The sequence below is a fragment of the Catonella morbi ATCC 51271 genome (assembly GCF_000160035.2).
GTDB lineage: Bacteria > Bacillota > Clostridia > Lachnospirales > Lachnospiraceae > Catonella > Catonella morbi.
In genome coordinates, this window is sequence record NZ_KI535368.1 from 461,371 (window position 1) to 519,041 (window position 57,671).

Annotated in this window: 45 protein-coding genes, 1 other RNA gene and 1 pseudogene (2 of these 47 only partly in view); 10 read left to right on the forward strand and 37 right to left on the reverse strand. The window is 37.2% G+C overall.

What is annotated here, in order from left to right; translation table 11 throughout:
* From GCWU000282_RS09140 to GCWU000282_RS09225, 17 genes are all read right to left on the reverse strand, one after another.
* Positions 1-295: the 5' portion of a DUF1934 domain-containing protein gene (locus tag GCWU000282_RS09140; protein WP_023354812.1), read on the reverse strand. It extends 119 nt beyond the left edge of the window; 295 of the gene's 414 nt are visible here — the first part of the coding sequence; its start codon is at positions 293-295; the stop codon falls past the left edge of the window.
* Positions 296-1,357, reverse strand: a complete 1,062-nt coding sequence (locus tag GCWU000282_RS09145; RefSeq protein ID WP_023354813.1) for a D-alanine--D-alanine ligase family protein — start codon at positions 1,355-1,357, stop codon at positions 296-298. It abuts the gene before it with no gap.
* A complete protein-coding gene (locus GCWU000282_RS09150) occupies positions 1,357-2,037 on the reverse strand; it encodes a GntR family transcriptional regulator (protein ID WP_023354814.1) in 681 nt (226 codons plus the stop codon). Before GCWU000282_RS09150 ends, GCWU000282_RS09145 begins: the two co-directional genes overlap by 1 nt.
* A gap of 9 nt (positions 2,038-2,046) precedes the next feature.
* Positions 2,047-2,919 carry a 4-(cytidine 5'-diphospho)-2-C-methyl-D-erythritol kinase gene (gene ispE / locus GCWU000282_RS09155; protein ID WP_023354815.1) on the reverse strand — a complete coding sequence of 291 codons (873 nt, stop codon included), beginning with the start codon at positions 2,917-2,919 and terminating at the stop codon, positions 2,047-2,049.
* A 78-nt stretch (positions 2,920-2,997) separates the two neighbouring features.
* The gene (locus tag GCWU000282_RS09160) at positions 2,998-3,453 is read right to left on the reverse strand and encodes a hypothetical protein (protein ID WP_023354816.1); all 456 of its coding nucleotides are present in this window, start codon (positions 3,451-3,453) and stop codon (positions 2,998-3,000) included.
* A gap of 254 nt (positions 3,454-3,707) precedes the next feature.
* Entirely contained in the window at positions 3,708-5,075 is a 1,368-nt protein-coding gene (locus tag GCWU000282_RS09170; RefSeq protein WP_023354818.1) for a HEAT repeat domain-containing protein, read from the reverse strand.
* Positions 5,076-5,093: 18 nt separating this feature from the next.
* On the reverse strand, positions 5,094-5,774 hold the full coding sequence (locus tag GCWU000282_RS09175) for a TIGR00266 family protein (RefSeq protein WP_035040153.1): 681 nt from the start codon (positions 5,772-5,774) through the stop codon (positions 5,094-5,096).
* Positions 5,775-6,006: 232 nt separating this feature from the next.
* On the reverse strand, positions 6,007-7,617 hold the full coding sequence (locus GCWU000282_RS09180) for a helix-turn-helix transcriptional regulator (RefSeq protein WP_023354820.1): 1,611 nt from the start codon (positions 7,615-7,617) through the stop codon (positions 6,007-6,009).
* A 48-nt stretch (positions 7,618-7,665) separates the two neighbouring features.
* Positions 7,666-9,102, reverse strand: coding sequence for an extracellular solute-binding protein (locus GCWU000282_RS09185; protein ID WP_023354821.1), 1,437 nt, complete (start codon positions 9,100-9,102; stop codon positions 7,666-7,668).
* Positions 9,103-9,253: 151 nt separating this feature from the next.
* Positions 9,254-10,984, reverse strand: a complete 1,731-nt coding sequence (locus tag GCWU000282_RS09190; RefSeq protein ID WP_023354822.1) for a sensor histidine kinase — start codon at positions 10,982-10,984, stop codon at positions 9,254-9,256.
* A 108-nt stretch (positions 10,985-11,092) separates the two neighbouring features.
* Positions 11,093-12,460, reverse strand: a complete 1,368-nt coding sequence (locus GCWU000282_RS09195) for a glycosyltransferase family 4 protein (RefSeq protein WP_023354823.1) — start codon at positions 12,458-12,460, stop codon at positions 11,093-11,095.
* Positions 12,461-12,471: 11 nt separating this feature from the next.
* On the reverse strand, positions 12,472-14,796 hold the full coding sequence (locus GCWU000282_RS09200; protein ID WP_023354824.1) for a discoidin domain-containing protein: 2,325 nt from the start codon (positions 14,794-14,796) through the stop codon (positions 12,472-12,474).
* An 18-nt stretch (positions 14,797-14,814) separates the two neighbouring features.
* On the reverse strand, positions 14,815-15,654 hold the full coding sequence (locus GCWU000282_RS09205; protein ID WP_023354825.1) for a carbohydrate ABC transporter permease: 840 nt from the start codon (positions 15,652-15,654) through the stop codon (positions 14,815-14,817).
* A gap of 71 nt (positions 15,655-15,725) precedes the next feature.
* Positions 15,726-16,619, reverse strand: a complete 894-nt coding sequence (locus GCWU000282_RS09210) for a carbohydrate ABC transporter permease (protein ID WP_023354826.1) — start codon at positions 16,617-16,619, stop codon at positions 15,726-15,728.
* 115 nt (positions 16,620-16,734) lie between these two features.
* Positions 16,735-18,093 carry an ABC transporter substrate-binding protein gene (locus GCWU000282_RS09215; RefSeq protein WP_023354827.1) on the reverse strand — a complete coding sequence of 453 codons (1,359 nt, stop codon included), beginning with the start codon at positions 18,091-18,093 and terminating at the stop codon, positions 16,735-16,737.
* 228 nt (positions 18,094-18,321) lie between these two features.
* The gene (locus GCWU000282_RS09220; protein ID WP_023354828.1) at positions 18,322-19,905 is read right to left on the reverse strand and encodes a response regulator; all 1,584 of its coding nucleotides are present in this window, start codon (positions 19,903-19,905) and stop codon (positions 18,322-18,324) included.
* Between the two features lie 309 nt (positions 19,906-20,214).
* Positions 20,215-21,465 (reverse strand): leucine-rich repeat domain-containing protein, encoded by a 1,251-nt coding sequence (locus tag GCWU000282_RS09225; protein WP_023354829.1) that lies wholly within the window; start codon positions 21,463-21,465, stop codon positions 20,215-20,217.
* A 442-nt stretch (positions 21,466-21,907) separates the two neighbouring features.
* Here GCWU000282_RS09225 and GCWU000282_RS09230 point away from each other — a divergent pair, with 442 nt between their 5' ends.
* Positions 21,908-24,154 (forward strand): leucine-rich repeat protein, encoded by a 2,247-nt coding sequence (locus GCWU000282_RS09230; RefSeq protein WP_023354830.1) that lies wholly within the window; start codon positions 21,908-21,910, stop codon positions 24,152-24,154.
* A gap of 165 nt (positions 24,155-24,319) precedes the next feature.
* On the opposite strand, the gene GCWU000282_RS09235 is transcribed toward GCWU000282_RS09230, so the two are convergent.
* Complete coding sequence (locus GCWU000282_RS09235) at positions 24,320-25,153, reverse strand: substrate-binding domain-containing protein (protein ID WP_023354831.1); 834 nt, start codon at positions 25,151-25,153, stop codon at positions 24,320-24,322.
* A 384-nt stretch (positions 25,154-25,537) separates the two neighbouring features.
* On the opposite strand from GCWU000282_RS09235, the gene GCWU000282_RS09240 reads away from it, so the two are divergent.
* Complete coding sequence (locus GCWU000282_RS09240; RefSeq protein WP_023354832.1) at positions 25,538-27,367, forward strand: NAD(P)-binding protein; 1,830 nt, start codon at positions 25,538-25,540, stop codon at positions 27,365-27,367.
* Positions 27,361-29,145: a [FeFe] hydrogenase, group A gene (locus GCWU000282_RS09245; protein WP_023354833.1), complete on the forward strand. Its 1,785-nt coding sequence runs from the start codon at positions 27,361-27,363 to the stop codon at positions 29,143-29,145. Before GCWU000282_RS09240 ends, GCWU000282_RS09245 begins: the two co-directional genes overlap by 7 nt.
* 117 nt (positions 29,146-29,262) lie before the next feature.
* On the opposite strand, the gene GCWU000282_RS09250 is transcribed toward GCWU000282_RS09245, so the two are convergent.
* The 4 genes from GCWU000282_RS09250 to proS form a co-directional block, all read right to left on the reverse strand.
* Positions 29,263-29,508 (reverse strand): Veg family protein, encoded by a 246-nt coding sequence (locus tag GCWU000282_RS09250; RefSeq protein ID WP_023354834.1) that lies wholly within the window; start codon positions 29,506-29,508, stop codon positions 29,263-29,265.
* A gap of 166 nt (positions 29,509-29,674) precedes the next feature.
* On the reverse strand, positions 29,675-31,099 hold the full coding sequence (locus tag GCWU000282_RS09255; RefSeq protein ID WP_023354835.1) for a PEGA domain-containing protein: 1,425 nt from the start codon (positions 31,097-31,099) through the stop codon (positions 29,675-29,677).
* Complete coding sequence (locus GCWU000282_RS09260) at positions 31,089-32,300, reverse strand: CCA tRNA nucleotidyltransferase (RefSeq protein ID WP_023354836.1); 1,212 nt, start codon at positions 32,298-32,300, stop codon at positions 31,089-31,091. Before GCWU000282_RS09260 ends, GCWU000282_RS09255 begins: the two co-directional genes overlap by 11 nt.
* Positions 32,300-33,736, reverse strand: coding sequence for a proline--tRNA ligase (gene proS / locus GCWU000282_RS09265; protein WP_035040157.1), 1,437 nt, complete (start codon positions 33,734-33,736; stop codon positions 32,300-32,302). Before proS ends, GCWU000282_RS09260 begins: the two co-directional genes overlap by 1 nt.
* 392 nt (positions 33,737-34,128) lie before the next feature.
* On the opposite strand from proS, the gene GCWU000282_RS09270 reads away from it, so the two are divergent.
* A complete protein-coding gene (locus tag GCWU000282_RS09270; RefSeq protein WP_023354838.1) occupies positions 34,129-35,427 on the forward strand; it encodes a UDP-N-acetylglucosamine 1-carboxyvinyltransferase in 1,299 nt (432 codons plus the stop codon).
* Positions 35,428-35,501: 74 nt separating this feature from the next.
* On the opposite strand, the gene GCWU000282_RS09275 is transcribed toward GCWU000282_RS09270, so the two are convergent.
* From GCWU000282_RS09275 to GCWU000282_RS09330, 12 genes are all read right to left on the reverse strand, one after another.
* Positions 35,502-35,777 carry a type II toxin-antitoxin system RelB/DinJ family antitoxin gene (locus tag GCWU000282_RS09275; protein WP_023354839.1) on the reverse strand — a complete coding sequence of 92 codons (276 nt, stop codon included), beginning with the start codon at positions 35,775-35,777 and terminating at the stop codon, positions 35,502-35,504.
* 282 nt (positions 35,778-36,059) lie between these two features.
* The gene (locus GCWU000282_RS09280) at positions 36,060-36,440 is read right to left on the reverse strand and encodes a BlaI/MecI/CopY family transcriptional regulator (protein ID WP_023354840.1); all 381 of its coding nucleotides are present in this window, start codon (positions 36,438-36,440) and stop codon (positions 36,060-36,062) included.
* A gap of 4 nt (positions 36,441-36,444) precedes the next feature.
* The gene (locus GCWU000282_RS09285) at positions 36,445-37,308 is read right to left on the reverse strand and encodes a hypothetical protein (RefSeq protein WP_023354841.1); all 864 of its coding nucleotides are present in this window, start codon (positions 37,306-37,308) and stop codon (positions 36,445-36,447) included.
* 3 nt (positions 37,309-37,311) lie between these two features.
* Positions 37,312-38,121: a hypothetical protein gene (locus GCWU000282_RS09290; RefSeq protein WP_023354842.1), complete on the reverse strand. Its 810-nt coding sequence runs from the start codon at positions 38,119-38,121 to the stop codon at positions 37,312-37,314.
* Positions 38,122-38,139: 18 nt separating this feature from the next.
* A complete protein-coding gene (locus GCWU000282_RS09295) occupies positions 38,140-38,592 on the reverse strand; it encodes a C39 family peptidase (protein WP_023354843.1) in 453 nt (150 codons plus the stop codon).
* Between the two features lie 368 nt (positions 38,593-38,960).
* Positions 38,961-39,488, reverse strand: coding sequence for a hypothetical protein (locus tag GCWU000282_RS09300; protein ID WP_023354845.1), 528 nt, complete (start codon positions 39,486-39,488; stop codon positions 38,961-38,963).
* Between the two features lie 237 nt (positions 39,489-39,725).
* A complete protein-coding gene (locus tag GCWU000282_RS09305; protein WP_023354846.1) occupies positions 39,726-40,952 on the reverse strand; it encodes an ATP-binding protein in 1,227 nt (408 codons plus the stop codon).
* A gap of 437 nt (positions 40,953-41,389) precedes the next feature.
* Positions 41,390-43,570, reverse strand: a complete 2,181-nt coding sequence (locus GCWU000282_RS09310) for an alpha-amylase family glycosyl hydrolase (protein ID WP_051384166.1) — start codon at positions 43,568-43,570, stop codon at positions 41,390-41,392.
* A gap of 143 nt (positions 43,571-43,713) precedes the next feature.
* Positions 43,714-45,432: a glycoside hydrolase family 13 protein gene (locus GCWU000282_RS09315; protein WP_023354848.1), complete on the reverse strand. Its 1,719-nt coding sequence runs from the start codon at positions 45,430-45,432 to the stop codon at positions 43,714-43,716.
* A 73-nt stretch (positions 45,433-45,505) separates the two neighbouring features.
* Positions 45,506-46,360, reverse strand: coding sequence for a sugar ABC transporter permease (locus GCWU000282_RS09320; RefSeq protein ID WP_023354849.1), 855 nt, complete (start codon positions 46,358-46,360; stop codon positions 45,506-45,508).
* 11 nt (positions 46,361-46,371) lie between these two features.
* On the reverse strand, positions 46,372-47,250 hold the full coding sequence (locus GCWU000282_RS09325; protein ID WP_023354850.1) for a carbohydrate ABC transporter permease: 879 nt from the start codon (positions 47,248-47,250) through the stop codon (positions 46,372-46,374).
* Between the two features lie 52 nt (positions 47,251-47,302).
* Positions 47,303-48,616, reverse strand: coding sequence for an extracellular solute-binding protein (locus GCWU000282_RS09330; RefSeq protein WP_023354851.1), 1,314 nt, complete (start codon positions 48,614-48,616; stop codon positions 47,303-47,305).
* Positions 48,617-48,838: 222 nt separating this feature from the next.
* Here GCWU000282_RS09330 and GCWU000282_RS09335 point away from each other — a divergent pair, with 222 nt between their 5' ends.
* Together GCWU000282_RS09335 and ffs are read left to right on the forward strand one after the other, a co-directional pair.
* Positions 48,839-49,849, forward strand: a complete 1,011-nt coding sequence (locus GCWU000282_RS09335) for a LacI family DNA-binding transcriptional regulator (protein ID WP_023354852.1) — start codon at positions 48,839-48,841, stop codon at positions 49,847-49,849.
* Between the two features lie 45 nt (positions 49,850-49,894).
* Positions 49,895-50,157, forward strand: an RNA gene (gene ffs, locus GCWU000282_RS16320) — signal recognition particle sRNA large type.
* A 2-nt stretch (positions 50,158-50,159) separates the two neighbouring features.
* On the opposite strand, the pseudogene tadA reads toward ffs, so the two are convergent.
* Positions 50,160-50,615 (reverse strand): annotated as a pseudogene (gene tadA / locus GCWU000282_RS09340) (tRNA adenosine(34) deaminase TadA); the annotation flags it as partial.
* Positions 50,616-50,762: 147 nt separating this feature from the next.
* On the opposite strand from tadA, the gene GCWU000282_RS09345 reads away from it, so the two are divergent.
* On the forward strand, positions 50,763-51,644 hold the full coding sequence (locus GCWU000282_RS09345; RefSeq protein WP_035040160.1) for a DegV family protein: 882 nt from the start codon (positions 50,763-50,765) through the stop codon (positions 51,642-51,644).
* A 136-nt stretch (positions 51,645-51,780) separates the two neighbouring features.
* On the opposite strand, the gene GCWU000282_RS09350 is transcribed toward GCWU000282_RS09345, so the two are convergent.
* A complete protein-coding gene (locus GCWU000282_RS09350; RefSeq protein WP_023354855.1) occupies positions 51,781-52,980 on the reverse strand; it encodes an iron-containing alcohol dehydrogenase in 1,200 nt (399 codons plus the stop codon).
* Positions 52,981-53,256: 276 nt separating this feature from the next.
* Between GCWU000282_RS09350 and GCWU000282_RS09355 the strand changes: the two genes are divergently transcribed.
* From GCWU000282_RS09355 to GCWU000282_RS09365, 3 genes are read left to right on the forward strand one after another with little or no spacing between them, the layout of a single operon-like run.
* On the forward strand, positions 53,257-54,933 hold the full coding sequence (locus GCWU000282_RS09355; RefSeq protein ID WP_023354856.1) for a M3 family oligoendopeptidase: 1,677 nt from the start codon (positions 53,257-53,259) through the stop codon (positions 54,931-54,933).
* A 28-nt stretch (positions 54,934-54,961) separates the two neighbouring features.
* Positions 54,962-55,849, forward strand: a complete 888-nt coding sequence (locus GCWU000282_RS09360) for a DUF3881 family protein (RefSeq protein WP_035040164.1) — start codon at positions 54,962-54,964, stop codon at positions 55,847-55,849.
* Positions 55,850-55,898: 49 nt separating this feature from the next.
* Positions 55,899-57,305, forward strand: coding sequence for a sodium-dependent transporter (locus GCWU000282_RS09365; protein WP_023354858.1), 1,407 nt, complete (start codon positions 55,899-55,901; stop codon positions 57,303-57,305).
* 63 nt (positions 57,306-57,368) lie between these two features.
* On the opposite strand, the gene GCWU000282_RS09370 is transcribed toward GCWU000282_RS09365, so the two are convergent.
* Positions 57,369-57,671, reverse strand: partial view of a hypothetical protein gene (locus GCWU000282_RS09370; protein WP_023354859.1) — the 3' end only. It continues 1,368 nt past the right edge of the window; the window shows 303 of its 1,671 coding nt (coding positions 1,369-1,671); its start codon lies off the right edge, out of view; it ends in the stop codon at positions 57,369-57,371.

A 57,671-nucleotide genomic window follows, 5' to 3' on the forward strand; every position in this document is an offset into this window, starting at 1 on the left:
TGTCAGTAGTTATTATAAACGCTCCAAAAGGTGTCCTATAGCTGCCTTCTGTTTTTATTCCTTCTTCAAAAACAAGAGTACTTGCCGCTTCGCCCGATTTAGTCATTTCAAGCAGCTTCTCTTCAAACTTTAACAAAACCTTATTCTCTTTGCCATCATCAGTTTTTTCGTTGTATTTTACAAAATGCCTGCCATTTATCAGAGAATAGGTGCCGGGGGCGGAAACTTTGATTTCCTCCGCCCCTGAATCTGTTTTCTGATACGATGACAGGCTGACCTTCACATTTTTATTCATCTAACCTTCATATCTCCTAAGTGCCAGGTTTATAAGCTCGTCTATAAGAGCTTTTTTATCAAGTCCCTGTTCTTTCCAAAGCATAGGATACATACTTATCGCTGTAAAGCCCGGAAGGGTATTTATCTCGTTAAATACTATCTCATTTGTATCATTTTCAAGGAAAAAGTCTACTCTTGAAAGCCCGTAACCATCAAGTGCCTTAAATATCTTAACCGCAGCCTCTCTTATCTCCTCAGTTTTACCCTCAGGAAGCTCCGGTGAGAGTACAGTCTTAGACTCTGCATTGTTATACTTGGCATCAAAATCATAGAACTCAGCCGCAGCAAGGATTTCTCCCACACCGCTTGCCTTCACGTCAAAGCCGCCAAGTACCGCACATTCAAGCTCCCTTCCGACTATAGTTTCTTCTACCAGAATTTTCCTGTCATGTTCTGCCGCTAAAAGAAGGGCTTTCTTTAATCCTTCCCTGTCAGCCGCCTTGCTGACTCCCTTTGAAGAACCTGCATTGGAAGGTTTGACAAAATACGGATATGGATAGGCTTTTTCTATTTTATCTATGACCTTGTCCATTTCTTTAAGTTCATCTCTGTAAACCGGCACAAAACGAGCCTGTCTTATACCTGTTGTATCGACTACCTGCTTGGTATACCATTTGTCCATACCTACAGCGGAAGCTATAACTCCACAGCCAACATATGGAATACCTGCCAATTCAAACAGCCCCTGAATAGTACCGTCCTCACCGTAAAGCCCATGTAATACAGGGAATACTGCATCTATTGCAAGCTTTTCCACCGAGCCGTTTTCATTAAAAACAAGTAAAGCCTTGTCCTTTGCATCCGGTGAAATAACAGCCTTTACCTTACTCTCTTTCCAAGAACCATCTTTTAAAGCCTCTGTGTTAGGGGCAAGCAGCCATTCTCCTTCTTTACTTATGACTATAATCTTTACATCATATTTATCTGTATCTATACCTTCAATTACGCTTTCTCCGCTTACAAGCGAAACCTCGTGCTCACTTGAACGTCCTCCGACTATTACTGCCAATCTCTTTTTCATTACTTTTTCTTTTCCTTCCCTGCCTTTATATCAAGACTTACCTGTTCAACCTGATTGGTGATATGCTTTCTGATAGCCCCTCTTGCCTCTGAAGGCGCATTTTCTTCCAGATAACGGATGATATCATTATGCTCTTTAATAAGCCCTTCGTATACACCCTTATTCTTAAGGTATTCTATTCTATATCTGTACATTCTCTCAGACAGGTTGCCCACAAGCTGAATAAGGCGTTTGTTTCCTGTAGCCGAAAAAATGTGATTATGAAATTCCACATCCTTTTCTGCCATCTCAGAAATATTCCCCGACTTGGTCGCCTCTATAAAAGCCCTTGCCGCCTTTTTGATATTAAACATATCTTCTTCGCTTCTTCTTGCGCAGGCAAGTTCAACCGCAAGCTCCTCAAGGGCGCACCTTACCTCAAGTACATCCTGCAAATCTTCTTCTGTAATATCACTTACGGAAGCACCTCTTCTTGGTATTATTTTTGCCAAACCTTCTGTCTCAAGCATATGTATGGCTTCCCTGACCGGAGTTCTGCTTACTCCCAGTTTCTTGGTAAGTTTTACTTCCATCAGCCTTTCACCCGGCTTTAACTCGCCCATAAGTATCTGCCTTCTGAGGGTGCGAAAAACTACATCTCTTAAAGGAAGTTCAGATTCATTTAGCATATATTTATCCATATATCTCCTTTACTGCCCTGTATAACACTTTGCAATTGCTACCAATTCCAAACCTTCTTGCTTTCTAAGGTTATTACAGGCTTTTTTTGCCTGTTCTTCATTTTCAAAAATTCCAAATACTGTAGGACCGCTTCCTGTCATCATAGAAAATACAGCCCCGTTATCAATCAAAAGATTTTTAACAACCTCTATTATTTCATATTTTTTTGCTGTGACTTTTTCCAATACATTTCCTAAAAGCTTTACAATCTCTTTAAGACCGGCACTTCCCAGCGATTTCACAAGTTTTCCTACATCCGGATGATTAACTTTTTTAAGACTGTCAAAGGCTTCATACACTTCTTTGGTTGACACTCCCAAATCAGGCTTTGCTATAACAAGAACGCAATCTGGAAAATCCGGAAGTTTAGTCAGCTTCTCTCCTATACCTTCTGCAAGAGCTATACCACCCTTAATAAGAAATGGTACATCCGCACCAAGTCTCACTCCGAGTTCTTCAAGTTTTTCATTACTGAGTCCAAGTTCAAAAAGTCTGTTCATCCCTCTTAAAGCGGCTGCTCCGTCACTGCTTCCGCCACCCATACCGGCAGCTATGGGAAGATGCTTTTCTATATGGACACTTACTCCTGTATTTAACCCATACTCTTCTTTGACAAGCTTAACTGCTTTATAAACTATATTAGTTTCATCTAACGGCAAAGTATTCACATTGGCAGTCAGCCTGATTTCACCGTCACCTTTAAGTTTATTTAGCGAAATTACATCATATAAATCGACAGTCTGCATAACCATGCTTACATCATGATATCCGTTTTCTCTTCGCCCTATTACATCCAGGCTCAGATTTATTTTACCGTAAGCTCTTTCTTCAACTCTGTCCATAACCCTCTTTCTATAATATTTCCCGGTAAACAAAAGGCACTCCAAACCGAGTGCCCTTTCATCAGGTGCACATTATCTTTATTTTTTAAATATGCCCTTTACCCTATCCAATAATTTTTTCTTCTCAGGAGCCTTATCAAGCCCTGCCCTTAGTCCCTTAACTCCTGTTATATAAATACCCGAAACCATAGCCTTAACTTCTTTCTTAACAGGTATGGTATTAAATACCTTAGGATCGCACATAAGGCTCATAACCTTAGGTCCAACCTTCGCCTTTACAACAGGTACTTTGGAAAGTTTAGAAAGCTTTGGCGCCTGATCCACAACTATCTGCGGAAAACCGGCTTCTGTAATCTTCATCATCTTTTTATCTATGACAAGCAGAGAAACCGCCTGTTCCATTTCTCTCATCTGCTCATTTGCTATTTCCTGCTTTTCCTGAAGCTTCTTGGCATATCTCGACAAAAAATACAAAACCACCAGTAAAGCAATTATTATAACCGCCACTATTATAGCCGGTATATATGCTGACATATAAACAACCTCCCAAACCTTCTTTTAATACTTTAACCTAAATTAGCATTTAATAATTATACACAATCTTTAGTATTATACCACAAAAGAATTTCAAATACAAACATTTTAGAGAAGTCTGCTTATAAAAAGTAACCCCTAAAAACAGTGAAGATTGTGCAAAAAACACAAAACTTTTAAACATAATAATATCCGGAGACAAAATTAAGATTTCATCTCCGGAAAATAGTTTTTTAGAAGAAAGATTTACTCTTTTACTTAAATTTTTTCTCTTTACTCTTGTAAGCATCCCTTATACTATCAGCCTTTTCATCCTTTAATTTCTTTATTATCGGTTTTAAGTCCTTAAATGCTTTCTTTCCTCCATGTACAGCTATCACATCAATGGCACAACAACGTGCCAGATAATCTGCATTTTTATCTTTAACAATATCTGTCATAACCTCAACAATCTCTTTTGGCTTATAGTACTTTGCCTTTTTCTTCCAAGCGTCAAACTTATCCTCATTGACTTTATCCAAGTGCGAAACCGCTATCCAGTATGGAACATCCTTTGTTCTTGGTTTCTTTTTGTAATAATCCATGCTAATCTTATAAGCTTCTTTATTGTATTTTTCATGTGATGGATAGTTTAACCACATATATATTACAGAATCCATACAAGAACCATGTAATTCATATTTTTTATCATCATTAAGAGCTTCCTTGAGTGCCTCTAGAATACGCTTATCAGTCATATTATTACAATTTCTATACGCCGCATCCGCAACCTTAATATCCTCATCCTTCATAAGCTCCAGTTCTGCTTCTACCGCGCCTTCCATTTTGTCATTCCAATAGCTACCAATCCAACTTGCAGCGGTCTCTCTGATACGTGGATCCTCATGTTTTGCAGATGCAATCAGGAATGCTCCAACCTCAGGATCATTGCCGCTGTTACCCAGAATTGCTATTGCTTCCTTTATTACTGCAGGTTCTGTCTCGGTTTTAACCAGTTCCTTTACCATTTCCTTGTGTTCATCACTCAAACCAAAGAATGAGAACATATGCTCCATAGCTCTTACCCTAAGCTGTGGATATTTACTTTTTAAAAGTGTTTCAATATTCTTTTCACTAAACTCGTATTTTACTCCCTTATCATTTAAGAGATCAAATGCTTTATACGATATACAGTAAGGCAGATTAAGAAATTTATCAAACTCCACATATCTGAAAGTAGAATCCAACCACAAAACCTCTTCTTCAGTAAGACTTTCTTTATTAATTAAGTCCTTAACTAAATCATCTTCGGTCATATTGGCATAATCAAGCTCTTCGGAAGCATCCCCTTTAACTTCTGTATTGCTTGCTGTTGAAGTTGTACTGCCTGTATTACCTGTTGTGTTACTTGCTATAGTGCTTGTAGCAGAATTTGTACTGCCCGTGTTATTCTCTGTTTTATTTGAATCCCCTGTAGAACCTGTCTTCTTATCTTCCTTACTCTCATTTGTTATTTGTTTTTGTTCGCTCGTCTGCTTCTGTCCGCTTCCTGCATTCCCCTTATTTCCGCAGGCAGACGTACCTACAGAAGCCACAAACATTGCCAGAATAATACCGGCAATATATATTCTTCTGTTCTTCATATCTTCTACCTCACCTTATTATTTCTTTTGTGTCACAATAAACGGTGACAGCATCTCTCCAAGTCTAGGAAGGGACATAGTCTGGATATATGCCTTTCCCGGACCTGTTACAACTGTATCTATAAGTCCCTCACCACCAAACAATTTATTCTTCAAACCTTTTACTACACGCACATCCATCTTACAGGTTTCATCCATAAGAGCAACTACACCTGTATCGCACACCAGCTCCTCACCTGAGGCAAGATCATATTCCTTAACATAACCATCCAGTTCAAGGAATACCGTACCGGGACCTGTAACCTTCTGCATAATGAAACCTTCTCCGCCAAATAGTCCTGATCCCAACTTCTTTTGGAAATGAATTGAGAGCTCTACTTCAGAAGTAGCACAAAGAAAGGCTGACTTCTGGCAAATAATGCTCTGTCCCGGTCCAAGTTCCTTTACAACTATACTTCCCGCAAATGATGATGCAAAGCCAATCTCTGCCGGACCGTTTGCGGTATAATAACTCATAAAGAGACTTTCGCCGGAGAACATACGTCCTATACTTTTACCCAGTCCACCCGGAGCCTTTGTTTCCGTAGTCACATTTCCCTTTGCCCAGGTACGTCCTCCAACCTCACTTATAATAGTCTCACCGGATTCAAGACTGAGAACAGCCGCAGGTAAACTTCCTCCTTCAATCTCATAACGCATAAAAATTTCCTCCTTTTTTATTTTTTTAAATCTTAGCGTCTTCAATGAAATAATAAGTCTTTTTTATCAAAAATAATATTACCCCGCAGATAGTTTTTAAATAAAAAGGTCAAAATAAACAGCATATTATTCACCAGATAATATGCTGTTTTCACAAAAAACGCGCCACGTTATTGTGCATATTGCACAATAACGTGGCAGCGAAAGATTTTAATACTATCTCATTTTTACTTTAGACATGTTCATCTGTTTCTCTTTCCAATTCCGCTATACGTCCGCAGCGTTTCAACAAATCGGTATAAAGCCTTAGTTCATCATTGGACTTTACATTTAGTTTTTCATAAATACTTCGATTATGCTTTCTTACGGTATTCATGCTTATGCAGGCAAGATCCGGTACATCAGCAATCTCATATCCGGCGATATAATACTCTAAAATATTATATTCAGAATTCGTAAGTTTCCCGGCATTTTCAATGAAATTGTTAAACAGCTCTTCTATTTCCGGCGGAAGCGCAGACTCTATCTTATTTCCGCTCTGATACTCCTTATTTTTAAGTTCTAAAAATTCCGCAAGTGCATCTATCTCTGAAATTCCGGAAATCTTATGTACTTGTCCCGCATCTTCATTTTTTAAATCCTCAAGCCCCTTTACTATCGGTTTTACAAAATGATGTGACAAAACAAATGCAGCTATAAGCATTACCGGTATAAATATAAGTACAGCTACGATAATTTTCAATCTCTGTCTGGCTATCTGTTCATTATAGTCATTAAAAGAAAGGAATACTGCAATTGCCCATTCTCTTCCCTTCTCATCCTTTGCTCCTTCTATAATCCTGTGCATTCCAAGATAGTTACACACACCGCTCTTATAGACATTAAAATCATTTCCGGGTTCAACATCAAATGTTTCAACTCCATTTAAATAAGCAACTCCCTGTTGTCCTATAAGACCGTCTGACAAGTTCAGCTTATTATCCGCTACCGGTACAAGCGCAGTAATTATTTCACCATAACCGCTCTCTACCGCAGGATACCTGAGACCAAATAAAAGGTTACTTATTTCAAGTCCGCAAAGCCCATAATTCCCTCCACTGTTACCTCTGATAGGTACACTTAAGAATATACCGTTTTCCCAAGTTCCCGGCACAGTATGTCTATCAATCCAAAGATAGTTTTCTTCCTTATTTTTAGAAACAATCTGAGACTTATACCACTCCATCTGATTCTTATTAAACTCCATATTCCAGCGGTTATGAAGCTGAATATGGTTCTGCATGGCAACTTCCGGATCTCCTCTAAATAAAAATATGTCATTCTCCGGTGCATTACCGCTGCTTATATTTGCTACTCGAAGATATACTCCGCTGCGTGAATCCTCAGCTCCCGGAGCATTTTTATTTACAGTAGTATCAAAGACTGCAAAAACACCGGTTACACGGGTAATATTTAAGGTATTTTCGATTAAGGGATAAATATTTAGCTGCATTTTCTTAATTGCATCTGCATTATTCTCAAGTTCTTCTATATTGTACGGATAGGAAAGCGTATCATTTTCCAGGGCAAATTTTAAACGCTCTGACAACCTAATGGCATTTCCGACTTGAAAGTCCATAAGCTCTCTCACATCTTTTTCACTGTTTTTCAGCTGTAAAGTAAGATTCTGTTGAATTCTTCGCCTTCCTTCCTTAAAAACTCCTACAGCCATCAATATTACTAAAAAAGTGCAAATGCCCGCAACAACCAAGAGGCACATGTAAAACAGGAGTTTTCTGCGCATTGACCGGCTCTGCGCTTTTATCCCTTTTAGCAACTGTTTTACTGATAATATTTTACTCATATCGGTTCTCCCCCGATCTGCTTTTCTTTACTTCTCTCATCTTTAATCTTACTTCATAATATTCACCAGGTTGTTGTATGCCTCTTCTATATAGTTTTCCTTCTCCTGCTGTTTCTCCGTTTCTGAAAGTTTTCCTCCCTCTTTTTTCTTTTTCAAAACAGCGTCATACTCCTGTTTTGCTCTGGATAGCTCCAAACGCACATTTTTCTCAAAACGCATCTCAAGGTCAAGATAGTTTGCCAGCTTTGGTGCAGTATAAAACCGGTATTCTGCCTGAGTTTTATCTATTGCCTCATAAAGGCTTCTGTATTTTGAACTTTCAAGTCTTTTTACATACTCCGGAAGTATCTTAAAGGCATCTTTTGTTACAGGCATATACCCCGTTTTGGTTACAAATTCCACATTATTTTCCGGTTCCGTAAGCCATTTTATAAAATCGGCTGCAGCCTTTTCTCTTTCCTCGGTAGATTTTGTAATACAGAAACCTGCTCCCCTTTGCATAACAAGTTTCTCTCCGCCTTCAAATATAGGTGCAGGATGAGCCGCTACCTCAATCGGTTCCGATACATTATTCTCATAGGTAACAACATCTTCATAATATAGTACACTGGCAGAAGATGCCATACTCACAATAGCTCCTCCCGTGCGCAAAGGCTCCGTAGCATAACCTTCTCTAAGCCATATTCCACCTGAAATAGCCGCATCCGCATAAGGACGCCAAACCCTCTTAAACTGAGGTCCGAAGGTAAGGCTTCCCTTATTATCATTTTCTGCAAAGAATTTTTCTCCCAAAGATTCACAGCCTACCTGAAAATAGTTAAAATGGTAGTCATGTACAAAAAAATTCTTTCCGTCATTTTTTATATCCGGCGTCTTCGCGTCTGTCCACTCATTATACTGCTTAGCCATTTTAAAAAGTCCTTCCCAGGTGGAAAGATCCTTTTCATCCGCTCCTGTTTCAGCGGCAAATCGGTCAAAGAGAGTTTTATTTACAAACATAATCTCTGTGGATTTTGCAACCGGAAATACCAAAAGCTTATCACCTATCATTCCTTCTTCAATAAATTCCGGAAAATATTTAGACAATTCGTCTTCTGTAAAATATTTTTTATAATCTACCAAAATACTTGGATCAGGTAAAGAAAGTACAGTCTTGGGATAGGAAACGAAAATATCCGGAAGTTCTGCCGCTCCCGGCTCATTCTTCCCGGCAGCAAGTACGGCTTCATGTATGGTATTGGTATTGGATACACTTGTAACCTGTACATAGATACCTTCTTCCTTGCCATAAGTATCATTAAACCGGTCGATAATTTTGTTTAAAGGAGAATCTACCTGACCTCCGTACACATGCCAAAGCGTCAGAACTACCGGTTCGCTTTTTTTGGCAGAACCTTGACAGCCTGATACGGTAAACGAAAGTATAAGAATCGATACTGCAACAATTAAAAATCTTTCCCTTATTTTTCCCTGTTTTCTTCCCATACCTTCACTCCCTTGTATAATTTACAATTTTTTACTCTTTTTATACATTATAACAAATTCATGCATTAATTTAAATGCAAAATGTCCAAAAAAATAACCCCCATTACTGAGGGTTATATTATATGTCGGGGCTTATTTTTTGTAATGGCTTTTACCGCTTCGGAATGAATATTGATATGGAAAATCCGGTTTTTACGGAATTAAGTTTCAACCCATAGTCATTCCCAAAATATAGCTTCAGCCTTTCATGAACACTTCTCAGTCCAAAACCGCAGTTCTTGCTTTCCCCAATCAATTCGCTCAGTTCTCTATCTCCGCTGCCAATTCCATCATCTTCAACTCTTATTTCAACCTTCTCATCTACCGGGTTAGTATAAATTCTAAGATGTCCAAAATGTTTTGCAGGTTTTATACCATGATAAATTGCATTTTCAACCAATGGCTCTATACTAAGTTTAGGGATAGGCGTTTCCATAAGCTCTTCTTCTATTTCTTCTATTGAGAAATCAAAAATATCAGAGTAACGATTCTTTTGAATCATCAGATAATTTCTGACACCATTCATTTCCTCTCTTAATGAAATTATCTCTTTGCCACCACTTAATGCTACACGGTAAAAATCCGCCAATGCCTTGGTCATACCTCCGGCTTCCTCACTTCTGCCCATGCTGCACAGTACATAAATCAAATCAAGCGCATTATATAAAAAATGAGGTTTTATCTGTGTCTGAATAAGTGAAAATTCATATTCTCTTTTCTGCTTTTGTTCTGTCTTAATATCATTTAGCAGAGCCTTTATTCTATCAACCATTTCATTGAATACAGAAGTGAGCACACCTATTTCATCTTGCGAATGATATACAGATACAACATTCAAATCTCCTCCCTTAACCCTGCTCATGTCCCTCTCAAGTCTTCTTAGCGGATTGACTATTAGCTTAGCCAGAAGCTCCAGACAAATAACCGATATCGCAGAACAAATCAGAGCTATTATAATGATGTATTTTATAAGTCTGAAATTATCTGAGAGCAATTCATTCATATCCGATTCTGTAATTAAAGTCCAGTCAAAAATACCTATATTATATTCTGAACACAATTTTTCTTTACCATTTTTTTCTTTATTGTAAAATACAATATTTCCTTTATTGGGATTAGTATTCAGGTTAATCTTACTAAAAATTGATTTAGTTTCCACAGAAGAAATAATCTGTCCGGACTCCGCGATGGCAATATCCATATTCTCAGAATACTTACTGTTATAGATTTCCGATATTGTTTTTTCTTTAATATAAATAAGCAATATCCCAACCGGTTCATGTGTATCTATCTGAAGTATCTTCCTTGCTAAAACTAAATGCGGTTCTGTCTTTTGCTTTGTCATAACATCAATATCGCTCATAGGATACCATTTTGTCAGATTTGAATCTGACAGATCATCTTCAATACTGTCCATATAAATATCGCTGACTCCTCTGTTACCGGTACATATTACATTACCATTCCCGGCAACAAATACAATCCGATCTATATTATTAAACATTTGTCTTGCAATATCCAGATGGTTATTGATACCATGATAAAACTTCAACTGTCTGATCCCGATTTTCTCATACCTAATCAGTGCCAATATATTATTAATGCTAAGGTTTAGCATTTCAGAACAGCTTTCAGCATTTTCTATTACCGAAATTATCTGATTACCTATAAGTCTTGATTTTTCTGTTATATTGTTTTGTGCCCCCGATACAGCCACCTCAGTATAAATTGAATTAGCTAAAAAAAGAATTACTCCAATCGGAAAAAGTAGTAGTGAAATATAAGCAGTAACTATTTTCTGCCGTATTGTTAAATTCTTAAAAAAATCCTTGACATTTTTCATCCTATTCTCCCCATATGCCAATAGTTCATCAGACTCTAATATATTCCGGTTAAATTAAATATATAGGAAACGTATGATTATTTCCATACATTTCCTATATATTTATCCTTAATTATCTAATTCCTGCATAATCCGTCTGACTATCTTTTCCAGCTCCTCCAATGAAAAATTATTTTCAGCCAGTTTATAATTCTTGTCTACAATTTTTTTATACTGTTCCTTATCATGTAAAACAGAAATAATCTTTTGTACGGCTTCCGATATTATATTTTCAGGTAGTACGGCAAGCCCAAGTTCATCATATGCTTTAACCTTATCACCTAAAGAAATAATATCAAAACCCACTTTTTTCAAATCAGAGATATACACCGGGTATTCAAATGCAATAATTGGAAGTTTTGCAAAAACGGCTTCAATAAACTGATTTCCCCATCCCTCCCATAAACTCGGATAAGTAACTATATCTGCATATACATAGCTATCCCAAAGAGAATATATTTTTTCTCCATTAATTTTCCCACGGCTATGGCTTATATGTGAGCCAATAAACTTTATTTCTACACCTTTTTCGACTGCTTTCTTTTTAATATTTTCATAATAATTACCTGATATTCCAAAGTTCTCAACATAACCGGCACATAAAAGTATGTTACGGCTGTCAGCAGTAAACACCTTACCATTATACAGAGTTTTTCCTAAAAGTTCATTTCTGTTTTTATTTAGTTTTGCGATAACTTCAATAGCAGATTCGATGCCTTTTCTGTCTAAAATCCGTGTTGCCTGTAAAAATACAATATCATTTTCCTTTATGCCAAAGTTTTTTCTAAAATCCCGGTTGTACTCATCCTTTTCCCAGGCATTCTGCTTAAAATCAAACACATTGGGCACTGTCTCTGCAGTAATTCCTTTTTTCTGCTCTAATTGCTTTTTCGCAAGATAATTTATTACTATATTTTTTACGTTTTTCCCTTGCGGAGGGGCATTATTATCCAAAATATCCCAAACAATCTTACAGGTTGGCTCAACTTCACCACTATCTTCAAAATAAAAGTCATGGCTATGCACAATAGTCGGTAACTTAGTTTCTTTTATTACCTCATTAAGTGCAAGAACCGCCGGAATGTGGTATCCTACTGATAACAGATTATTAGGTATTAAAACTTCAATTTTATTCTCTCTGATAAAATTTATAATATCCTTTTTTAAAGTTCGGGCCTGCTCTTCTATTTCTCTTTTCAGTTCCTCCTCACTATTATAATCTGTCAATTTTACGGTTGCATTACGTAATATTTTATAGGTGACAGGATGATTAAATGATAATTCCGGTATACAAAAAACTCCTTCCACATCGTCATTCCCTGCACAATAAAAAACCTCATGTCCCATTCTCTCCAAAACTACTCTCCATTTTTCAACTTCAAGAGAGACTCCGTCCGTTTTTCCCAATGCATTATGTATAAAGGCAACTCTACTCATTTTCCCTCCAATTAATCCTGATAAACCTCAATCAGTCTGACTGCATGCCCACTGTTTGCATTTCCGCCGACAGTTTTTTCTACATTCATTCTTATGAAACGGGCTACTGTACTATCAAAAAGATAAACCTTAGGCATACCATCATTTCTTCTCTCATAGGCAACTACTGTCCAGTTTTTATTATCAACCGATACTTCCAAATTGAAAATTTCAGCATACTTCTCCCTGTCAGTTGTAACATGGATACGGTTTATAATAGTTGGTCGTCCCAAATCAATACTCGGAATCCATGGTATATCCCTATTAGCCTGTGTATACGCTGACAGACTTCCGTTCGTACAATTACTAAAGGTACCATCAACACTTGGTACTATATCAGCCCTTACACCTTTACGATAAGCCAGATTTTTCTTTACGTTCAGCATTCTTAGTTCAATTTCTATTTTTCTTGTTTTTCCTTCCGTTATGACAGTGCCGTCTTTATCTTCCAAATATCCGCCATTTACTGAGATTATATTCCATTTCATAAAAGGCAAATCTATAATAAATTTTCCTTTAGGGATATCACCCGAGAAAAATATTTTAATATATTTCTGTGCCTGCCCTTCTATACGAACGCCAATCCTGTGATTTCCCGCTATAGGATAGTTATCAAGTTCAATAACTTTTCCATCATATAGCCACTCTTCCGGTATTCCTCTTCCAACAATAATATCTCCGTTTGCCTTTTCCGCTAATATTGATTCAATCAGGGCTTTGGACGCACAGGCCTGTCCCCACATATGCGGACAAGATCCGTCACCGCTGACAGGATGAAATCCATACCACTTCCCTTGCTCTGCTTCCCCGGCGCTCTCCCACCAGCTATAAGGACCTGACATTCCAAATGAAATCATAGCCTGATAACAATAAATTGCTTCTGAACGATATTTTTCGCTTCGCAAACCTGTAGCTGCAAGACCGGCATTATATGAACCGATTCTGTCACTATACGTACCTCCACCAAATGAATGTGGAAATAGTCCGGCTTCTCTCCCTCTTGTAAAACCATAATCATATGTCGCATCAATCAGTTTAATCATGATGCTATCCTGCTTTGCACCAAACAGATAACCATCCCAAGCCCAACGGCCAAATAAGAACATAGATGCCCAGTTAGTGTTACGTGGGTTACGGCATACATTTTCACTATTCGGCTCCACCATAGAGCAGGGTAAATAGTTAATGCCATACCTTGAAATTGTTGCTTCCAAAGTTTGATTACAAGCCTTCAATAGTTTCTGATAAGTTTTAACCGCCCATTTTTCTTCATCCTTATGTCCAAGTATTTCACAAATATACTTGAATGCTGTAAGTCCCATTAAAACTGACCAGTTATCCACCGTCCAGTTTCCTATATTATCAATATCCCATGTTTGTTTTACTATTCCCCCCGGGCCTGTCAAGTCAGCTTCAATCTTATATGCAAATCCCTTTATGATTTCATATTTTTCTTCTATAAATTCCTTATCCCCTGTCTTTAGCAGATATAATGCAAACGGCCAGGCGTATTTCCATTTTGCATCATCATATTGAATCTGTGACTCTATCCCATCCAAGAATATTTTTGCATCCTTAAAATCTCCCAATGTCAGAAGTCCGATAAGGATTCCAATCGCATCGTGATCAAAAACTTCATCATATCCGTTCTCACCAACATTGAGATGATATCCGTCTTTTACAATATGAGTATATATAAACCCCGCTTTGTAGGCCTCAATCAGTCGGCTGTCAGGCAGTTCCTTAAGTCTTACAATTTTATCCAATCTGTCATCCCAGTAGACCTTCATCCTTTTATAGTGTAGTTCAAAGCCTCCAAGTCCTACCATTTCTTCATCTTCAGGCCATCCCTGTTCACCTCCTAAACGGTCTGCTGCTATCACATAATCAAAATTTGTACTTTCTCCCGCTTTAATCTTTTCTTCCGCTTTATTTAAGCTTATAACCGGTCCGACCGGCTCGGGCAAAAGCACAATATCCTGCTTAGTTTTATTCTCAATACTCACACGGCTGTAAACAGCAACAAAATCCTCTCCTTTAACTCTTACTTTATCACAAAAATTTAGGATTTTTACTATGCAACCCTTCTTCTCAAACTCTGTTATCAGGCAGGGCAGATATCCCTCACTATTATACCAGTCAAAATGTTCTACTCCCCGGCTAATAAGAAAATCTACAGTTACATTCTTACTATCCCGAATATAGTATCCACCCTCCATATAGGCGATTACTCCATCCTTATCTCCATCCCAGCCAATTACAGAAGCTTTGCTGGTATCAACCTCTATTTTCTCCATACTTTTCCCCCTTCTGCTCTAACCCTTTATTGACGAGCCTGCAGCCACTGCCTTTTCAATCTGCTGACTGAAAGCCAAATACAGTAAAATAGTAGGGATACTGGAAATGACAAGCGAGGCAGCCATTGCTCCCCAGTCTGTTGAAAACTGTCCCTGAAACTTAACCAGACCTATCGGCAGGGTATTAAGCTCTTTTTTTGCAATTACTACTAAAGCAATCATAAACTCATTCCAAGAAAATAACATAGTAAAAAGTGCACAACTTACAATGGCAGGCTTTACCAACGGTAAAATGATTTTTAGAAATATTGAATAGATACTTGCGCCGTCCATTGCCGCAGCTTCTTCCATTTCCACAGGCAGTTGTCTTAAATACCCATAAAAAATCGTAATTATGAATGGTGTCTGAAATGCTACATATGGCAGAATTACAGATAATAAGGTGTCATTAACATGTAAATCCTTTACAAGAATAACAAGCGGAATTAGAATTATCTGCGCCGGAATAAACATTCCCACGCTAACATAAGTTTTTACCGCTCCGGACAGTTTCCAGTCCATTCTTGCTATTGCATAGGCAAACATCATAGCCAGGCAAACTGTTAAAAATACTGTTGCAACCGTTACAAATACGCTGTTACTGAAATATTGCACAACATCGTATTCAAACCAGGCTTTCACATAATTAATAAACCTAAACTCTGTGGGTATGCCAAAGGGATTAGTTGAAAAAATCTCTTCGTTATTTTTGAACGAGTTAAAAATCATCCACAACAAAGGATAAACAGATAAGACAGTATACAATCCCAAGGCACTGTATGTTACAAGACAACTGATCTTTCCTGATTTTTTATCCATAATTCCTTTATAATTCAAACCCTAAAGAGAGATTGAATTTCCCCTTTCTCCCGGATATCACCGGATAATCATCAATACATCAGTCTTTCTCTTGCTACAAATCTATTAATAAGCAAGGTAAAACACAGGCATTCTAAAACTAAAGATATTGCTACCGCACAGGCATATCCGAAGTTATTCATAACATAGGCACTTTTATACATCATATAACTTAATGTTGATGTCCGGTTTCCCGGACCACCGCTTGTCATTATAAATATATGTTCAAAAGCACGTAAGCCACCTGTCAAAATCAATATTAAAAGTAGTTTGTAGGTTTCTGCCAACATAGGAATAATCACTTTAATATAAGCCTGTATAGGCCTTGCACCATCGGTTACCGCAGCTTCATAATACTGATCCGGAATAGCCTTAATTGCAGTATATATTAATAAAATAGTATTACCTATACCCTGCCAGGCAGCCACAAATGCCATTATCAGAATAGCCGGTATTCCCTGCGCCAGCCAATTTTGTCTATATGATAATCCAAGTAATTCAAATAATTTATTCAAAAGTCCCATATTACTGGCATCACTGGCAAGGATTGCAAGCCATAATTTGCACACAATAACAATTGAAAGAGTACTCGGAATAAAATATGCTGAGCGGAAAAATTTCCTTCCCCTAATTTTCTTTGATGCCAATGTAAATGCAATTACACTCCCCAGTCCTATCTGATATACAACAGTTACAAGCGGAAACAGTAATCCGTTTATAAGTGAAACTTTGAAAGTTTTATCCCGGGTAAACAATTTTATATAGTGCTTCAGACCTACAAATTCACCTATATTAATTCCATCCCATTCATACAGACTTTTAATAGCCGTCTGTATTATAGGATAAAAAACCAATACTGTGTAAAGCAGCAGAGTCGGTAAAACAAAAATAGCAATCGCCACCTTATTTCCTGTAACTTTCTTCATGCTATCCCTCTTTTCTGTATGATTGACTCTTATATTTTATAAACGGGCTGCCAAAATACAGCAACCCGTTTTTTATATCATTTCTAAAATTAAAAATAATAACTAATTATCAATCCTATTTTTTTATTGCATCATCAAGATCTTTAACAAAATCTTCTGCAGACAGTGAACCTGTTAAAAGCTCTTGAGACTTATCTTCCATTACTGTTTTCAGTTCCTGATTAGTAAGGTTCCAGTCAAAAGCTGACATACTCTTAAAGTTCTTATTATCTGCTACATATTGCTGCATAACAGGTCCAAGCTTAGCCTTTGTATCAGGAACAGACTTATAAATTGAAGCTCCGCCTTCCAGAACAACAAAAGCTTCGTTTAACTTTTGGCTCAACCGGATGGCAAATTCAGCAGCTATTTCTTTATGTTTGCTGTAAGAGGGTACTGAAAATCCTCCCTGACTATAACCGCCACTCATATTCCAGCGACAGTCTTCTTCCTTGCCTGCATCCGCCAAAGGATAATAGAGCAGAGCCAGTTTATCCCCCATCTTCTCTTCCAAACCATTAAGCGCCCAGGTTCCTGTCATAAACATAGCCGCCTTACCCGAGGTAAACATGGCTTCAGCCTGATCATATGTTGTATTAAATACATCCTGTGATAACATACCTTCCTTAACTAAACCCAACAGTTTATTTGCGGCCTTTACATAAGGCTCCTCCGTTGCGGAAGCCTCTCCTCTGTCCAGTGCGGCTATCCCGGCCGCCTTTTCCCTTGTTACCATAATATCATAAAGGTGAAGACACCATGCTTTTTCTTTTCCAAACAGAGCATAAGGCAAAATATCTTTTTTTCTAAAAGCTTTCACTGCCGCCAGGAACTCATCATAATTTTCAGGAATCTTTACTCCATTGTTCTTAAAAACTTCTTTATTAGCATAAAAAGAGTTAATCCAAGGAGACTGCCAAGGAACAGCATAAATATGGCCATCAGGCATGTATAGAGCATATTTGTATGAATCAACCATACTGTCTTCTATTCCTGCTTTCTTTACATAATCATCAAGCTGTAGCAATGCCCCTGATTTATTGAACAGTTCTATTCCTACTCCATCTGACTTAAATACATCCGGCAGATTACCTGATGCCGCATACGTCATCAGTTTCTGTCCATCATCCTGTGGTGCCGCTTCTATTTCCACAGTCACATTTGGCATAATTTCTTTCATTTTTTCCAAAGCATAGTCTAAAGTTCTGATTTCCTGATCTGCAGAATAGTTTGCAAACAAAGTCAAAGTGACCTTTTCATCTGTTGTTGATTTATTCTCCGTTACTGAAGCTTTAGCGGATTCAGTTCCCTTAGTTTCAGCCTTGGATGACGTCACACTTTTTGATGTTTCCGGGGTTTTAGCAGTTGTTCCGCACGAAACCAGAAACATTGCTGCTGCACACAAGCTTGCTACTGTCTTAACTGTTTTCTTCATAATCCTCCTCCTCGCTGTAAATAAAACTTTTCATATTACTTATCAATACTCCATGACACCGAATCAGCCTTAAGACTAATTTGAGGCTATCAAAGCCCTCACATGGATTTATTGTCTTTATTATACCTAAAAATTCTCTTCCTAAGAATGTATATTTCGTGACTATTTTGAAAAAAACGAGACAAATTTAGAATTTTTATCTTATTTTTTCTTTTAATTCTTAAGTTCTCAAATTTCATAATATTCACTTGGGGATTTACCAAAATATTTTTTAAATACCTTACTTAAATAGCTACTGTCATTGAAGCCTACCATTTCTGAAATATCACTCAACTTATAGCGGTCTTGTACCAATAATTCCCTGGCTTTTTCCATGCGGATTTGTGTCAGAAAATCTGTGATTTTCATGTTGAATTCTTTCTTAAATGTGCGACGCAGATAACTCGAATCTACATATAATCCTGCTGCAATCTGCTCGACTGTAAGTTCCGGCTTAGTATAATTTTCCTCTATATATTTCTTTACATTGTAAGCAATCTTTCTTGAGCGGGAATATTTATTGTGATTAAAGAATTCTATTGTTTTTCTATAAACCTCCTTGATATCCTCAAACACATCTTCAATATATGATTTTTTGTGAATATCTATGTATGCACTAATATCTTCACCCAGAACTTCTTTAATATCCTTATTATTTTCTGTAATATGTGAAAAACATATTGAAAGAAGTCCTAAAGAAATAACATATACATATTCTATTTGCAAATGCTGTCCAATAATATAAATACAAACCTGATTTAATATTCTATCCACGCCTTCCACATCATAAATACGCAGAGCTGCTTCAATTTTTCTATTCAGCTCCCCTGCATAAAACCCTATATTCTGATATTCTCTTGACAGTTCATTATAAAGCATAACTTTTCCACTACCATACAAAAGTTTACTTTGTAAAACAGTAATTGATTGTCTGTATGAAACCTTTATATTTTCAAGGCCTGATTTAACCTCACCTATTCCAACAGATACCGAAAAGCCCAGATATTTTTTCACATTTTCTGAAAAAACTGAGTATTCCTTCATTGCAATATTATTATCCAGATTATAATCTTCCAATTCCAGAACCGAAATTATCCTGTCCTCTGCCCCCAAAAAAGCAAAGTGATTCACTCCAATTTCTATTGATTCTTCCAGTATATTTAATACTGCGTTTTTCCACAGTCTGATTTCATTATTTGTTTTAAACTTATCATAGAGGAAATCAATTTCAATGCTGCTCACCCTGAAATTTTCCGTCTTAACAGTTAAGTCATACCTGCTTAATTGCTGCCTTACTTCCATTATATTTAGCATATTCTCTTCATCAATTAACGAACGTAAAAAAAATTCTCTCAGCAATTTCTGTTCCTTCCTATGAAGGCTCTTTTCTTCTACCAATATCTGTAAACGTTTTTTTTGCTTTAACAGTATGCTAAGTAATTCATCTTTACTAAATGGTTTCAAAATAAAATCATTAACTCCGATTCCAATTGCTCTACGTGCATATTCAAACTCATTATATCCTGTCACAAGTACAATAATAATATCATTATACTTTTTGTGTATTATTTCTGCTGCAAGCAGTCCATCAAGTTCAGGCATATTGATATCAGCAAAAATTATATCAGCTCTTTTTTTATCCACTAAATCCACCAGTTCTTGTCCGTTTTTCGCCTCACCTGCTAATCTGAATCCATAATCCTGCCAGTTTATAACCGTCTTTAAGTATTCTCTAAAAATACTTTCATCATCTGCTATATATACATCAAACATTCTATACCCTCACCTTTTTAGAATAATTGCAATAAATTATCATAGATATTCTCTATGCTTTACAGTCTTATTCTAATACAAATAATATCATTTATAAACTATTTATCAAATTTCTTGCAGGTGCTTCAATGAAAACAGGAATAAAATACTAAAGACCGTGACAAAAATAAAAATCGTTGTAACCCACCATACTCAGGGGATTACAACGGTTTTTGCTTATATAAGTGTCAAAGGCGGGATTATATACTAAACCTTAATTTTTGTGACAGCTTTTACATTTGATTCAAGCTGTTTACTCGTTTCAATAGCTTACTTTAGTACAATCCCTGTAACTGTTATGCTATTATTAGGTTCTCCTTCTGGAACCGATAAATAGCTGAAGTCTTTTTCATTCCTGAAACTGTAAGTAAGGTCAATTTTCTTTTCTCTGCTGTTCTTTAATTCTTCAAGGGCGGTTTCATTTAACTCCAGTTTAAGTTTTGAGCCGGCTAAGGTAGCTGTAATATTGCTGTCACTTGTAAGAACTTTAATATTAGCAGCTCCGATTAAATCCAAACCCTTAACCTGTGATTCAATTTCTGCAACAGAACCACTTACACCGGCAGCTTCACCTTTATATTCGGCAATCTGTCCATTAATAACAAGTGTGTAAATTCCTTCCATGCCTGCAAGAGGGACAAAATTGTAAACCTTATTACCAGCAATTTCTATACTTCCAAGTTTTGTAAAAGCTGATACCACAGAAATATCTTCCACCTTATTGTTTGAAAATCTTAGGCTCTCAAGTCCGGTGTGCCCTGAAAGAGGTGTTATATCAGAAACTTCATTTCCGCTAAATCTAAGCATCTTGAGCTTTGTCTTGTCCTTAAGTACATCAAGGTTTGTAAGCCTGTTGTTGTCTAAATACAGGTTAGCAAGCTCAGTACAGTTTGCCAAGAAATCAACACTTGTTAATCTGTTGTTGCTAAGGTCTATCTCAGTAGCCTTTGTAAGACCTGCAAAAATATCACCTGCAGTATCTGAATCATCTATTCCGCAATTATTTAAGTTCAACTCTTTTAACTCCGGGAAATTCTTAATAACCTTGATATCTCCAAGGTTTTTGTTATCCTCAAGGTTAAGAGTTTCAAGTTTTACCAAATCTTTAATACAGTCAATGTCCTTTACATCATTCTTCTTCTCATTGAGTATTTTCAAACCTGTGATTTTTTCAAGAGCTGATATATCCGTAATCTTATTTCTGATAGCATTAAACATGGTCATTTTACTAAAGTTCTTTGCTACATCCACATTTGCAATATAATTTATGGAAATATCAAAATCCACAAGGTCTGTAAGTTTCCCTAAAGAGCTTACATCTGCAATTCTGTTGTGTGAAATATAGAGATGCTTTAGGTTTGTAAGGTCTTTAAGAGGGGTAACATCCTCAATATTATTGTGAGATAACCTTAAAAACTCCAACTTCTTCAAATCTTTAAGAGGGGCTAAATCACTGATTGAGCCGGCTGAATATCTGATATCACCACCCGAAGGGATATCACTTGAAGAGAATGTAAGCATTTTTAATACTGCTGCATAATTAGATGCATCAAAGGTTGAACCGGCTTCATTTGCTATTAAGGTATTTTGGCTTGTAAACTAAAGCCATATCCGATAAGTTTCACAAATTATATCCAAAAGCAAGGCTTATTGTAGCCTTTTTTCAGATAGTTTTCAATAATTATAGATAAATACAATATTTTACTGTATTTATATGAAAATATTATCAATCATCAACTGTTTATTTTTCTGAAAATATCCATCATTGAAGTTTTACAGACATTTTCTATTTATTGCAAAAATAATCACAGTACCCACCTGTCTTTTCAGTACCTAAACAAGTTATATTAACTATAATTTTTGTTTGACAATAATATTATTATTAGTTAATATACGATTATTGATAGTATCTGTTCTAAACAGAATACAAAAATTAAATAACAGAAAAGGAGTGTAATAAGCTATGAAAAAACGAATCAAGACCGGACACCTTGTCGGCGGAACCGCAATTGCTCTTGTAGCTGCTGTTTCTATTTCCATGACCTCTGTAACATTCCCACAGAAATCTTTTCCTTTCGGTAATGTCCTATCTGTACAGGCAGCTGAACCTCTTCTTATTAATGAGGTTGCTGATTTTGATGTACAAGGTAATGAAGTTAAAGGCCTTACAGCAGCAGGTAATGCCAAATTAAATACACCCGGACATGATTCCGTTATTCTTCATTTTCCTGCTACCTTGCCTGCAATAAAGATTGCCGACAATGCATTTAGAGAAAAATTCACCGGCAAAGACGTTAAGTTAGAATTATCTGAGAACATTCAGGAAATCGGAAAATGTGCATTTGCCTCAAACTCAGCTATTACTTCTGTTACTTTCGGTGCTCCGGATGCAGAAAAGAAACTTAAAAAGATAAATGAGAAAGCTTTCTTTAGTTCCGGATTAACCGGAGACCTTAAGTTGCCTGAGCATCTGGAATTGCTCCATGAAGAGTGTTTTAGGCACAATAAGCTTAACTCTGTTACCCTGCCTGACAGTCTTACGACTATCTATGGTATGGTCTTTGCCGATAACCAGATTTCTTCCGTTGACTTCGGAAGTTATGCTAATGTGGATCCCAGAAATGGTTTCGGTGCAAGGAGATGGGACATTGATACGGCACTTGCGGGAAAAATGATAGCTTACGGAATGTTCGCCAACAACAAACTTGAAAAAGTAGAATTTCCTGAAGGTATTTGGGCTATCGGCTCACATGCTTTTATGAATAATGATATAAAAGAAATTAAAATTCCTAAGAATGTAACAAAAATTTATAAATATGCATTTAAAGATAATAAAAACTTAACTAAACTTGAATTTGAGCTGGATGCCGATGGCAAAGGAATAAACCAGATCGATCGTGAGGCTTTTAACGGATGCTCTATTACAGGAAAAATAACATTCCCTAAAGATATGGGAGAAATGGGCAGCCGCTCTTTTGCAAACAATAAAATAACCGGCGTCGATTTTGGTCCTGATGCTCCTCTTATAGGACACTATTCTTTTGAAAACAATCCTATTGAGAAAGTAAGTAATCTGAACAGTTGGGGATTTGAAATTTCTCCTTTCCGCAATACAAAGGCTCTTAAAAATATAGAATTTGAGTACGCCAACCCTAAGTCAGGCAGCCGCGGAACATTCGGACAAAGCGAAGATAACACTATAAGTCCAAATGCTTTTAAAAACGGACTGCTTAGAAGCTTAAATTTCCCTGCTTACATAAATGTCTTAAAATATGATATTAACGGACAAAAATATAATATTTCAAGTGCTTTTGCTGATAATAAGGGCTGGACAGAGGGTACCAATAAAGTTGCTTTATACAGACTTAATGCTGATAAGACCACATATGAGACCAATAATAGACTTGATGACGGCAAATTCTATGTATTTAATCCTGTAGCTGTAAAATTCGAACTAAAAGACCAGTACGGCACTGTTTTACCTGTTACAAACATAGAAGTACAAAGAACCAGAACTGTATCTGACGGTTCCATACAGGTCACAACACACTCAGCTTTAGTAACAGATACCGCCAACTTCAAGCTCGGTGATAAGATTAAGTTTACCCTGCCTAATGCTCCTACAGGATATGAGTTTGCAACAAATCCCGTTACTCAGAGCTGGCTTACAAAGGTTACTGGAAGTGATAATGATTATGAAGTGACTTTAGATCCTGCTAATACATCCATAGTATCTGATGTAGCTTATGGAGACGGTTATGAAGTAGGGTATAAGCAGACGGTTATCACTCTAAATTACAGAAATACCAATGTCGGTCCTGTTATACCGGGCCCAAATCCCGGTAATCCTACTACCCCCGAACCTAATCTTTCACCGGAGCAGCCTTCAACTCCTTCAGTTGATGTAGATAGTCAGAATACTCCTCGCGGTGATGCAAATACAGATACAACCGATGTTTCTGATGACACGAACCCTCGTGGCGACGCAAACACAGATACAACGGATATTTCTGATGATACCAGCCCTCGCGGAAATGCAAACACAGGCAAGAACGTGATTGCAGATAATAAAGACGAAGTAGACGTCAATGATACCAAGGCTCCTCTTGGTAAACTTCCTAAGACCGGCGGAAGTAACGAAAGCAGATTCATACTTCTTGGCGCTGCTCTTATCGGTTTAGGTCTTGTTGTAAAAAAGAAAATCAGATAGATTGTAATTGATTACTGACTTTCACATAAGTTTTATACTAAAATATGGGCTGTCACACTAATTCTTGATGTGACAGCCCATATGCTGCTCTTCTCTCCCCGGAGCAAATCATATATTTCATATCTTACTTGTTTTCTTAATGTAAAAAACTTAACATTCTTTCGATTATTTGGTCTCTTTGATATAATAAAACTCATCCTTTGGCAACTTCGCCTTTGCTTTCTTTCCCTTCTTTTTAGCTGTAAGAAGATAATCCTCAGTTACAGATTTCATTTTTTCCCCTATCAGACAGGCTTTTTCCCCTGAAGATACAACTTTGTCTACATTATCAGCTTTTGCTGCATCATATTCTTCGATCAATTTTACAGCCTCTTCTATATTTTCTTTATTGGTAATCCATACAGCAGAATACCTGTAATCGCCCAGAAATGCATCAACTGCATTTTTATTTTCCCTAATATAATCTTCAGTAGTGAAAGCTCCTGTTATAATACGTTTTTTCTTATTATCCGACTTTTTCTGCTTCTCACTGATATCAATCTCACCGGTCACAAGCATTCTTACTCTGCTGTCTTTTTCACCGTAAAGTTTAGCCCCCGCTTTCACAGGTAAGATAATCATATCCAGTTCACCGCCTAACAGCTTTTCACCAAGCTCTTCTGCTGTAGAAAGCACTTTAAAATCATATCCGTTTACTGTCTTGTCCTGCTTCGCATTATCAAGGAGTTTAACCATTCCTATAAGTCCTCTTCCTTTGGTTCCTCCCAGCTTTACCGTCACACCCGTATCTGTTATAAAACCACAGCAGTTATATACTTCCTTTGTCTTTTTGCCGGAAGAGTTTGTCTCTTCCGGCTTTTCAGATTCTGTCGCTGTATTCTGACTTGTATTTACCGCCTTTTCAGATTTAATCGGCCTATCATCTTTTTTTGACTGTATTCCGCAGGCATTAAACACTAATGCCACCATAACAGCTATGGCTAACATACTTTTTTTCATATATTTTCACATCCTATCCTTTTATCAAATGAAATATTACACCTATATTTATTTCAGCATATAAAGTTCTTATAATCTATTTTGTAGTGCTTTGTAAAATATAACATATGTAAACTTAGTTTACAAGAAAAAATACCGGTTTAAGCTATCAAAAATTCAACTAATTGATAATTATTATCAACCATTGCTATAAATCACTTCATTTATTTGTCTATTTTTTAACTATTCTTGATTTTCCATTAGCTATTTTGTACAATTAAATTATCGCGATTAATATATGTATTTGTGAAGTTTTTGAAGTATTAATCTGTATTTTTTGCACATTTTTACAAAGTACGATTATCAGCCCCAAAAATATGATGGTAAAACCAGGAGGTAGGTAAAATGAGCCGTTTGGAAATCTTTACACCGGACAGAGCGACACTTGTAATCGAAGACCTGTACAGAACTTTAGACAAGAGAATAGAGGCAAGCCCTCCGGGACTCTGCCCTGTAGACATCACCAGGGCTTTTATTGAAATGTGCCATGCACAGACTTGTGGCAAATGTGTTCCCTGTCGTGTGGGACTGCTTCATTTGAAGCACCTTATGACTACTGTGTTGAACGGAAATGCAACTATGGACATCATCCCTCTCATAGAGGAGACTGCAAAATCCATATCTGAAACAGCTGACTGTGCAATAGGCTATGAAGCCGCAAATATGGTATATAAGGCTGTAACCACCTGTCGTGATGATTTTGAGGAACATATCAGAAACGGCCGCTGTAACTGCCAGACAAAGCAGCCTGTTCCTTGTGTTGCCCTCTGCCCTGCCCATGTTGATGTGCCGGGATATCTCGCCCTTGTAAAGGAAGAACGTTATGCAGATGCCATAAGGCTTATAAGAAAGGACAATCCTTTCCCTACTACCTGCGGCTTCATCTGCGAACATCCCTGTGAGGAAAAATGTAGAAGAAATATGGTTGATGATGCCATCAATATCAGAGGAATTAAGCGTGTAGCTGCCGATATGGCAGGGAAGGTACCACCTCCTCCCTGCGCACCTTCAACTGGTAAAAAAATTGCCGTTATAGGCGGAGGCCCTTCAGGTCTTTCTGCTGCCTACTATTTACAGCTTATGGGACATCAGACTACTGTCTTTGAAATGCTCCCTAAACTTGGCGGAATGTTAAGATACGGTATACCTAATTACCGCCTTCCAAAAGACAGACTGGAAGAAGATACAGATGCTATTCTTGCTACAGGCGTAGAAGTAAAATACGGGCTTAAACTCGGTGTTGACCTCCTTCTCCCTGACTTAAAGAAAGAGTATGATGCCGTACTTATAACCATAGGTGCATCTACAGATAAGAAGCTTGGTCTTGAAGGTGAAGATGCCGGTGGTGTTATGTCTGCCGTTAAATTCCTCAGAAATGTTGGAATAGGACAGTATGATGATTTAACCGGTCAGAATGTAGCTATTATCGGCGGTGGAAACGTGGCTATGGATGCAGTCAGAACCGCTGTAAGACTCGGAGCTAAGAAAGTAAGCTGTGTCTACAGACGTAGAATAGCTGATATGACTGCCCTTCCTGCCGAAATAGAGGGAGCTTTGGCGGAAGGTGTTGAAATGGTTACACTGAAAGCTCCTTCAAGACTTGAGATAGAAAACGGTCATGTAAAGGGTGTTTGGGTAACTCCTCAAATGATATCCAAAATTAAAGATGGCAGAGCCAGTGTAATACCAACGGGTGAGCCTGATGAATTTATCCCTTGTGAAACTCTTATTGTAGCTATAGGACAGAATATTGAAACCAAGTATTATGAAGATGAAGGAATTCCTGTTCAAAAAGGTAAGATGTTTACCATGCCAAACGGCGGATTTACCGGACTTCCGGGAATATTTGCAGGCGGTGACTGCGCTTCCGGTCCTGCCACAGTTATAAAAGCCATTGCCGCAGCCAAGGTTATGGCTGCTAACATAGACGAATTCTTGGGTTACAGGCATGAGATAACCTGTGATGTAAGTATCCCTATCCCCAGCAAGGAAGATCATCCTGCCTGCGGAAGAGTTGAACTTACAGAAAGAGAAGCTTCAGAGAGAGTTAAGGATTTTGACGGAGTTGAAAATTGCATGAATAAAAAAGAAGCTTGTCAGGAATCCGGTCGCTGTCTCAGATGTGATCACTATGGCTTTGGAATATTCAAGGGAGGTCGTGAGAAGATATGGTAAATTTAATTATAGACGGAAAAAATGTAACTGTACCTGAAGGCACTTCCATAATGGATGCGGCTTTCAGTATAGGAGTACCTGTTCCACACCTTTGCTTCCTAAAGGAAATCAATGAAATAGCAGCCTGTCGTGTCTGTATCGTGGAAGTAGAGGGTAATGACAAGTTTGTAACAGCCTGCAACAATGAGGTTGAAGAAGGTATGGTAGTCTATACCAACAGTCCAAGAGTCAGACTTGCAAGGCGCAGAACCGTGCAGATGATACTTTCACAGCATGACTGTAAATGTGCTACCTGTGTAAGAAGCAGAAACTGCTCGCTCCAGACTCTTGCAAATGATTTAAATATTACAGATACCCTTTATGAGGAACGCCTTGAGATTCAGGAATGGGACAAAACCTTCCCGCTTATAAGGGATTCTAAAAAATGTATAAAATGTATGCGTTGTGTACAGGTATGTGACAAGATTGCAGGGCTTGGAATCTGGACTCTTGAAGGTACAGGTGCAAGATCAACCATCAATGTATCCGGTGCCAGAACAATAGCTGAAGCTGACTGTTCTCTCTGCGGCCAGTGTATAACCCACTGTCCTGTAGGTGCTCTCAAAGAAAGAGATGACACAGAGGAATTCTTAAGAGCTATAGCCGATCCGAAGAAGGTTGTTGTGGTTCAGGTGGCTCCTGCTGTCAGAACGGCTTGGGGAGAAGGTCTCGGCCTTGACTTAAGCGAAGCTACTGTTGGTAAGATTTTTGATTCCCTGAAGAAAATCGGCGTAGATTATGTATTTGATACCGCGTTCTCAGCCGACCTTACCATAATGGAGGAAGCAAGCGAATTCATAGCAAGATTTTCAAACGGAGAGCTTGCGGAAAAACCTATGTTTACCTCCTGTTGTCCGGGTTGGGTACGCTTCCTTAAGAGCAATTATCCACATCTGACAGGCCAGCTCTCATCTGCGAAATCACCTATGCAGATGTTTGGAGCAGTTATGAAAACCCATTTTGCAAAGGAAATCGGAGTTGCTCCCGAGGATATATATTCTGTTGCCATTATGCCTTGTGTAGCTAAAAAAGGCGAGCGAAACATGGAATTCTTCCACGAAGAATACGCAGGATATGACACAGACTGCGTACTTACTTCAAGAGAACTTATAAGAATGATTAAAGCCTTCCACATCCTTCCTGAAACTCTTGAAGATGCCGAGCCTGACCATCTTTTCCATGATGTTACAGGTGCAGGTATAATCTTCGGTGCTACCGGCGGTGTTATGGAGGCTGCTCTCAGAACTGCTTATCACTCTCTTATGGGCGAAAATTGTCCTCCTGATGCCTTCAAGGTGGTAAGAGCTGAATCTCAGAAGACAGGACTTACAGAGGCTACATTCAGCCTTAAGGATACAAATCTCCGTATAGCTGTTGTAAACGGACTTGCTAATACAAGAAAGCTCATGGAGGAAATCGACCGCGGGGAAAAGAAATATGACTTTGTAGAAGTTATGGCTTGTCCGGGCGGCTGTGTAGGCGGAGGCGGACAGCCTATCCATGACGGTGAGGAACTGGCTTTTGCCCGTGGCAAGAACCTTTATTTCCTTGATGCAAATGCCAAGGTACGCCATTCACACGAGAATCCGGATATCAAGACACTTTATGAGAATTATTTTGGAACTCCTAATTCACATAAAGCTCATAATGTACTTCACACAGACCATTTTGCCTGGGAAATGCCTAAGAGTCCAAGAAGGGACAGAAACGGGTATATAGTGAGAGAAAGATGTGTATAACTCGATTTATTAGCCATAAACATATAGTTTAATCCTTAAAAAATAACCCTTATGTAAGATATAAACTCTATAAGAGTGAATAGCCTTACATAAGGGTTATAAAATTTTAATTTAGTTTTATTCTACACAAAGCTGTAACTGAACATCCTTTGTAAGAATATCTGTATAAGTGTAAGATACGGTTTTAGCTGTATCATCTTCACTGTCATTTAATTGAATCATAAACAAGTGAGGGTAAACCTCCTTAATCACTCCCTCATTCACATCAAATCTATGCCTTCCTCTGTTGGCTTTAACTACAACCCTACTTCCGATGGCGCGGTATACTGCATTACGGACTGCCTTTACATCAACTTTTCCCATGACTAAGCCTCCAAACTATTAAGCTATCAACCTAACCCCGATAACATCGGGATATGCAACATACATTTTGTATACAAGTGTGCCTGTATACTCACTTTGTTATCATACCATGTTTATAGGTAAAAGTCAAATTAGACGAAACTCACATGTTCACAATCTATAATATTTATTCTCTCGCTTTAACCATCTCCGGAAAACTAAACACAACATCCTCTCCGTCATCTTCGATATTCACGGTAAAGGTCTGAGTCTCGTATCCGTCTTTTTTCAATGTTATCTCATGCTCACCCGTTACCTTGGTTATTTCACAAGGAGCATCACCTATTACCCTGCCATCAAAGGATATGGTTGCACCCTCAGGTTTTCTAAAGGAAATAGTCTTGGTACTGTCTGTACGCACCTTTATTTCCTCATCTTCCTTATTCTCTGACGGAGTATTATTGCTCTCATCTTCTTCAGAGTCATCTGTGTTGTCCACGTTTATTCCTTCCAAATCAGTATCAGGCTCTGCCATACCGTCATCATCCTTATCTTCTTCCTCAGGCTTCTCCTTTTTAAGAGCCAGGGCAATGCTCATAACAGTTTTAGGTTTTGATATGTTTACTACCCTTTCCCAGCCTACGTAGCCTTCAGCTTTTACCCTGACCATGTACTCGCCGTAATCAAGTTCAAGCTTTTTATAAGCGTCCACTTCCCTGCCATCTATGTAAATAGAAGAACTGCTTGGAGAAAGATTGAAAGTAACCTCTGAGCTTTTGCTCATTTCCTTGGTAAAATCTGAAATCTTCAGGACTTCCGTTCTGTCTCTTTTTATATCAATAATTTTATTTACGGAAAGCTTCCCGTTTTTCATTATTACCTTATACTTGCCTTCACGAAGTACGTACTTCATATTATCCGATATGTCATCAAACACATCATAACCTATTTCAACAGTTCCGCCTAAGAAATCATCATAATCAGTGAAATCCAGCACTCCGTGACCTGTTGTAATATTTATAGAAAGTATCTTTTCACCTATCCCGCGAACTTCAAGTATGTCCTTTGAAGTATCAATATTCCTAAGACTCACATTGTCCTTACCGCTTATTACAGTAAGACCGGCATCATACATAAAGTTGCTTTCTCCGATTTGCATTTTGGAGAGCACCTCATCTATCTGTAAGTTCCTTACACCCTTATAATCCCAGGCCTCTTTACTTACAGCTACCTTGGATAAAATCCCTGTCTCATCATTTACTTCCAGATCCAGAATGCTTCCAAACGGCAACTCCGCCATCACCAGTTCCTGATCATTTACACTCTTTACGGAAGTAGCCAGGTCATAAGGAAAGCTGGTCTCTTTCATTGTATCTGTGAGATAAACGCCTATTCTGCCACCTTCCTTATCTATTCCCCTAAGCACCGCTGTTATCTTCTTTTTATTTCCGGTTTCAATAGCAGGCTGTGAGGAAACTGCAACTACCTCAGGATGGGAGGTGACAAGAGGAGCACTTTGATTTGTGGTTAAAATAGTCTTGATTCCTATGAATACGCCCAGACCGGTTAATAACAATATAACCAGTATAGGCAGTATGCGGTTATTCTTCATTATTTTTTACCTCCGAGAGCAAGCCCTCCCTGGTGTTTAATTCAGGGTTCTCTATAACCAGTTCCAACAATCTCTCAAGTGTCTGTCCAATCATAATACCCTTAGGAATACCGGCTTCCATAAGGTCTTTTCCGTTTACTTTAAGTCCTGCAATATCGGTACATTCTCCTCTTACAAGGAGGTTTTCATAAAGCTTGGAACTGTCAGTGAGGGCTTTTGCCCGCCTTGCTTCAAAAAGCAGCGGCATTATCTTATGCCCTGCTTCTTTAACAGTCCTTCTCATTTCAAGAGCTGAAGCTTCTACCTCTCTTTGCAGTAATCCAATAAGTTTTTTCACTGTATTTATAGTATCGTTATCCAGCTTAAATCTTTTAAGCAGCTTAGCCGCACTATCTGCTCCGAGCCTTTCAAGAAAAAGAGCTGTTCTTATCTGATATAGTTCCTTTTTTTCGGGATATGAAGTACAACTGACTGCCTTTATCGAATTATAAATCTCTCCTTTATCAAAAAGCGCAGCTATTTCAGGGGCAATAACCTCAAAAATACCGGCTTCATATACAAGACCTATATATTCAGGATTTCCCGACAAAAGAAGTTTTTCAAGCTCTTTAGCAATTCTTTCAACGCTGACTTTTGAAATATTAGGTGACAGCTTTTTTATGGCATCAAAAGTCTTTTCTGCTATATCAAAGTTTAACTGTCCCGCAAAACGTATAGCGCGAAGCATTCTGAGCGCATCTTCCGAAAATCTTTCTTCGGCATCACCTACAGCCCTGATTATACCGTCTTCAAGATCTTTCTCACCGTCAAATCTGTCTATTAGCCCTGTGATTTCACTATATGCCATAGCATTGATGGTGAAATCACGTCTTTTTAAGTCTTCTGTCAAAGACGATGTAAAGGCAACCCTGTCGGGATGCCTTCCATCTGAATAATCTCCGTCAAGCCTGAAAGTAGTGACCTCGTAGCCTTCTTTTTCTATGACTACGGTTACTGTCCCATGCTGTAAGCCTGTATCTATGGTAGCCGGGAAAAGTTTCTTTACTTCCTCAGGCTTTGCAGAAGTGGTTATATCCCAGTCCTCAGGGATTCTGTCCAAGATGGAATCCCTAACACAGCCACCGACTGCGTAGGCTTCATAGCCGTTTTTTTCAAGTCTTGATATTATATATTTTACCTTTGCAGGCAATTTAATATGCATTAATATGCCTTTCCCCAATAAACCAGCTTCTTGGCAGGCTTACCACAGCATACGCAGACTCCTTCGGAATTACCATCTTCAAAAGGAATACATCTTGCTGAAGCAGAAGTATCTTCTTTAATCTTATCTTCACATTCTCTGCTTTCACACCAGTGTGCCTTTATAAAGCCCGGTTTATTAGCAATAGTTTCTTTAAACTCATCATAGGTTGTAACGCTGTAAGTATGGCTGTCTCTGTGTGCTCTTGCTCTCTCAAGCATGTCTTTTTGTATACTCTCAAGTATTTCAGCAAGTTTCGTCTCAAGTTCATCCAGGGAAACTTCTGTCTTCTCTCTGTTGTCTCTTCTTACAACTATACATTTATTTGCTTCTATATCCTTAGGACCAATCTCTACTCTTACAGGAATACCGCGCATTTCCTGGTCCGCAAACTTAAAGCCCGGTGTCTTGTCACTGTCATCAAGTTTAACTCTGAAGTCTGCACTGAGTCTGTTTTTAAGCTCATTAGCCTTCTCAAGCACGCCTTCCTTATTCTGCATAATAGGAATTATCATAACCTGTGTAGGAGCAATTCTAGGCGGAAGCACAAGTCCGTTGTCATCTCCGTGCACCATAATAATTGCACCTATCATTCTGGTACTTACTCCCCAGGAAGTCTGGTGTGCATACTGAATACTGTTATCCTTATCAGTAAATGTTACGTCATAGGCTCTTGCAAATCCGTCTCCGAAGTTGTGGCTGGTACCTGACTGTAAAGCCTTACCGTCATGCATCATCGCCTCTATGGTATAGGTAGAAACAGCACCCGCAAATTTCTCCTTTTCGGTTTTCTGTCCCTTTATAACAGGAATTGCAAGTTCATTTTCAAAGAAATCCACATAAACATTGAGCATCTGAATAGTTCTTGCCTGCGCCTCTTCCTCTGTTGCATGTGCAGTATGTCCTTCCTGCCACAAAAACTCCCTTGTACGAAGGAAAGGTCTGGTCTCCTTCTCCCATCTGACTACCGAGCACCACTGATTATAAACCTTAGGTAAATCTCTGTAGGAGCGGATATCCTTTGAATAGAAATCGCAGAAAAGTGTTTCTGAGGTAGGACGCACACAAAGACGTTCCTGAAGCTCTTCGGAGCCTCCATGAGTTACCCAGGCTGCTTCAGGCGCAAAGCCCTCAACATGGTCTTTTTCTTTATTTATAAGACTCTCGGGAATCAAAAGCGGCATGCATACATTTTCTACTCCTGTAGACTTAAATGCACTGTCAAGAGTCTTCTGGATATTTTCCCAAATACCGAAGCCATAAGGCTTAAGCACTACAAAGCCCTTAACACTGGAATAATCCGCAAGCTCTGCCTTCTTAACCACATCAGTATACCACTGTGCGAAATCCTCATCCATCGAAGTAATTGCCTCTACCATTTTCTTATCTTTTGCCATTTTGTTCCCTCTTTCTGTATGTTTTATTAATAATTTCCAAATTTTTACAAACTCAAATTCCCTCAAATCCTGTGGTCTGCTTACCAAAATCCTGTGAAAAAGGCATTTCTGTTAAAATATACTACTTTGTCATATTTCTGTAAATATTATCACAGTTCACAGGTAAATATAAGTTTAATATATTTAAATGCATGAAGTTACTGAGATATGACCTGAAAAATACTGTAATTTTGGTTAATCTTTAACTTTTTAATTTTAATACAGAGCCCCTATTTTGTCAAACTATCCCTAAAATATTGACACTTATCGGCTAACTCGCTATAATTAAAAGATATACAAGCATCAGATAAGGCTTGTATCATTACCTTAAAGGACTTAGTAAAGGGGCTAAGATGAATGAATTTGTAATTAAGGGCGGTAAGCCGCTCGTTGGTGAAGTTTCCATAAGCGGAGCTAAAAATGCTGCTCTTGGCATACTGGCCGCCGCTGTTATGTGCAATGAACCTGTTAAAATTGAAAATCTTCCTTATGTTAGTGATATACAGGTACTTTTAAGTGCTATTGAAGAAATAGGTGCCATAGTTGAAAGAATAGATAATCATACCGTCCGCATAAATGGCGGTACTATAACTAATTTCTGTGTAGACAATGAATTTATCAGGAAAATAAGGGCTTCTTACTATCTTTTGGGAGCACTTTTAGGAAAAAATAAAGATGCAAAGGTTGCCTTTCCCGGCGGCTGTAATATAGGAAGCCGTCCTATAGACCAGCATATCAAGGGATTTGAGGCACTCGGTGCGGAAATCGATATCAGACACAGCCTTATTGCGGTAAAAGCAGATGAACTGGTTGGAAGTCATATTTATTTTGATGTATCCAGCGTAGGGGCTACAATAAACACCATGCTTGCAGCTACTCTTGCAAAGGGAAAGACTATAATGGAAAATGTGGCAAAAGAGCCTCATGTGGTAGACGTAGCTAACTTCCTTAACAGCATGGGAGCCGATATCAAGGGTGCAGGTACTGACGTAATCAGAATAGTAGGAGTAGAAAGACTTCATGGAAGCGAGTATTCCATTATACCTGATATGATAGAGGCGGGAACTTATATGGTAGCCGCTGCTGCCACTAAGGGAGATGTACTTGTTAAAAACCTTATACCTAAGCACATGGAAGCAATAAGTGCAAAACTTATAGAAACAGGTGCGGAGGTTTATGAATTTGACGATGCAATCAGAGTCTGTGCTAAGAACAGGCTTAATCATACTCATGTTAAGACCTTACCTTATCCGGGTTTCCCTACAGATATGCAGCCTCAGATAACCACTCTTTTAGCTATGTCAAACGGTACAAGTGTAGTTACCGAAAGTATATTTGAAAACCGCTTTAAGTTCACTGATGAACTTGCCAAAATGGGAGCAAATATCAAAGTTGAAGGCAATAGCGCCATTATAGACGGAGTAGAAAAGCTTTCAGGCGCAAAGCTCAGTTCTCCAGACCTTAGAGCAGGAGCTGCCCTTGTAATAGCAGGTCTTTGTTCTGAGGAAGTAAGTGAGGTAGACCAGATAGAGTTTATCGAAAGAGGCTATGAGCATTTTGAAGAAAAGCTGAAGGAACTTGGTGCTGATATTGCAAAGATTCCTGTAGATGATGAGAAAGAGCTTATGAAGTTTAAGTTAAGGGTTGGATGAATATTAAAAGTGATGGAAATTGATTTTGAAGTTTCCATCACTTTTTTGACTTATTTAATATCTCTAAAAATTCATTAGCTGTGACTATCATTAATCTCATCTATACTTAAATCCTGTACACCATTTTCTTTAGCCTGTTCTCTAAGAGCAAGAAAAGTCTGCATCCCCAGTGCTTTTAATGTATCAGTACTTGTGGCTTGAATTTCAAATGGTATTTTTCTTTCACGAACAACTGCCCTTGCAAATACATTAATCGCTGTGGTTGCATTCATTCCAAATTCTGAACAAATTATATCAAACTGTTTTTTTAAATTCTCATCCATTCTTACACTAAAAGTTGCTAAAGCCATAGATAACCCCTTTATACTTACTCTCTATATATATTCACTATACCTCATTTTTTTATAAAAAATCAACATTTTGAACCTATTAGAACCATTTAGGTTCAATTTTTATAATTTGCTGTTTCCTTATGGAAAATGTACATCTCCTCAGTAGTCTCAACAGTTTGGATTAATACTTTTCATAACAGCCTCCTTCCCAAAAGTTACCTTATAAAAAGTATAATTGCAAGTATGAAAATGCTTTTTATACTCCTGGTTAAGGCTGTAGGTATAATCAAATTAACCATATCATTCCTCTTCATCAAAACTATCGATTAATTTTCTCATTTCTTCCAGCTCTTTTTTACTTACTTTTTTCTCACTGAAAAATGCCTGACAGACATTTATAATCGAGCCTTTAAATAATCTCTCTATCGCTTCCTGCTTCTGCTTTCTAAGTGCCTCCTCTCTTGAAATAAGCGGCTTTATGGTATACTTTGGATACCTCCTTGTTATTGCCCCCTTTTCAAGCAGTCTTCCAAAAAATGTGTAGCTGGAAGTCTTACCGAAGCCATATTTTTCATCTAATAACTTAGATAATTCCAATGCCTGAATCTCTCCGTTTTCATCCAAACATTCTCCCTCCCACAACATTTCCATTACTGTAAGTTCTCCGTTTGAAAAATTCATTTTATTACCTCACTGTTTTCTTATTTTTATAAAAGAATATTATTATGCCACAAACAAATATAACTCCAATAAATAAAACTAATATCACTGAATTATTATTTTTAGATAAATTAGGTTTCGCAATATCTAAAAAACCATATGGTCCCGCCTCATCACCCGATATCTTAGGTAATTCATTAATATATTCTTTTATGTTTTGATAATCATACATATCATTAGTTTCCATTTTATTTGTCTTTACACGCAAGTTTTTAATCTTTTCTACACCCGGAACATCACTAAGTGGTACTATTCCCTCAATTCTTCCATCTGTATTTGGAATCAATGCAACAGCATATCTAAAATAAGGTAATCCACCTATTAAGACCGTATCTTCAGGTACTGTGCCTACCCTCTTCTTCAACTCTGTTCGATAATCTACTGTTTCATTTTCATAATATTTAATTGCTGTTACTTGCCACTTACCTTCGCCCTTTAAAATATTAGAACGCTCCTCATTGGTAAATTCAACATTCTCATTTAGTAGCTGTCCTTTTGATATATTAACAATTACAGTATTATTGTCCAAATATATTGGCAATTCATATATATACCCATCAGCGCCAAAAATTTTCGGAATATCTTTAATCAAATCTATATCTTTAGAAAAAATATTCACACCAACATAAATTTTAAACACATTGTCAAAATCTAAATCATTCTCAGTAATCTCTCTTGGTAACTTATCTTTATACAATTCATTTGTTGTCCGAATAATCTCATCCGCTAATACTGTTAAGTCATCTTCTTTTTCATTTGCAGCAAAAACTATTATAGGTGTAATTAATAATAAACAAATTGAAAATAAAAAAATTATTATTTTTTTCATAGTTTACCACCTCTTTTTAAGTTTTAGTAAGATGTAAATCATTATTGCAATTAACAATACCAAAATTACTACATAAGTCATATTATTATTTTTTGACACTCCATATGAAGATCCACCGCTAAATAATTCTCTACTTGGAGATAAAGTAATATACTTATTTATTACTTCTAACATCTCATTCGATTTATATGTTTTACCATTATCAATTTCCAATAAATCATCTCTCGAGGCAAACGGGATAAAACTAATAGTATTTGTATCATCAATAACAATTAAATCCATATTCATATTAGAAATTGACAATGCATATATATTATTAAATTCATTATTCTGTACACTGATTAAATCAAAATTTTGCTTTTGGTTAAATATATAATCAACCTGTTTTATTCCGGTCTTTGTCGTACTCGCAGTATAATATGAAAATTTGTCATTAGGAAGTTTATATACAACAGCATAATCGCATCCGTCTTTTCTCAATCTTATTGGTACTTTCCAACTATAATCATTATTATTTCTGATATTTTGCAACAATGTTCCATTTGAAATATTATTAATCAAATCTTCCGGTGTATAATTATAAGTCTTAACAGCTTTTGTAAAATCTATTTCAGACACCGGATATTCATTGTAACGTAAATCAGTCCCATAAATATCCGATAACATATCATCTTGGAATTCTATTATTTTATTATATTCTTTTGAATTTTCTATGTTATCAAGGCGAAAATCATAATTTGATTGCGCTAATATTAAGTCAACAAATGTCAAATAGAATAGACAACCAATTAATATACCGAATATTTTTTTCATAATTAATTACCCCTTTCCCTAATTTTTATAATCATCAAAATATACAGTAAACTTACGAGTCCGACTATCATGACTCCAATTTCCAGAATCAAAGTCACTCCATGTACAAGTATATCTAGTACCATCCCAAGGATCATTTAAAGCAATTTTTTTATTTTTTTCATCATATCCTCTTATAACATAATAATGCCCTGTTGATAAATTTCTTACAAGTGGAATTACCGGATAACCATTGTCTATAGATGTTTTAATTTTATCCCAATTCCATCTTATAAAAAAAGTTGCAGATAATTCACAGGTATTATTTGTTACATATTCTGTCGCATTCTCGGTTTCCCAAATAGTACCTGTCTCATTTGCATCACTACCTTTAACGTGTTTAACTATATCCGTTTGAGACAGACTTGAAACCGAGTATTTATATCTACATTTCATGGTAACTTTTGCTGAGATTTGTCCAACAGGTTTCAACCTCTATGTCTGCCAGAAGAAGAAATTGTCCTTTTTTGTCAATTCATCATCCATTTAATGTGCTGCCTCATAACGGCTATCATCATTTACTTGGATTTTTAATGTGCCCTCAGGTATCTCCAACTTTTTTATAAACAACTTATTACCATTCGTTTTTCTTTAACATAATATTCTCTTTTTATTTATTATTCTCAATTTGAGAATAAAATTTCTAAACAATTTTGTCAAGCATTTTTATATTTTTTTGTAATATAAATACAAGTGTCAAAAGTATAAAAAGTTATTGAAATCTTTGTTTGAAAATTTCAATAACTTTTCTGGTTTATTTAAAATCATAAATCCCTGCTTATTTATCTTTGGGATGATTTTTATTCTGATTGCTCCTTATTTACCACTAAGCTTTTTAATATATCCATTATTTCTTTCTCGTGTTTACTTATTAGGGATTTGTCCTCAAAATAGACATTTGCACCATAATATCCACCGGCGTCATCCTCATCATATAATACTCCCCACGAAAAAATATCATTTCTTTTATATACTTTTCCCTTTATGCCGCCTTTAGTAATAAATGTTTCTTTACTATCGCTATCCTCTTCTAAGTCATCCGCAGATATTGAGCTTACCATTCTAAATATATATATTCTTTGATCCTTATCAGTACATTCTTTAGGATAAATATAAAAGCCTTCACCCGGCCAACATTCTCCACTTGGGGCACATTCCTCCCTATCTTCTCCATCTGCTTTCCATCCAGCCGGAATGGTAACTCTAAAATAAGCATTACCGACTTCAAAGTCATGTTCAGAATTTTTAGTTTTAACTATATAAATACCCGCCAGCACTCCTATTATAATAAAAACTATAATTATTATTGAAATATTTTTCTTTTTCATAATACTTTACCTCTTTCAATCAGAGATAGTGGCAAAACTACCTGTTTTTTATGTTAATATACCTGCTACCAATTAAATTTTGCAATATATTCTAAAGTCTCCATTCTTGCACCTTTGCGGATTTATTTTTCTCATAAACCCCTCTCTTTCTAACTTGTGTTATATATCTCTTAAAATATGATTTATCTCTATAATTCTTTTGGGATATATTTAATCACTATCCTCTGATTTTTTAACTCAAATGATATTACTTGGAATAAAGCAGTTATCCTCATCAATAGGTATTACTTCCTCACACATACATACTATGCCGCCTTCTCCCCTTTTTAATGAAGTCTTATCAATAACCGAGTACTTCTTTACCTCTCTTCTGTCAGGATTAGCTGATTTTTTTATTTCAATAGGATGTATCATGTCATTTTCTTCAATAAATATATCAATTTCCTTTGCATTTGAATCCCTATAATACGAAAGGTTTGCTTTTGCTTTTGAATAAGCATAAGTTTTTACAAATTCCATTACAACATAATTCTCATAATAGTGTCCGCTTGCAGCACCATTCATTAAAGTTTCAACTGACAACCATTTTGAAAGATAGGCACAAAGTGCAGTATCACAAAAGTACAGCTTTGGCATTTTTACCAATCTTTTCAGTTCATTATTTTCAAATGGAGGAAGCAGATATATGATTCCAAGCCCCTGTACTACATTCAGCCAATTTTTAGCTGTCGTCTGAGATATATCAGCAGCTTCAGCCAAGGTTGAATAATTTATTTGGCTAGATATAAGTGCTGCGCAGGCTGTCAAAAATTTATTAAACTTCACTGTATCGCTTATTCCACCGACTTCTGTTGCATCACGCATAAGATAGGTTTCAATATATGAGTTAAAATATTCCTCCCTTATTTCACTGTCAGCCTCCTGTATTTCAGGCATTCCACCAGTCCATATATGTTTATATACATCAATTATGTTATTTCTTTTGAATAATTTTTGACGTTCTAATAATGCCTGTAAAGAAAAATCAGGCTCATCCTCAAGTAATATCCCTGCTTTTTCTCTTTGTGAAAGGCTATAAAGGCTTAATATACCTATTCTACCCACCATAGTCTCTCTTACCTTACTCATCATTTTATACTGCTGTGAGCCGGTAATCCAAAATCTGCCCTTTTCTTCACTTTCATCACACATAATTTTAATCTGTTCAAACAGCTCCGGTGCTTTTTGGATTTCATCTATTAAAATTGGTGGCTTATATGTCTGAAAAAATAATACGGGATCACTTTTAGCAAGCTCCCTTGCCATCCTATTATCCATGGTCACATAAGTTCTATCCGTCCCCTCCGCAAGATGTTTAAGCATTGTAGTCTTGCCCACCTGCCTTGCCCCTGTTACCAGTATAGCCTTAAAGTTTCTATTCATCTTTAGAAACTTTCTTTCTAGTTCTCTACTTTTATACTCCATGGTATCACCTCGTTTTTAGGAAAATTCTAAAGTCAACTTTATATTATCCTAAAATTAGAAAGGTGTCAACCTATGACTATATGGCTGTCATATTCTATTTTATCTCTCTTCTGCTTATCAATTATTTCTTCTATAATATTAACAATATTCCCATCCGCTTAATAGTAGTAAATCCCATGAGCTTCAACTTTAACTCCTAAATCTCAATTTTACTATAACATCTTCTCACACCTACATAGTGGATAGTTTATAAAAAGGATGGAAAGCCTACATTTGCTTCCATCCTTTTTATCTATTTTTTCAATCTAGGCAATTAAATTATCAAATTACTTTGCCAGAATACATTTACCTCAATATCATAGTTTACAAAGCATTTGAGTCAATCCAATAAAACACCTGTAGTAATTCTCCAAATAATTTTGACCATATTCTAGATGCTATCGCCAAGAGCATATTGCCTCTCCAACCCCATTCTTTGGTACCGTAAATATATTATTATCTCCGCTTTGCCATACCACAGAAGAATTTGAACCTTTTTTCACTGCTTTCCATTCAATATTTTTTCCAACCGGAACATCAATATGTGCTTCCCAAGTCGGGTAGTTAGGGCATAATGCCGGACCTGCTGCCATATTTACATTCCAATAACCTAGTTCATCAACATTACCTACAATATATATACTTTCTCCTAATTTTGTATTCGCATTTGTAATAATAAACTTAATAGGTACTAATTCAGTTACACCTTTCGAGTTCCAAGAAAATGATAATGCACCACCACTGTCTGGAACAATATAATTACGGTTATCGCCATTTTCCCATTCCATAGATATCCCATTATACTTTACAGCTTTAAATTCTATCTTTTTACCAACTGGTAAATTCAGTGAAATACTCCAGTTCGGATATGTAGGGCAAGAAGCCGGGGCTATTTTGTCACTTATACTCCAATTCCCTAATTCCGCTATATTCCCTAGAATATAAATATTTTCTCCAAAGTTTGTTGTTGCACCATGAACATAGAATGTAACAGGTACAGTAGTTTTTTTCTGATTACTGCTTACTTTATATATTTTATTTGAATTTCCCTCAATATTCAATGCAATTTTATTACTCTGCGATACAGTTATTCTATCATTTGGATCCATAACATTTTCTAAAACAGTACCTGGCTTGATAGAACTTTCAGCACGTAAAGAAACATATACACTCTTTGAAGAATTAGAATTGTTAAATGCACAAATCACTTCATCTTTCTTGGAATCAACTCTACGTGAAAATACATATATATTCTCTGATGACCACATTTCCCTCTGAGTTCCATAACTAAGTGCAGGATATGTATCTTTTAATTTATTAAGTTTTGCAATCAATTTATATGTATCTGTATTTGTGTTGAAATAATCCTCAATCACATTTCCATTTTCATCTTTTTTAACCATTGACCAACGATTCCATGTATCAGCCAAACCAATCATTAAATCATCATACATGTTACCTTTATTTTGCTCTGTGCCTTGGAATACTATCGGATTCCCTCTTACTGTAAATAAAAATGTTAATGCATTTTGTAATCTTTTAACATTTTTGCCAGCTTCAGTAAGAAATCTATTTCGATCGTGATTATCTAAAAATACCATCATTTCATTTGCATTATTACCATATAAATAATCCTTATCTAACACCGCTTTGATATTAGAATTAAAGCTGTCCCCATGTGCAAACGAATTAACCATAGCCTGAAACAATGGAAAGTCAAGCATTCCAACTTCTCCATTCTCACCTACCCACTGCGACACAAAACCTACATCCATATCAAAATTTTCACCAAAGGTAGGAACATCCAGATATTTTTGTAAGTCATGAATGTCATAAGGATGCATACATTTCGCCGCATCAATTCTTGCACCATCAGCACCAGTATAATTGTACCAGTTTTTCATTGCTTCAAGCATTGCTTGCTTTGCCTCTGGCACATCATAATCAATGTCATCCAACATACTTAAATCATGATCTTCCATCATTTGTATGCTCTCTGCTGTTCTGGGAAATTCTTTATTCCAATCAATATCACCCAAATTATGATACCATTTAGGTTTATTAAAAGGTGCTGCCGGCTGAAGTTGTGTTCCTTTCTTGTATACTGTTGCAGATGAATAGTGTGCATTATCTCCTATTCCCTTTAAAAAATCTCCCATATGATTTGGAACAATGTCAAAAAAAACTTTTATATTAGCTTCATGGCATTTATCTACTAACTTTTTTAATATTTTTTTACTCTCTTGTGGATTCTCTGTACCAAAATATCTGTTTGCACGATTTACATCATATGCATGATAACCATGGTAAGCTGTAGGTCCCTGAACTCCATTTTCATCAGGAATACTCCATAATTGCGGATCTGTTATAGGAGAAATCCAAATAGCTGTATACCCCATTCCTTTAATATACGATATCTTTTCTATAATACCCTGCCAATCACCGCCTTTCATATATGCCATATCATCAGCTGTGGCTTCCTGATATCTCAAGGCCTCACCTTTTGCGTTATTAGTTATGTCTCCATCATAAAAACGATCAGTCATAATCTGATAAACACGCTCACCCTGTAATGTCAAATTACTTCAAGTCACATTTTGTTGTGTACTGACAGTTTCTGAAGCCGATACAGGTAAGGGCAAAGCCGATACCATAATCGATAGAAAGGCTGTTGTCAGCATAATTTTTCTTTTGATACTTTCAAATAAATATTATTTTTCAATTACATCCAAATTACATACCCAAACGGTCCTAAAATTTTGTCTGAATATTCTGCAGATATCAACACATTGTCAACAGATACCATATTCAATGCAACCTTCAAATTACGGGCATTTATCGCCACTGTTATTGTTTTTCCTTTCAAACTTCTTTCATATATATATAGTCCGTTTTCATCCGAAAAAACTTCCTTAAAAGAACCTGTCACAAAAGTTTCATTTTCTTTCCTTAGATCTATAAGTTTTTGCAAAAATTCACGCTCATCAGATATTGGATTGTTCCAAGGCATAGGTCCGCGTAGTGTAAATTCACTGTTTCCATCCATTCCTAACTCATCACCATAGAATACACTCGGTACTCCCGGTGATGTAAAAAGAAACACTTCCGCAAGCCTGAACCTTCTTATATCTCCCTTGCAGTATGACATAAATCTGCTTACATCATGGCTGTCTAATAAATTCAACTGTCCGTGCAGGATTCCTGTTGGATAACGATACATCATATCTGTAATTCTACCGGCAAATTCCTTTGCATTAATTTTTTCTGTCCCAAAAAAATCTCTGCAATTTTTTCTGAAATCATAATTCATTGTGGAATCGAACATATCACCACGAAGCCAACTCTCCGCACTTTCCCAAATTTCACCTATCATTACACTTTCAGGATTTGCTTCTCTGGTTGCCCTTTTATATGCTCTCCAAAAATCTCGATCTACTTCATTAGCCACATCAAGACGCCATCCATCCACATGAAATTTTTCTATCCAATACCGACCAACCTCTACAAAATACTCTCTGACTTCAGCATTTGAACTGTTCAACTTCGGCATCTTCCTTTCATAGGCAAAACAACTGTAATTAGGTTTTTCATTCGGATTTTCAGGTCTTATAACCGGAAATTCTAAATCATAAAACCAATCTTTATATCTTGAACGTACTCCGTTTTTTACCACGTCATCAAAAGCAAAGAAATACCAGCTACAATGATTAAATACTCCGTCTATAATAATGTGCATTCCCTTATTATGAATTGCCTCTACAAGCTCTTCAAAATCCTTATCTGTTCCCAGATTCGGACTTATATGATAATAATCAAGCAGGTCATATTTATGGTATTCTGCAGCAACAAAAACAGGGTTTAAATAAAGACAATTAAATCCCAATTCTGCTATATAATCAAGATTCTCTATTATTCCTCTTATATTGCCGCCAAGTCTTGAGTGAAGCAAAATTTTACTTTCCCAGGGTATTTCATCCGGATTTCCTTCAATGTTTCTTTTTCCGGAAGCAAAGCTATCCGGAAAAATATTATACACAACTGCATGTTTTAACCACTCCGGCACAGTATTTATCTCTTCTCTCCGCATAAACGGATATTGATAAAATTCACTCCGTTCTTCAGGCAGTTCCTTAGAGAATATATTTGAATATAAATAAATTTGTTCTTCGTCATCCTCAATATCAAAGTAATAACACACCCTGGTATACGGACTTTCAAATGTTACTTCATAAAAATCAAAATATAAATCCGAAGCTACCTTATACATCTCAACCGGTGTAAAAATAATCGGATCTGTGGGATATACACGATCTCCGTAATACAGTGTACATCGTTTTAAATTATCCTTACCTGTGCGTATACGAATTGTTATACTGGTTTCACTGTTTATAAAAGCATACTCCGATAACGGAATATGAACTATTGTTTCTCTGCAAATCATTTTTCCTCCAAACGTAGCTGACAGCTTTATCTTGTTTATTATTCTTTAGTTACAGTTTTAAGATATTCGTCATCTATCCCTTTACACCACCGGCAGTTAATCCAAATGCCATATACTTCTGTATTTTAAAGAAAACCAATACTAATGGAACAGACGTGAGTATTGAAGCTGCTGAGAACATTGACCAGTTTCGACTGTAATCATTTGACTGTAACTGGTAGAGTCCTCCCGCCAATGAATATGTACTGCTGTCAAGCAAAAATGTTGTCGAAAATAAATACTCATTCCAAACAGTAATCAATACCATTACACAAGTAACAATTATCGCAGGTCTTGCCAAAGGCATTATTATTCTTCTTATTGTCTGCAAGTCACTTGCACCATCTGTTTTAGCAGCTTCTTCTATTTCAATCGGGATAGTATCAAAATATCCCTTCATATTCCATATAGCAAATACACACATAGAACCTGCATATATAATAATTAATCCCATGTGCGAATTTAACATTCCCGTTATTTTCAACACGCGAAAAAGCGCAAAAAGTGACAGTACCTGTGGAAATGCATTTAATATAAGTAAACTTCTAAGCAATGTTTTTCTTCCCTTAAAACGCCATCTTGAAGCTGCATACGCAGCCGGTATGGCACAGGTCATTGCAACTAAAATAGTCCCTACACTTAATAATAATGAATTTTTCAGCCATAATAAAAATGGTTCATCTATAAGAATTGTACGATAATTCTCTAACGTAGGGTCTTTAGGAAGTATCGACAGACTTCCTGATAATACTGCACTTTTCCCGCCAAATGATACAATTAATGCATAAAATATAGGGAGCAAAGCAGTAAGACAGAGCAAAATATAAATGCTGTTAAGCACAATCCCCTTTACCGCAGTCTCTGTTCTTAAATGTGTTATTTTTCTCATAACTATTTCTCCTAAAGGCTACGATTAGTAATTATCGAAAACAGTATTATAATAACAAAAAGCAATATGCTTACCGCACCGGACAATCCGTAGTTATTTGATACAAAGGCATTTTGATGTGCATATGTAATAACCGTATTAAGATTGGCCCCTGTCATATATCCTCTTTGTTGTGTCAAAAGATAAACAATATCAAATTGTTTAAATGTAATAAATGTTGTCATAACAGCTGCCGGTGCAATGATTGGTTTTATTGCAGGAATTGTTATACAGTATGTTGATTCCCAAAAACCTGCTCCGTCTAAAATAGCACTCTCATATAAACTACTGTCTATACTATGTAATGCGCCATCAATCGTTGAAATCATAAAAGGAAGTGCCATCCAAAGATTAAGTGTCAGACAAGAGCAAAATGCAATAATATTATTCCCGAGAAAATCAACTTTACTAAGTCCTAATAGTGTCAAAAGTTTATTTAAGATACCAAATTCCGTATTAAACATACCTACACGCCAAAGTAAAATTGAAATATATGCCGGCATTGCCCATGGAAGCATTAATAATGTTTTATAAATACGACTTAATCTTTTTAATAGTGGCGAGTTTAATCCTAATGCTATTAAGAAACCCATTCCAATTTGTAATATCATATTTATGGCAGTCCACAAAATCGTAGTAAGCAATGCTTCCAAAAATCCTGAATCAAATTTAAAAAGGGCTCTTATATAATTAAAAACACCTATAAACTTATAATCATTCCAATGATACATATTCATGTTTGTCAGGGAAATATATCCCGTATACATGATTGGAAATACCAGAATTATCAAGAGTAATAACAGTGCCGGTAATATATAAATCCATGGCTTTATTTTTTGTTTTCTTATCATTATCGTATCCGGTTTCCTTATATAAATCAGGTGCAGCAGGTTTTGAAGCACTCTACTGCATATCCTTAATTGCCTGCTCTGCTGCTTTTTGAGCTTGTTCTGCAGCTTTGGTTATATCTTCGCCATTTTTATTGACTGCAACAAGAAATGATTCTGCCGGTCCCCACATCACACTCATTTCAGGTATATTAGGCATTGGTTGTGCTGTAGAAGCAGTTCTCTGAATCGCCGTAATCATCTCATTTGCCTTAACATCCGCATTGTCATATGCTTTGCTGTTCGCAGGAGCACAACCGGCTTTATTGGCAAGTGCGATACCTACCTCAGGAGTTGACATTGCGGTTAGTACCTTTGCAATAGCATCTTTCTTTTTTTCAAGCGCAACTTTTAGTACTCCAACACCCTGTACACCCGAAAAAGGTGCCATGCCTTTACCGTTTGGAAGCTTAATATCTGAAAGTGAAGCAACACCATAATTAATACCTGCCTCTTCTATCCCTGATGTAAGCCAAGGGCCACCAATAATGGCAGCTGCTTTTTTCTCGTTAAATAAAGTTGTTACTGTATTGTAGTCACCATCTGCCTGGAGAACACCAAATTTCTTATTATATTCTACTGCTTTAATAGTATTCAAATCCGTAAATCCCGGCTTTGCATCCTCGTTTATTACATATCCGCCAAAACCATTAATGAACGGTGAAACATTGTATGCATTTGTATGCTGATTTACAACAGCATATATTCCTTTGTCAACATCTGTGTGTGTCTCCATGTATTTATACATTTCATCCGTTGTTGACGGCACTGTGCCTTCCCAAAGTTCTTTGTTATAGATGAACAAAAGAGTTTCAAAATATACCGGCAATAAATACTGTACATCCTTCAACTGTCCGGCTTTCACTGTCATTGGAAGTTCATCCGCAAGTAGCTTATCCACATCCGTTACATCTGATAAAGGAGCTAGCAAATCCATTGCTACAAAGCTTCCAAGCACGTCATGCGCATAAAAATACATATCTGGTCCGTTCGCTACATCTGTACCGTATAGCTTAAGCTGACTTGGCATATCTGTCTTTTTTTCAAACTGTACCCTGATATTATCTCCTGCAAGCCTTGCATTGACTTCATCTGTAATTGTCTGCATAATAGCCTCATTACCATCATGCCAAATCTTCACAGTTGTTGTATCTCCTGATGTCTCAGGCTTTGTTGCTTCTGCCGACATTTTTTGCGATTTCCCACCAGTTGCTTTCTCTGCTGATACCGTCTGTTTGTCACTTGTAGTACCGCTTTTAGTTGTTCCACACGCTACAAGTGTGTTTACACATATTAAAGCTGCCAACATTAAAACCATTCTTTTTTTCATATTAATCTCCCTTCTGTTGTTAAAAATATTTATTGTTTTACTTATTCATAAACCGATTTACTTATTTTCTTTTACTAAATTACATCTTTTTATTGCATTTTCTTGTATAATGTTGTATCTTTTAATTGAATATTAGCACCATACTTATGCAAAGTCAACAATTTATCTCTTGGCATTTTATACAAATTAGTTAAGCGTTTTACTATTTTAGGGAGGTGTTTTATGCAATATACAATTTCAGATGTCGCAAAAAGAGCCGGTGTTTCCACAGCCACCGTAAGTAAGGTAATCAATGACAAAATGTATGTTTCGTCCAGAACAAAGGAAAAAGTTCTAAAAATAATGAATGAACTTAATTACACACCTAACGTATCGGCTTCAAATTTAGCTAAAAAAGTTACAAAAAATATCTTGTATGCAGATAGGTTTTACAAAGGGATTCCTTTTAAAAATCCACATATGTTTGATATTATATGCGGTGCAGAAGATGAGTTGAGTCGTCGTGGTTATCACCTTACACTTTTAAATCTGGATAAGGATACAAAAAAGATTGAACAGATATTAGAAGATACAATGACAAGTAAATCTGCTGATGGAATGATTCTTAACGGTGCTTTGGTTACTCCGCGGATTGAACGGATAATGCTCAACTTTGATTTTCCTCAGATTTGTATAGGTAAGCCTAATTTCGATACCATTCTTTCATGGATTGATATAAATAATTCCTTATCCGCTAATATGGCAGTTGAGCACTTATTAAATCTTGGTTGCAGAAAACTTGCTTTTATGGGTGGACAAAGCGGAGATGAAATTTTTATTGACAGGTTAAGAGGATTTCAGATAGCTTTACAAAAAAATGATATTATTGTTCAAGAGGAATTCATTACATATAACGAGCCGGATATTGATGTGATATATAATTCAGCTATGCAATTATTACAATCTCCAAACAGACCGGATGGCATTATTTGTACCAACAGTCTTATGGCAGTCGGTACAATGAGAGCAATTAAATCTATGAAGCTTACTATGCCGGATGATATAGCACTCGTTGCTTTTGATGATTACCCATATACTCCGCTTATTTCTCCCAAACCGACTGTTATTGAGATAGATGTATTCAGTCTCGGAGTACATGCAGTAAGCCATCTTATGCGTAAAATCAAAGATCCCGCTACTATTATTCAAACATATACTGCATTACCGAGACTCATCAAAAGAGAAACAAGCTGATATCCCCACTTGACATAAAGCCCCATTTTCACTATACTATTACTACCATGCAGCCGGGGAGATAGCGGTGCCCTGTACCTACAATCCGCTCTAGTAGGGGTGATATTTTGTCTGAGGGACAGCCTTTGCAAAGCCGCCCTAAGTGGAGGATGTTGAAGTCTTGGTCTTACGCAATGAGAGCTTGTGAACCGTGTCAGGTTGGGAACAAAGCAGCACTAAGCAAAATCTTTCATGTGCCGTAAGGGTGCCTGGGCCGAGTTTTTCATTTAGGTACCGTTTGTGAAGCTGCATCGAAGCAAAATGCATGGCTTTTCTTTGCCCTTAATTCTTTAAAAAACATACTCATCATTTCTGAACATTCATTTTCAAGAACCCCTCTTACCACCTCAGCCTTATGGTTAAATCTGTCCTCCTCAAGCAAATTGAAAATAGAGCCTGCACAGCCCGCCTTCTTATTCATGGCTCCTATAACCACGCGTTCTACTCTTGATTGCACTATGGCTCCTGCACACATCTGGCATGGCTCAAGGGTAACATAGAGGGTACATTTTTCAAGCCTCCAGTCCCTAATCTTCTTACAGGCCTTCTTTATAGCCATCATTTCAGCATGCGCAAGCGAAGTATGATCTGTATTTCTCCTGTTATAACCCCTCGCAATAATCTTACCGTCTAAAACTATAACACAGCCTATAGGTACCTCATCTAATTTTTTGGCCTTCTCTGCCTGTTTTATTGCCTCTTTCATCCATTTTTCGTCTGTCGTCATTTGAATCCTTTCTTATCGGGTATATATTAAGTTGAAATTTTTACCAAAAATAATTTTATTGGCATTTATATATTGACTATTGGCTTGATATCAGATAATGTTTAAACTATATGTTCCATTTAAACTATATACATAGGATAGGTGATTTTGATGAAAATTGCAATAATTACAGACAGTAATGCGGGAATATCTCAGAAGAGAGCAAAGGAACTCGGAATGTTTGTACAGCCGTCTCCGTTTTTTATAAATGACAATCTTCAATTTGAAGATGTTACCATGACGCATGAGGAATTTTATGCAGCACTTCTTGATGACAGCATAGATGTAAAAACCTCTATGCCTTCTCCGGGCGATATGACTGACCTGTGGGATGAGCTTCTAAAGACTCATGAACAGGTAGTATTTATACCTATTTCAAGCGGTCTTTCAGGTTCATACTCTACCGCTTCAATGCTCGCCGAAGATTATGACGGAAGGGTAGAAATTGTAGACAACAGAAGGGTATCCGTCACACAGTATCAGTCTGTACTTGATGCGCTTGAACTTGTAAAAATGGGAAAAAATGCAAAAGAGATAAAGGAATATCTTGAAAAAACCGCAGACAGGTCTTCTATCTATCTTTCACTCGATACACTGAAATATCTTAAGAAGGGTGGACGAATCACTCCGGCCGCCGCTGCTATAGGTACCCTGCTTAATCTTAAGCCCGTCCTTCAGATTCAGGGTGACAAACTTGATGCCTATGCAAAATGCAGAGGCAAGGCTCAGGCTAAAAAGACCATGATAGAAGCTATCAGGAAAGACATGGAAACTCGCTTTAAGAAAAGTGCAGACAAACATAATCTTCACCTTGCTCTTGCCTATGGCGGCAATCTCGAAGAAGCTTTAGTCTGGAAGGAAGAGGCTCAGGCAGCCTTCCCTGATTACGAATTAGAACTTCATCCGCTTTCCCTTGCAGTTGCCTGCCATATAGGAAACGGAGTACTGGCAATTACCTGTACGGAAGGTATGGATAATACGTTGATTTGATATTATATATTTTCTAAAAGATTAGGGGCTGTCGCGACAGCCCCATTTATACAGTATTACTATTTTTACTTCTTAAAGTTCTTGCAAAAGATTTGTAATCTGCTCATTTTTATAAAAATGCCTACTTGCTCATATTTTAAACAGCCATTTCATATATCCTTCTTATATCATCCTGATCAAGCACCTTGATAGAACCAATCTTCCTGCTATAATTATACGTGCATTCTCTGACTAAACTAACAATTTCTTCCTCTGAAGGCTTATGTCCCAGAAGCTTAGTAAGGGTAAGCGGCATCTCGATTTTCTTAAAAAATTCCTCTGTCTTTTCTATTCCTTCAAGTGCCACAGTCTTATCCTCTCCCTCAAGTCCAAATACTCTTTTTGCATAATCCGCAAATCTTGCCACATCAGCCTCCAGCACATATCTTGCCCAGCTTCCCCAAACCGCTGTAAGAGTAGCCCCATGGGTAGAATCGTAGATGGCGGAAATTGCCATTCCAAGCTGATGGCAGGACCAGTCTCCGTCTCTTGTCGTATCCCCCTTTGCACCAAGCCCTGTAAGCCCTATATGTGAAACACTGCCAGACCACATAATCTCACTCATAGCCTCATAATCTGTAGGAGTATTATAACCTGTTACACCGTATTTCATTATATTTCTGATAAGCCCAAGAGCAATTTCATCTGTTAAATGATTTCCCTGTATATTTGTAAAAAATCTTTCTGAGGTATGCATAAATATGTCAGCAACACCTGCGCCTATCTGCCCTTTAGGAAGTGTCATGGTAAGCTCCGGATTCATAAGGGCAAATTTAGGGCGGTTAAATTCTGTAGTTATTCCTCGCTTTGTAGGCTTATCCTCTTCATCATTGGTTATAACAGATGAATTGCTGGTTTCACTTCCTGCTGCTGATATTGTAAGTATAGAACCTATATTTAAGCTTTTCTTCACTTTTGCCCTGCCTGCCCAATAATCCCATACATCAGTTTCCGGAGATGCAATACCATGTGCCGCCGCCTTTGCTGTATCAATTACACTACCGCCGCCTACAGCAAGCACAAAGTCTGCTCCAAACTCTACTCCCGACTTTATTATCTCCCTGACTTTTGAAAGCACCGGATTAGGCACTACTCCACCTACAGAGATAAAATTCAGACCACCGGCAGATAAATTCTCCTCCACCTTTTTCAGAAGTCCGTTTTCTGTAACTGACTTCCCGCCATAAACGATAACAACCTTTGTTCCTCCAAACTCTTTGACTAACTCTGCTGCCCTTCCCTCTGTGTCCTTTCCAAATACAATTTTCGTTGGAGAACAATATTCAAACTTCAGCATAGCGACCTCCCTTTCTTCTCCGTTTTTTCACTACCTGTGCAATCCACCTGTTACAAGTATCTCAAGTATAATTTCCGATTAAGTTTACTTGCAAAAGTTTTATTATCTTTATACTACATAATCTTTATATAGTATTCTTACAGTATAGCACATTATTTTTGGTTAAAACAGCTATCTTTATCAACTTTTTTTGGGCTTATACCTTGATTTTCAATCCAAAATAGCTTAACATTATTATTTGCAGATATGAATATTTAAGAAAGGAAGAAAACATAAATGAAATTTAGCGAAATGCCTTATAAAAGAGCAGATATTGAAGAAGCAAAAGCAGAATTTGCAAAACTTATGACAGACTTTGACAATGCAAAATCCGGCGAAGAGCAGTTTGAAGTTCATAAAAGATATTATAAAACTGTAAATCGCATATTTACCCAGATGACACTTGCTGAAATCCGCCACTCTATAGATGTGACAGACGAATTTTATAGCAGAGAAAATGACTATTATGATGAGAATGGTCCTGTACTCCAGTCATTACTTGTAGATTACGGTAAGAAACTCTATAACTCCGAATACCGTACATTTTTGGAAAGCAAAATCGGCAAGGTTGCATTTAAGAATCTTGAGCTGGCTATGAAATCCGTAGATGATAAAATAGTTCCTCTTATGCAGGAGGAAAATTCTCTTAAAAGCCGCTATGATAAGCTCCTTGCTACCGCAAAAATTGACTGGAAGGACGAAACCCTTAACCTCTCACTTATGGCTCCGTACCTCAACAATTCTGACAGAAATGTGCGTGTAGAGGCTTGGAAGAAGTATACAGAGTTCTTTAGCAACAATAAAGAAGAGCTTGATGACATCTATGACAGACTTGTAAAAAACAGAACCGCACAGGCAGAAAAACTTGGCTATGACAACTTCATACAGCTTGGTTACTATAGAATGAACCGTAACTGCTATGGCAGGGAAGATGTTAAGCGTTTCAGAGAGCAGGTTAAGCGTGACTTTGTTCCTTTTGCGGAAAAATTACACGACAGACGCAGAATAAGACTTGGGCTTGACAAACTTCATTTCGAAGATGAGGGTGTATACTTTAATAACGGAAACCCTGCCCCAATCGGTACTCCCGATGACATTCTTGCGGCAGGAAGAAAGATGTACAACGAGCTTTCACCTGAAACAGCTAAGTTCATTAACTTTATGTGCGATAACGAACTTTTCGATGTACTCGGAAGAAAGACAAAGCAGACAGGCGGATATATGACCTATCTTCCTGATTATAAATCACCGTTCATCTTTGCAAACTTCAACGGAACCGCTGATGATGCAGATGTAATGACACATGAGTGCGGACACGCCTTCCAGGGCTTCTGTATGGTGGATGATCCTATTAATGAGCATTCCGACATTACCATGGAAACAGCCGAAACCCACTCGATGTCAATGGAATTCTTTACCGAGCCTTGGATGGAGCTTTTCTTCGGTAAGAGAAAACAGGATTATATTGATATGCACCTTGAGTCAGCCGCTGCCTTCATTCCTTACGGAACAATGGTAGATGAATTTCAGGATATAGCTTATTCCAATCCGGGGCTTTCTCCAAAGCAGCGTAATGAAATGTGGAGAGAGCTTGAAATGCAGTATAAGCCTCACCTTGATTATTCAGGAAATGAATATTACAGCCAGGGTGGTTTTTGGCAGAAACAGCGTCATATCTATGACAGTCCGTTTTATTATATTGACTATGTGCTTGCCCAGACCAATGCCTTCCAGTACAAGGTTATGATGGATAATGACTATAAGGCAGCTTGGAAGAGCTATCTTAAGCTTTGTAACTTAGGTGCAAAAGACTTCTTTACAGGTCTTGTAAAACAGGTAGGACTTAGAAGCCCGTTTGAAGACGGAACCCTTAAAGATATGGTCGGTAAGCTTCAGGGAGCTTTAAAATTATAAAAATATATTCGTTATGGGAGGTGAGTTCGTGCACAGTTTTTTGAGAGCAGTCGGCTTTAGCAATATAGCTTCAAGAGAAGAACTTGATAAGGTTCTCGGGCTGGTCATGACTCATCCGACCCTTGATAAATTTGCTTTTACGTCAGATAACGACCACAGGAAAATAGTTGAAAAAAGCCTGGACTTTTCAGACAGAATGGGTATTACCGTTCGAGGCGAATATGACGAAAAGGGCTTTTTCCATTTGGAACATTATTATCCGTACCTGACAGGGCGAAAGCCTTGCTGTTATCAGGAAGTATCTGTGTTTAAACGTATGGACACAGATGCCTATACAGGTATGTGTGACGATTTGCATTTTGGCACTTCTTTAATATTTTATTTGCAGAATTCCATAGATTACCTTTCTGTAAAGGAATATATGAATGCTAAAAAAGAACTGCCGCTAACTCTTGCCGGACTTTCTACCTCCGGCAAAATACTGCTTCCCATAAATAAAACCGATGAACAGGTCAGAGTACAAAACGAAGATGCCCTGCGACATGATACTCTTCTTATGGCTGCAAAAGAAGGCAACGAAGAGGCAATCAATACCCTTACCCTGATGGATTTTGACACCTATACAATGATATCAAGGCGTATACTGACCGAAGATGTATACAGTATAGTAGAAACCAGTTTTATTCCTTTTGGCTCAGAATCGGATAACTATACTATTTTAGGAATAATTAAAGAGGTAATCCCTCATACAAACAGTCTTACAGGGGAAGCCTGTACGGAAATGCTTATAAACTGTAACGGTTTTGATTTCCACATAGCCATAAACGATGAAGATTTGCTCGGAGAACCTTTGCCCGGGCGTAGATTTAAGGGCGAAATCTGGCTTCAGGGAATGGTAGACTTTGAAAAAAATTAGAATTATACAGGATTTTGGGGTTAAATATAAAAAGAGAGGATGATTTATTATGAACAATGAAACAAATCAGGAGAATAATCTCGATCCCTTTGGGCGGGATAATGAGCGAAGCTCATTTTCGGGAAGACTCGGTTATGTACTTGCTGTAGCAGAATCTGCTGTAGGACTTGGTAATATCTGGCGTTTCCCTTATCTGGCGGCAAAGTATGGCGGCGGTATCTTCCTTCTTGTGTATCTCATACTTATGCTTACTTTCGGATACGTGCTTATCGTATCTGAGACCACTCTCGGAAGGATGACCAGAAAAAGCCCTGTGGGTGCTTTCGGAAAGTTTGGCAAGTCTCTTCCGTTTAAGATAGGCGGTTGGATAAATGCCATCATTCCTATGCTCATCATTCCTTACTACAGTGTAATAGGCGGCTGGGTATTTAAGTATTTATTTGAATATCTGCGCGGCAGTACAGAGGCTCTTGCAGATGATAATTATTTCACAAGCTTTATTACAACCGGCGCAAGTGTTGAAGTATGGTTTTTACTTTTCTCGCTTGTAGTCCTTCTCATAATAGTTGCAGGTGTTGAACATGGTATAGAAAAGGTGTCAAAAATGATGATGCCAATCCTAGTTATCCTTGCAATTATAGTTTCAATTTACTCTGTAACCAGACCGGGAGCTCTCGAGGGAGTTAAATACTTCCTCATCCCTAACTTTAACAACTTTTCCTGGATGACAGTGGTTGCGGCTATGGGACAGATGTTTTATTCTCTTTCTATAGCAATGGGTATTCTTTACACCTACGGCTCATATATGAAGAAAGAGGTGGATATTGAAAAGTCAACATCACAGATAGAGATTTTTGATACTGCCATAGCCTTCCTTGCGGGACTTATGATAATCCCGGCAGTGTTCTCCTTCTTCAACGGAGATCCCGAAAAGCTTCAGGCAGGTCCTTCCCTTATGTTTATTACCCTTCCTAAGGTATTTGCAAGTATGGGTATGGGACGAATTATCGGTATAGTCTTCTTCCTGCTCGTGCTTCTTGCAGCCCTTACAAGTGCTATTTCACTTGCTGAATCCTGTGTATCTACCATAGAGGATCAGCTTGGCTGGAAACGTAATATAGCCAGTGTGGTTATCGGTATCATTATAGTGATACTCGGTTCATTTTCAGCACTCGGCTTTGGTATGCTTGATTTTGTACAGATACTCGGAATGTCCATCCTTGACTTCTTTGACTTCCTCACAAACTCACTTATGATGCCTATAGCAGCTCTTTCTACTTGTATACTCATAGTTTATGTGATTGGGATAGATAAGATAGTTGAAGAGGTTGAACAGTCATCTAAATTTAAGCGAAAAGGGCTTTACAAGTTCTTCATCAAATATTTAGCCCCTGTATGTATACTTGTTATTCTGGTAAGCTCACTTGCCAGCGTATTTGGTTTAATTAAATTCTAATATTTACACAGAAACAGCCACTGTAAAAAGTCTACAGTGGCTTATTTTTATGTAATCACACAATTACTCTCTTGCAATAACATATTTCTTATTCATAAACAATTTCCATAATACTAAATTAGCTGCTATCATAACAGCAATTCCTAAAATCTGCGACGAAATTGATTTTAAGAAAAAGGCATGTATAAAGCCGGCTCCACCCAAAAGAATCATATTTATAAGGAACATAAGCATATTGTAACCTGCGTTACTGGTGACAATCTCCGTCGAAAACGGTAATACCCAACCGCTTATACGTATTTCAAAGCTTGTGATAAATATAAAGGCAATATAAGCTAAAACTATATCCGGAAGGACTTTTATTCC

What these genes read in the sequence shown, in the direction of transcription:
- GCWU000282_RS09365 (WP_023354858.1), top strand. Translation starts at nt 55,899, where the DNA reads ATGAACAATGAAACAAATCAGGAGAATAATCTCGATCCCTTTGGGCGG.
- GCWU000282_RS09315 (WP_023354848.1), bottom strand. Translation starts at nt 45,432, where the DNA reads ATGATTTGCAGAGAAACAATAGTTCATATTCCGTTATCGGAGTATGCT.
- GCWU000282_RS09205 (WP_023354825.1), bottom strand. Translation starts at nt 15,654, where the DNA reads ATGGATAAAAAATCAGGAAAGATCAGTTGTCTTGTAACATACAGTGCC.
- GCWU000282_RS09170 (WP_023354818.1), bottom strand. Translation starts at nt 5,075, where the DNA reads ATGAAGAACAGAAGAATATATATTGCCGGTATTATTCTGGCAATGTTT.
- GCWU000282_RS09175 (WP_035040153.1), bottom strand. Translation starts at nt 5,774, where the DNA reads ATGCGTTATGAGATTGAAGGAGGAAGTTTACCTGCGGCTGTTCTCAGT.
- GCWU000282_RS09350 (WP_023354855.1), bottom strand. Translation starts at nt 52,980, where the DNA reads ATGCTGAAGTTTGAATATTGTTCTCCAACGAAAATTGTATTTGGAAAG.
- GCWU000282_RS09260 (WP_023354836.1), bottom strand. Translation starts at nt 32,300, where the DNA reads ATGCATATTAAATTGCCTGCAAAGGTAAAATATATAATATCAAGACTT.
- GCWU000282_RS09185 (WP_023354821.1), bottom strand. Translation starts at nt 9,102, where the DNA reads ATGGGAAGAAAACAGGGAAAAATAAGGGAAAGATTTTTAATTGTTGCA.
- GCWU000282_RS09220 (WP_023354828.1), bottom strand. Translation starts at nt 19,905, where the DNA reads ATGTTTGATGTATATATAGCAGATGATGAAAGTATTTTTAGAGAATAC.
- GCWU000282_RS09210 (WP_023354826.1), bottom strand. Translation starts at nt 16,619, where the DNA reads ATGAAGAAAGTTACAGGAAATAAGGTGGCGATTGCTATTTTTGTTTTA.
- GCWU000282_RS09200 (WP_023354824.1), bottom strand. Translation starts at nt 14,796, where the DNA reads ATGGAGAAAATAGAGGTTGATACCAGCAAAGCTTCTGTAATTGGCTGG.
- GCWU000282_RS09245 (WP_023354833.1), top strand. Translation starts at nt 27,361, where the DNA reads ATGGTAAATTTAATTATAGACGGAAAAAATGTAACTGTACCTGAAGGC.
- GCWU000282_RS09190 (WP_023354822.1), bottom strand. Translation starts at nt 10,984, where the DNA reads ATGAAAAATGTCAAGGATTTTTTTAAGAATTTAACAATACGGCAGAAA.
- GCWU000282_RS09230 (WP_023354830.1), top strand. Translation starts at nt 21,908, where the DNA reads ATGAAAAAACGAATCAAGACCGGACACCTTGTCGGCGGAACCGCAATT.
- GCWU000282_RS09300 (WP_023354845.1), bottom strand. Translation starts at nt 39,488, where the DNA reads ATGAAAAAGAAAAATATTTCAATAATAATTATAGTTTTTATTATAATA.
- GCWU000282_RS09275 (WP_023354839.1), bottom strand. Translation starts at nt 35,777, where the DNA reads ATGGCTTTAGCAACTTTTAGTGTAAGAATGGATGAGAATTTAAAAAAA.
- GCWU000282_RS09195 (WP_023354823.1), bottom strand. Translation starts at nt 12,460, where the DNA reads ATGAGTAGAGTTGCCTTTATACATAATGCATTGGGAAAAACGGACGGA.
- GCWU000282_RS09150 (WP_023354814.1), bottom strand. Translation starts at nt 2,037, where the DNA reads ATGGATAAATATATGCTAAATGAATCTGAACTTCCTTTAAGAGATGTA.
- GCWU000282_RS09240 (WP_023354832.1), top strand. Translation starts at nt 25,538, where the DNA reads ATGAGCCGTTTGGAAATCTTTACACCGGACAGAGCGACACTTGTAATC.
- GCWU000282_RS09250 (WP_023354834.1), bottom strand. Translation starts at nt 29,508, where the DNA reads ATGGGAAAAGTTGATGTAAAGGCAGTCCGTAATGCAGTATACCGCGCC.
- GCWU000282_RS09215 (WP_023354827.1), bottom strand. Translation starts at nt 18,093, where the DNA reads ATGAAGAAAACAGTTAAGACAGTAGCAAGCTTGTGTGCAGCAGCAATG.
- GCWU000282_RS09235 (WP_023354831.1), bottom strand. Translation starts at nt 25,153, where the DNA reads ATGAAAAAAAGTATGTTAGCCATAGCTGTTATGGTGGCATTAGTGTTT.
- GCWU000282_RS09160 (WP_023354816.1), bottom strand. Translation starts at nt 3,453, where the DNA reads ATGTCAGCATATATACCGGCTATAATAGTGGCGGTTATAATAATTGCT.
- GCWU000282_RS09225 (WP_023354829.1), bottom strand. Translation starts at nt 21,465, where the DNA reads ATGCTTACATTCTCTTCAAGTGATATCCCTTCGGGTGGTGATATCAGA.
- GCWU000282_RS09145 (WP_023354813.1), bottom strand. Translation starts at nt 1,357, where the DNA reads ATGAAAAAGAGATTGGCAGTAATAGTCGGAGGACGTTCAAGTGAGCAC.
- GCWU000282_RS09280 (WP_023354840.1), bottom strand. Translation starts at nt 36,440, where the DNA reads ATGAATTTTTCAAACGGAGAACTTACAGTAATGGAAATGTTGTGGGAG.
- proS (WP_035040157.1), bottom strand. Translation starts at nt 33,736, where the DNA reads ATGGCAAAAGATAAGAAAATGGTAGAGGCAATTACTTCGATGGATGAG.
- GCWU000282_RS09305 (WP_023354846.1), bottom strand. Translation starts at nt 40,952, where the DNA reads ATGGAGTATAAAAGTAGAGAACTAGAAAGAAAGTTTCTAAAGATGAAT.
- ispE (WP_023354815.1), bottom strand. Translation starts at nt 2,919, where the DNA reads ATGGACAGAGTTGAAGAAAGAGCTTACGGTAAAATAAATCTGAGCCTG.
- GCWU000282_RS09325 (WP_023354850.1), bottom strand. Translation starts at nt 47,250, where the DNA reads ATGATAAGAAAACAAAAAATAAAGCCATGGATTTATATATTACCGGCA.
- GCWU000282_RS09255 (WP_023354835.1), bottom strand. Translation starts at nt 31,099, where the DNA reads ATGAAGAATAACCGCATACTGCCTATACTGGTTATATTGTTATTAACC.
- GCWU000282_RS09285 (WP_023354841.1), bottom strand. Translation starts at nt 37,308, where the DNA reads ATGAAAAAAATAATAATTTTTTTATTTTCAATTTGTTTATTATTAATT.
- GCWU000282_RS09330 (WP_023354851.1), bottom strand. Translation starts at nt 48,616, where the DNA reads ATGAAAAAAAGAATGGTTTTAATGTTGGCAGCTTTAATATGTGTAAAC.
- GCWU000282_RS09270 (WP_023354838.1), top strand. Translation starts at nt 34,129, where the DNA reads ATGAATGAATTTGTAATTAAGGGCGGTAAGCCGCTCGTTGGTGAAGTT.
- GCWU000282_RS09320 (WP_023354849.1), bottom strand. Translation starts at nt 46,360, where the DNA reads ATGAGAAAAATAACACATTTAAGAACAGAGACTGCGGTAAAGGGGATT.
- GCWU000282_RS09180 (WP_023354820.1), bottom strand. Translation starts at nt 7,617, where the DNA reads ATGAGTAAAATATTATCAGTAAAACAGTTGCTAAAAGGGATAAAAGCG.
- GCWU000282_RS09290 (WP_023354842.1), bottom strand. Translation starts at nt 38,121, where the DNA reads ATGAAAAAAATATTCGGTATATTAATTGGTTGTCTATTCTATTTGACA.
- GCWU000282_RS09355 (WP_023354856.1), top strand. Translation starts at nt 53,257, where the DNA reads ATGAAATTTAGCGAAATGCCTTATAAAAGAGCAGATATTGAAGAAGCA.
- GCWU000282_RS09335 (WP_023354852.1), top strand. Translation starts at nt 48,839, where the DNA reads ATGCAATATACAATTTCAGATGTCGCAAAAAGAGCCGGTGTTTCCACA.